This window comes from Mesorhizobium atlanticum, from assembly GCF_003289965.1.
GTDB classification, from domain to species: domain Bacteria; phylum Pseudomonadota; class Alphaproteobacteria; order Rhizobiales; family Rhizobiaceae; genus Mesorhizobium; species Mesorhizobium atlanticum.
This window is the reverse complement of record NZ_QMBQ01000006.1, coordinates 53804-110242: the sequence shown is the minus strand read 5'-3', so window position 1 is coordinate 110242 and position 56439 is coordinate 53804. Positions and strand designations below refer to the sequence as shown.

The window sequence follows — 56439 nt, the reverse complement described above, 5'->3', positions numbered from 1 at the left end:
ACACCGGCATCGTGGTTCAGAACCAGACCGACTCCGGCAACCCGCAAACCACGCTCAACACCTATCAGCTCAACGTCCCGACCGCGGGCGGGGGTGCCGGCGGTTCCGGCAGCGGCGGCACGGTGATCCAGGGCAACGATGTGCGCTATGTCGACCGGCAGACTGGTTCCAACGGCTCGGGCGGCTCAAACGCCTATGGCATCGAGATCGATTTCGGGATCCTCGGCAGTCTGACCATCGGCGTGAGTGGTTCCGATGGCCAGCCGGGCGGCAATGGCCCGACGATCAATGACACGCTGCCGGTGGGCAGCAGCTACAGTTCCAGCCAGGACGGCAAAGCCGCGGTCGAGATCGTCAGCATTGGCGGTGATGGCGGCAAAGGCGGCGATTCCTACGGCAACCAGGACGCGCGCCAGGGCGGCGCAGCCGGCCAGGGTGGCGACATCACCCTCAATTCGGCGGCGACGATCACCACCGATGCGGTCGGAGCCGACGGCATCTTTGTGATGAGCAAGGGTGGTCAGGGCGGCGCCGGCGGCAATGGCTATATCCTCAGCCAAGGCGGCTCCGGCGGCCCGCCGACCAAAGGCGGCACGGTCATCGTGACCAACAGCGGCCAGATCACTACCAACCAGGACAAGTCCGTCGGCATCTTTGCACAATCGATCGGCGGCGGCGGCGGCTCAGGCGGTGACAGCTTCGGCATTGTCGGCCAACCCGGCTCGGCCTCGGCCGGCGGCAATGGCGGCACGGTCACCGTCACCAACACGGGCGTCATCGAAACCAAGGGCGCGCGGTCCTACGGCATCTGGGCGCAGTCGCTCGGTGGCAGCGGCGGCAACGCCGGCGATTCTGGCGGCCTTGTCGCGCTCGGCAACAAACTCGGCTCCGGTGGCGGCACCGGCGATACCGTGACCGTCAACAACAATGCCGGCGGCAACATCACCACCTATGGCGTCGGCGCGTTCGGCATCCTGGCGCAGTCGATCGGCGGCGGTGGCGGCGATGCGGGTGACGCGGGCGGCCTCGTCGCCATCGGCGGCGACGCCGGCTCCGGCGGCGACGGCAAGACCGTCATCGTCAACAACCATGCCAACGTCACGACATATGGCGGCACGGACTCGAGCGTCACAGATCTTGGTCCGACCATCAAGGATGTCGGCGCCGACGCAATCGTGGCGCAATCGATCGGCGGCGGCGGTGGCAACGGTTCGGGCAGCGGCGGCCTGGTCGCTATCGGCGGCGAGGGCAGCGCCGGCGGCGCGGGCGGATCGGTTACTGTGACCAATGACGGCACGCTGACCACCACCGGACCGAAGGCGCGCGGCATCTATGCCCAGTCGATCGGCGGCGGCGGCGGCAATGGCGGCGATTCCGGCGGCCTTGTCGCCATCGGCGGCAAAGGCTCCTCCACCAGCAATGGCGGCACAGTCACCGTCAACAATACCGGCATCATCAACACAGCAGGCACCGCCATCCAGGCGGAGTCGATCGGCGGCGGCGGCGGCGATGGCGGTGCCAGCGGCGGTCTCTTCTCCATCGGCGGCTCCGGCGGCGGAGGTGGCGACGGCCAGACCGTCATCGTCAACTCCTCGAACCACTTGACCACGACCGGCGACAATTCAGTCGGAATTCTCGCCCAGTCACTGGGCGGCGGCGGCGGCAATGGCGGCGGCTCCTATACCGTCGGTGAAGCCGTGGCGATCGCCATTGGCGGCTCCGGCGACAAGGGCGGCAAGGGCGGATCGGTCGAGGTCAACCACGTGGCCGTGCCGGGCAATCTCAGCGGCCTCGTCGCCTCCGACATCACCACCGGCACGCGCACCACCAACATTCTGGGCCAAACCGTCGTCACAGGCGCCAAGGCGTATGGCGTCTTCGCGCAGTCGGTCGGCGGCGGCGGCGGCCGGGGCGGCCTTGCGGTCGCGGTCTCGAGCGCCACCTCTGGCGCCGGCGCCAGCTTCGCGCTCGGCGGCAAGGGCGGCCCTGGCGGCGACGGCAAGGACGTGACCGTCAACTACAAGGGAGACATCACTACCCAGGGCGACGGGGCCTATGGCATCTTCGCCCAGTCGGTCGGCGGCGGCGGCGGCGATGGCGGCGGCGCAGTCGCGGTGAGCGGCGGGGGCGCGTTCAACTTCGGCCTCGCCATGGGCGGTGCTGCCGATGTCGGAGGCAGCGGCGACATCGTCACCGTCAACACCACCGGCGGCACGATCGAGACCTATGGTCTCCAGGCCCATGGCATCTTCGCGCAGTCGGTCGGCGGCGGCGGCGGCAATGGCGGCTTTGCCGGCGGCGGCACGATCGGCGCCGTCGCGCTGACCGTCACCCTCGGCGGCAAGGGAGCCGCTGGTGGTGTCGCCAAGGCCGTTACCGTCAACAATGGCTCGGCGATCATCACCCATGCGGACGGGTCGATCGGCATCAACGCGCAGAGCCTTGGCGGCGGCGGCGGCAATGGCGGCTTTTCCATCGCCGGCGCGCTGGCGGTCGGCGCGATATCGGCAGCCATCGGCGGCGATGCTGGCGATGGCAGCAGCGGCGGCACCGTAACGGTCAGCAACCAGGGCAACATCACCACCTCGGGCATCAAGGCCCACGGCATCTTCGCGCAATCGGTCGGCGGCGGCGGCGGCAATGGCGGCGGCGCGATCGCCTTCTCGCTTGCGGTTTCGCCCGATCCTGAAGAGATTCCCGCGGTCGCCGTTTCGGTCGCGGTCGGCGGCAGCGGCGGCGATGGCAGCATAGGCGACACGGTGCATGTCACCAATAGCGGCAACATCACCACGCACGGCACCGAGGCCCACGGCATCTGGGCGCAATCGGTCGGCGGCGGCGGCGGCACCGGCGGCTATGCCGGATCGGGCTCCGGCTCAATGGGGCCGGGAGCCGACATATCGGTCGCCGTCGGCGGCACGGGCGGCATAGGCGGGAACGGCGGCGCCGTCATTGTCGATGCAGGCAAGAATGCGCTTGACCAGATCGTTCCCGGCTCCACGATCACCACGTGGGGCCTCGGCGCCGACGGCATCAGGGCGCAGTCGATCGGCGGCGGCGGTGGCGACGGCGGCTTTGCGATCGGCGTCAATCTCGGTATCAACAACAGCGACCTGCCTCTCGCATCGATCGGTGTCACAGTAGGCGGCCGAGGCGCGCTCGGCGGCGACGGTTCGACCGCGACAGTCAACAACTGGTCGGTCATCCGGACCTATGGCGACAATTCGGCCGGCATCTACGCACAGAGCGCGGGCGGCGGCGGCGGCGACGGCGGCAACGCGATCACTGCGGTCGGAAGCTGGGCGAACGCGACCAGCTCGAGCGCGCAGAACACCAACATCTCGGTGGCGGTCGGCGGTAACGGCGCGCTCGCCGGCGACGGTAAGGAGGTCATCGTCAACAACCACGGCAGCATCGAGACCGGCCTCATCACTACCGACACGGACATCGCCGGCGATAAAGTGACCACCGGCAACAGCGCCTATGGCATCTTCGCGCAGTCGATCGGCGGCGGCGGCGGCATCGGCGGCCGCGCCAATTCCATCAACGTGCTGGTCGGCAAGGGCGAGGCGCCCCCGGACGCGCTGATCAACGTCGCCATGTCGGTGGCGGTCGGCGGCCAGGGAGGCGCGGCGGGCAATGGCGGCCACGTGGCCGTCACCAATGACGGCAGCATCACGACCAACGGTTCGCTCGCCGACGGCATCTATGCGCAGAGCGTGGGCGGTGGCGGCGGCGCCGGCGGCAACGGTATCCTCGGCACGGACGAACTGATCCCGGTCCCTGCGGCGCTGATCGCCAACCTCGCCTTCGGCAAGACCAAGCTCTACAGCTCTCTCGGCGCCGCCGTTGGCGGCAATGGCGGCGGGTCAGGCATTGGCGGCCTTGTCGAGGTCACCAACACCGGCAACATCACCACGAAAGGCAGCAATTCGAACGGCATCTTCGCGCAGTCGGTTGGCGGCGGCGGCGGTGTCGGCGGCAAGGGAAATATCGGCGCCACCGGCACGATCGGCGTCGGCGGCAAGGGCACCAGCGGCGGCGATGGCGGCATCGTCCATGTCACCAACAACGATAGCAGCAAGATCGAGACCTTCGGCGCGGCCTCGAACGGCATCTTCGCCCAATCGGTTGGCGGTGGCGGCGGCGTCGCCGGCAATGTCGATCGGGTGCTGGCGAACGGACTGGGGCCGATCCCGGCGCTAAACCTCGGCATCGGCTTCGCCTTCGGCCAAGGCGGCGGCAATGGCGGCTCGGGCAAGGACGTCACCGTCGAGGGCAATGGCGCGATCATCACCCACGGCTCGTCCTCGGCCGGCATCTTTGCCCAGTCGGTGGGCGGCGGCGGCGGCATCCTCGGCACGCTTGGCAATGAGCTCCCGGGCGTCAGCACGGTAACGAACTGGGCCGTCGGCAGCAATGGCGATGCCGGCGATTCCGGCATCGTCCACGTCAACTACGCCGGCACGATCGACACCTATGGCGACGGCTCCATCGGCATCTTCGCCCAGAGCAATGGCGGCGCGAAGGACACGGCGCAGAGCTATCTCGGCACGGCCGGCAAGGTCACCGTGGATTTGACCGGTTCGGTCGTCACCCATGCGGCGGGCACCGACGCCATCGTCGCGCAGAGCAAAGCCGTGGAAGGCAATGGCGACATCGCCATCAACCTGACGAGCGCAACCGGCAAGGTCGTGGGCGGTGCCACCGAACAGGTGGTGGAGCAGGGCGGCACAATCAACCACCTTGTCGGCGTCGGCGTGTGGATCGTCGACGGCAACAACAACACGATCGGCAACAAGGGCACGATCACGACCGCGAGCGGCACGGCGGGCGGCTGGGCGATCCTGTCCGGCGACGGCAAGGAAGCGGTCACCAATTACGGCACGGTCACCGGTTCCTTCGATCTTGGCGCCGGTGTCAACAGCTTCACCAACGAGGCCAACGCCACCTTTAATGCGGGCGCCGACGCCAAGCTCGGTACAGGCAACCTCTTCGCCGACAGCGGCTATTTCTCGCCGGGCGGCGACAACAATGTGATGACGACAACCCTTGTCGGCAATTGGAACCAGGCCTCGACGGGCGCCTACAAGCTCGACGTCGACCTCGATCCGCAAGCCGACCTGATCGACGTCGCCGGAACGGCCGATCTCGGCGGTGCGATCGACCTGAACATCATGGATGCGGCCGCGGCGAAGCCAGGCAGCCAGACGTTCCACATCCTCCATGCCGATGGCGGTGTCTCGCATACCGGACTGGAGCTCAGTTCGGTACAAAGCGCGGTCGCGCAATATGAGTTGCAGTATCCGGATCTCAACAATGTCTATCTCGGTGTCGACATAACCTTCGCCCCCACCGGGCTGACCGGGAACCAGATTCCGGTTGCGAATGCCATCAACACCATCCAGTCCGGCCCGACCTCGCCGGATTTCCAGAAGATCGCTGAAGCGTTGTTCTACATCCCGACGGTCGAGCAACTTGGCGCCGTCTACGATTCGATTTCGGGCGAGGGGGTCTCCGGGTTCGAGCAGCCGCAATTCGGCGCTTATGAAAGCTTCTTCGCCTCGATGGGCCGCCAGGCCGATTTCTGGCGCACCGGCCTCGGCACCGACCCGACAGATGTCACGACGGCGCCGCAGGCCTATGACGAGCCGACGAAACCCAGGAAGGATCCATTCAAGGCCATGCAACCCGACCGGCGACGCTGGAGCTTTGGGCGAGCGCCGGCGGCAATGGCGGCGAGATCAGCGGCGACGCGGCCGCGGGCACAGCCGGCACCAGCTACAAGGGCGGCAACCTCGCGGCGGGCGTGGAGTCCGCCGGCGATCCCGACATGCTGGTGGGCTTCGCGCTGGGTGGCTCGGCGGGTTCGTTCGCTGTCGACGATCGCCAGACTTCCGGTAACATCGTCGGCGCGCAGGCCGGCGCTTATGTCGCGCGCAAATGGGACCAGTTCTATATCGACGGCGCGCTTGCCTTCGGCCTCTACAACAACAATATCCACCGGGCCACGGCGGTGCCCGGCTCGGACGCGCCGATCGATCCGGTGGCCGGCATCACGCCCGAGAACTGGCGCAGCAATTTCCTGAGCGCCGGCTTCGGCACCAACATCGAGGCCGGCTGGCGCCAGCAGGTGGGCGAGGGGGCGATCACGCCTTTCGCCGGCCTGCAATTCGCCTTCCTGTCGATGGACTCCTTCGACGAGACGTCGCTTGACGGCGGCGCGTTGGGCCTGAGCTTCGATCATCGCGTCGTCACCTCGCTGCCGGTTTCGCTCGGCCTGCAACTCGACACCACGATCGGCGTCGGCGATGGCCAGTCGCTGCAGGCCTGGGGCCGTGCCGCCTGGGTGCATGAATTCGAGCCCGACCGTTCGGTGAAGCCGAGTTTCCAGGCGGCTCCGGGGACCTCTTTCGTCATCCAGGGCGCCTCCGCAGCCGAGGACGCGGTCGCCGTCAATGCCGGCCTGAAGATGAACTGGGGCTCGAACACGTCGATGTTCGCCGCCTTCGACGGCAAGTTCGGCGACAGCTTGCGGAGCTATGGTGGCGATGTCGGCTTCAAGCTGAACTGGTAGAGGCGGAGCTTCAAAACGCAGGCACAGGGAGTGGTCTGTCGAATGGGAATTGTGTCCGTCTGCTTTGCGTCGTTTTATTCGTTGGTTCGAAAAATGGGAAAATCATGAAAAGACTGCTGCTTGCGCTTGGGTTTGCGATCGTCGCCTCGGAAGCATTTGCCTCCGGCATGGGCGTTTCATTCACATGGGGTCCGACCAAGAAATGCTTCGACCCGAAATCGCCGCCGATAGCACTGTCCGGCGTGCCCCAGGGAACGGCAAAACTGCAGATAAAGATGACGGACAGCAGTTCATCTTACGATCACGGTGGCGGGACTGTTGCTTATAAGGGACAATCATCCCTGCCTTACGGTGCGTTCCATTACAAAGGGCCGTGCCCGGATAGCGGAACCCATTTTTACAACATCACCGTGAAGGCGGTGGATCCGTCAGGGAAAGTTCTGGCCAGCGGTTCCGCCTCCCAGCCATTTTCGTCAAAGTAGAAGCGGGGCCGGACTAGCAAAGGGAGAGGACCTTCCCAGCCACGCGGGCGCAGATGCCACCACGAAGTTCGACTTTGCACCCCTACGGCTTTAATTCAGGCGTTGACTGGCGGAGGGAGTGGGATTCGAACCCACGGTGAACTTGCGCCCACGCCGGTTTTCAAGACCGGTGCCTTAAACCGCTCGGCCATCCCTCCATCGTGATTTTCCACGAGGCGCCCCGTCCTGCCGACTGCAAAGCCGTGCCGACGGGAACTCGAGCGCCCATGCTCTAGTGCGCCGCGCAAAGATCTGTCAATCGCGGAACGGCTCAATCGTGTTCGCGGGCGCCGGGACAGCGGCGGAAAGCCGGTCCCGATACGCCGGCGCCAAGACCCCATCGGAGATGTACGGATTCGCAAATCTTGGCGGTTGGCTGCCGCCTCCGGGGCGCGCGCTTGCGCGGCATCTCCCTTTGATCAGGACAGTCGGGCCAGATGGGCGGCCGCGAGGTCGAGCCCGTCGCGGCTGATCGAATGGCCAAGGCCCTGCTGGAGCCTCAAGGAAATGTCGGCGCCCGCGGCGGAAAGACGTTTGTGCGCGCTTTGCGCCTCGGCCACCGGGATCACCGGGTCGGCAGTACCATGCAGCAGCAGAACCTTCGTTCGGGGCGAAGGGGTGAGCGGTTCCGGCGTCGCGAGACGGCCGGAGAAGCCGATCACTGCGCCAGGCCTCCAACGACCGGAGGCGATCGCATCGAGCGCCATGATGGCGCCCTGCGAGAAGCCCAGCAGCGCTACGCGCTCGAGGTGGCCGCTCAGGCCGTGTCGTTCGATCAGCGCGGACACGGCGGCATCGAATGCCGGCCGCGCGGCGGCGATGCGCCCGGCCCGGTTGGCCTCCGTGACGCCCGAGATCGAGAACCACTGCCGTCCCGGCCCACCCTGATCGAAAGGTTCCGGGCCATCGGGCGCTTCGAAGGCGGCACCGGGCAGCGACGGCGCGAGGTAGTCCGCCAGCGGCGCCAGGTCGGCGCCCCGGCTGCCGACGCCATGCAGCAATATGACCAGGGAGACGGCCATTACGCTGCCTCCTTCAGGCGGACCGGATCAAGCCCCGGCAGGTCGGGTCCAATGGGCACGATGCCGGTCGGGTTCAGCCGCTTGATCGAATAGTAGCCGCGCTTGATGTGGTCGATGCTGACCGTCCCGCGTACCCCGGGCACATCAAGCACGCGGGCGAGATAGGCCGACAGCGCCGGGTAGTCCGCGATGCGGCGAAGATTGGTCTTGAACAAGCCATGATAGGCGGCATCGAAGCGGACCAGCGTCACGAACAACCGGATGTCCGCCTCGGTGAAGGCTTTCCCCATCAGCCATGGTCCGCCCGCCGACAGCCGCGCTTCCAGTTCGTCAAGTTGCGCGAAGACGTCGTGAAAGGCTTCTTCATAGGCAATCTGGGTCGTGGCGAAGCCCGCGCGATAGACGCCGTTGTTCAGCCGCCGATAGATCAGGTCGTTCAGCGTGTCGATTGCCGCCCGCAACGGCTCGGGGTAGAGATCGGGGCCTGAGGCCAGACTGCCGAAACCCGAGTTGAACATGCGCAGTATCTCGGCGGATTCATTGTTCACGATGGTACCGCGCAGCTTGTCCCAGAGCACCGGCACGGTGGCCCGGCCCGAGACATGCGGATCGGCCCTGGTATAGATCTCATGCAGCCATGTCGCTCCGGTCACCGGGTCCGGCGAGGAAAAACGCCAGCCTTGCGCGCCGAGCTCGGGCTCGACGATCGACAGCGACACCACGTCCTCCAGCCCCTTCAGCTTGCGCGCGATCAGGGTGCGCGAAGCCCAGGGGCAGATCAGAGCGACATAAAGATGGTAGCGCCCGGGTTCGGCCTTGAACCCGTCCGTTCCGCTCGGACCCGCGCTGCCGTCCGGCGTGATCCAGTTGCGGAAGGTCGAGGCCTGGCGCACGAAGCCGCCCTTGGCATCGGTTGCCTGGACGGGTTGCCAGTCCTCGGTCCATTTTCCATCGATAAGCATTCGAATTCTCCTTGCGGTGACCGGGCGACCGGACGGCCGAACAGTCGTGATCAGAACGGGCTGGCAGCCAGCGCGAGCGGCCCGTCGCCAAGCAGCGCCAGGGTCAGCAGCGCCACGATCCAGAAAGCGGGATACTCCCAGCCGCCGTTAGGGTTGCTGAACCAGAAGCCCGCCTTGCCGTGAACCTTGGCGATGGTGCCGGCGAGAACCGGGATCAGGATGATCGCGAAGACGCGCGGCCAGATGCCCAGCAGCAGAGCGAAAGCTCCCACGAGCTCCCAGACGATCGTCACGTAGGCGAACCAGCCGGGCAGCCCAAGCGATTTGAAGAAGCCAGCGGTCCCGGCCGGCTTGAACACGAAAAGCTTCAGCCCGACATGGGCGAAGAACAGCACGGCCAGAGCCAGCCGCAAGAGAAGCACGCCCCACGGGGCGGTTACAGGGTCCATCATGGTCTCGATCCTTTAGGTTGAGCCCGGCGGAACGCCGCGTCCTGGAACGCCTCGCGCCGGTTTTTCGGCACGCGGGCGGTCAGTGGAAAATGAAGCTGCGCATCGACACCGAGGCGATGTCGATCGAGTCGTTCATGAAGGTCAGCTGGTCCTTTTCGTCGGTCACGCCGGCGGCCGTCAGGGCCGGGAGATAGTGGTCGGGCGTCGGCTGGACCATGGCGAACAGGCTCCCCATGCGCTGCCGGTCGGTCAGCGCCGCGAAGTCGCGCGCCGCCAGCCGGTCGGCAAAGAAGCTGTCGAACTCGACGGCCCAGTCATAGGGCTTGCCGCCCCAGCGCATGGCGCGCAGGTTGTGCACCACGTTGCCCGAGCCGAGGATCAGCACGCCTTTGCCGCGCAGCTCGGCCAGGTCCTTGCCGATCTGCAGATGCCAGTCCAAATCCTTCGACATGTCGATCGAGAGCTGGAACACGGGGACGTTGGCCTCAGGGTAGAGCTTCGTCAGCACCGACCAGGCGCCGTGATCAAGCCCCCAGGTGTCGTCTGCCTCGGCGTGGTGGCTGGCGAGCAGGCTGACCACTTCCCGCGCGAGTTCCGGGGCTCCACGGGCAGGGTATTGCGCGGCATGGAGTTCCGGCGGGAAGCCGTAAAAATCGTGGATCGTGCGGGGCAAGGCCGAGACATCGACCAGTGTCGTGCCGCGCGTCATCCAGTGAGCCGAGACCACCAGGATCGCCTGCGGCCGCGGCAACGCCTTGCCCAGGTCGCCCCAGGAACGGGAATAGGCATTGTCCTCGATCGCGTTCATCGGCGAGCCGTGGCCGAGGAACACCACCGGCATCCGATCCGACGCTTTCAGCCGGCTCTTCAGATCCTGCATCGATGCGGCAAGACTCATCTCCATCTCCTTCGGAACGTCTGGCGGCGCCTTTCGGTGCCTGTCGAGAGCAATATGTCATCGGAGATTTGAGAATAAAATGACGCATGTTATGAATGAGTGAGAACAAAATGTTCTCAATATGAGGGGGCAATATGGACTTTCTCGATTGTTTGCGGGCCTTCGTGGCCACCGCCCGGGCCGGTTCGTTCAGCCAGGCGGCCGAACGCCTGGGAATATCCAACAGGCTGACGTCAAAATATGTGGCCGCGCTGGAGGAGCGCCTTGGCGTGAGGCTTCTGCAGCGCACGACCCGGCGCGTCGGCATCACGCCCGAGGGCGAGGACCTGCTGCGGCGGGCTCCGGCGCTGCTCGACGATACCGACGACCTGCTTGCGAGCTTTACCGAGGAGGGAAGGGGGCTGTCGGGAAGCCTGCGGGTATCGGCGCCGGTGACCTTCGGCCAGACGCATGTGCAGGCACTCCTGCGTGGCTTTGCAATGAACCACCCCGATCTGGTGATCGATCTGCAACTGGACGATGCCTATATCGACCTTGCCGCGCGCGGCGTGGACGTGGCCTTCCGGATCGGCGAGTCGAACCAAAGGTCGCTGGTGACCCGCAAGCTCGGCACGATCTCGAGCATCATGCTCGCTTCCACGGACTATATCGCTCGTCGAGGAACTCCCGAAAGCCCCGGGGATCTGTTACGGCACGACTGCATCGTTGACACAAACCGCCGCGATGCCATGCACTGGCCGCTGGAACATGACGGGCGGACCGAGGAATTCCCGGTTCATGCCCGCTTCATGGTGAACTCCGCGCAAGTGGCGCTGGACCTAGCGCGGGCTGGTCTGGGGATCTCGTTTTGTCCGCGATTCGTGATCGGCGCGGACATGAAAGCCATGGGGCTCGTCCAGGTGCTGCCCGGCTATTCCAACCCGACCTCGCCCGTTTCGATGGTGTGGCTTGAGGGGCGGGTATTGCCGCGCAAGGTCCGAAGTCTGATAGACTATGTCGTGGCCGAAACGCGCGGAGTGATCTGATGTGTGTACGCGCGCCACAATCTCGCCCTGTTGCGGCCATAATCGGTTAACATCGTGATAAGCAATTCCTGTGCACAAAGGGATTGGGATCAAGGTGTTGCTGGCATCGGCGGACGCTTGGCTCCGTCGGGTGGCAGCACGGTAGGGGACAATCGAAAACATGCAGACTCCGGCGCGCCCGCGTCTTCGTCGCGCTTCTGCTTTCGCCCTGTGCGCCCTTTCGGGCCTGCTGCTGGCTGCCTGCGCCTCGCAACCCGAGCCGAAGGGGATGGTCTACAAGAAGGCCCGTCCCAAGGAATATTTCGCCGAATCCGAATATGGCGTGAAGGCAAGCCCGCGCGTCCAATTCATGCGCCGTGGCGGCGGCCGCGACCAACTCGGCAAGCCCTACCAGGTTCGCGGCAAGTGGTACTATCCGAAGGAAGACAAGAAGGGCTTCACCAAGGTCGGCCTGGCCTCCTGGTATGGCGACGCCTTTCACGGGCGTTTGACCGCCAATGGCGAAGTCTATGACATGACGCATCTGACGGCGGCGCATCCAACGATGCCGCTGCCGAGCTATGCCCGCGTCACCAATCTGGATACCGGCAGTTCCGTGATCGTCCGCGTCAACGACCGCGGTCCCTATCATGAAGGCCGTATCATCGACGTCTCCGAACGAGCCGCGCAAATGCTCGACTATGACAAGGTCGGCACGGCCCGGGTCAAAGTCGAATATGTCGGCCGCGCGCCGCTCGATGGCGACGATGATCAGTATCTGGTGGCGTCCTACCACCCCGGCAAGAACCGGCCGGATCCGTCGGACGGTTTGCCGACCGGCGTGATGGTGGCCATGAACGGTCCGTCGCCGAGCTTGTCGGTGGGCGCGCCGCCGGCGGCCGTGCCGTTCCCTGGACAGTTGACCAATTCGGGGCAGGCATTTGCCGCGCAGCCGGGCCTGTCGGAGCAGGCGACCGTGCAGCCGGCAGCGTTCTCGGTGCAAGGCGCCGGCGATGTCGTGCTGCCCGATTTCGGACCGATCGTGCCGGAGCGGCCGGATCTCGGCCTGCCGCCGAACTCGCCCTTCGCCATGGCTTCGCTGTCCTATGCGGATGAGCGGGTGAAGCGCGCCGATGTCTTTGCCGCGCTCGATGCCGGCGGCATGTCGCCGGCCGATATCCTGCAATCGTGGAAGAAATCGAACCGCCAGGAGCAGGCGCCTGGATCCGACTACGTCGCCGCCGGTTCCTTCGACGAAGCCGCCGAGGCCAAGCGTGTGGCCGCGGCGCTCGAGCCGTTCGGCCGGACCGAGATCCAGCGCACCGAGCTTGACGGCAATGACTGGTACGCGGTCAATGTCTATCCGGATGGGCACGGCAGCATTGACGACCTGCTCCAGGCAGCCTGGTCGCATGGCGCGCCGGACGCGCTGGTTGTGCGTAACTGATCAAATTCGCGCTGCACGTTGATCCGGCCGAAAAAACCCTGCTAGCTTGGCCGCGGGGTAGTCTTTGTGCAATTCCGGGGCGACTCTTCGGTTTTGCTCAGATTGGGTCGACATTTCATGCAATTGCGCACTCTTCCGCCTCTCGCCAGCCTTCTGGGATTGGTGCTGGCGCTGCTTTGCGCCGCCCCGGCGAGCGCGCAGTTGTTCGAGACCAAGGCGACGCAGGTGTTCATGATCGATGCGGACACCGGCACGGTGCTCTTCGCCAAGGACCCCGACAAGCCGATCCCGCCAGCCTCGATGGCCAAGCTGATGACGATGGAAATGGTCTTCAACGCCATCAAGTCGAAGCGGATCACGCTCGACGACACGTTCGTCGTCAGCGAAAACGCCTGGCGCACCGGCGGCGCGCCGTCCGGGACTTCGACCATGTTCGCAAAGCTCAAATCCGAGGTCCGCGTCGAGGACCTTATCCAGGGTGTCACCGTGCAGGCTGCCAATGACGGCTGCATCGTGCTTGCCGAGGGCATGGCGGGCTCGGAAGCGAATTTCGCCGCGCAGATGACCGATCGCGCCCGCCAGCTCGGCCTGTCGAAATCGACCTTCGTCAATTCGACCGGCCTGCCTGCCGACGGCCAGCAGACGACGGTGCGCGAGCTGACGATGCTGGCACTGCATCTGTGGCGCGACTATCCCGAATTCTTCCACTATTACGGCCAGCCGGACTTCACCTGGAACAAGATCGCGCAGAGGAACCGCAATCCGCTGATCGCCATGGGCATCGAAGCCGACGGCTTTGTCGCCGGCGCCAGCGAACAGGCGGGCTTCGGCCTGGTCGGCACCGTCAGTCACAACGGCATCCGCGTGATCGCGGCGCTCACCGGACTGGCGAACGACCGCGAGCGCTCCGAGGAGGCGCGCAAGCTGCTCGACTGGGGCTCGCGGTCCTTCCAGAAGACCGAGATCTTCGCCAAGGACGAGGTGGTCGGGGAAGCGCAGGTCTTCGGCGGCGCCAAATCCGACCTGGCCTTGAAAGCCAAAGGCCCCGTGGACATCTTTCTGCCGATAGCCAATCGCGACAAGCTGACCGCCAGGATCGTCTATCAAGGTCCAGTGTCGGCGCCGATCGAGGAAGGGCAACCGGTTGGTGAGCTGCGCGTTTGGATAGGCGATACGCTCAGCCAGCAGACGCCGCTCTATGCCGCCGAGTCGGTGAAAGTGGGTACGCTGCCCCAGCGGGCGCTGGATGCCGTCAAGGAACTCGCCGTCGGCTGGCTGCGTCAGAAACATTTGTGATCGGGCAAGTTCGTGGACCTTTTGTCGGACGGGAGCTATGACAGCGGCCAGCACGGGCAAAGGCAGTCTCGATTGGCGAGCGGATTTTTCATCACCTTCGAGGGCGGCGAAGGAGCAGGCAAGTCGACGCAGATCGAGCGGCTGGCGCGGCGCATGCGCGCCAAGAAATACGAGGTTCTGGTCACCCGCGAGCCGGGTGGATCGCCTGGCGCCGAGGCGGTAAGGCACGTGCTTCTGTCTGGCGCGGCCGAGCCGTTCGGCCCGAAGATGGAGGCAATCCTGTTCGCCGCCGCCCGTTCCGATCATGTCGAGCAGGTCATCCGGCCCGCGGTCGAGCGCGGCTCGATCGTTTTGTGCGACCGTTTCATCGATTCCTCGCGCGTCTACCAGGGTGTGACGGGCGGCATCGACCCCGACTTCATGAGGGCGCTGGAGGCGGTCGCCATCAACGGCATGATGCCGGACATGACCCTGATCTTCGACATCGATCCGGCTGAAGGCCTGAAGCGGGCCGCGGCGCGACGCGGGGCAGGGGACGCCGCCGACCGCTTCGAGAAAGAGACCTTGGCCATCCACCGGCGCCGGCGCGAGGCTTTCCTGGCCATCGCCGAGGCAGAGCCGGAGCGATGCATCGTCATCGACGCGGCCGCCGATCCCGATACGGTGGAAAATGTCGTCACCGCCGCTGTATTCGCGGCGCTGGAAGAGAGGATGCCGGCGCAAAGGATCGAGACGGCGCCGGCATGATCTTCGAACGCATCGCTCCAGAACAGCACGACACGTTGGACGGCGTGCCTGAGCCGGCCGAAACGCCGCGGTTGATCGGCCACGCGTCGGCGGCAGGCATGCTCGCCGGCGCCTACCGCTCGGGCAAGCTGCCGCATGCGCTGATTTTTACCGGGCCGCTCGGCATCGGCAAGGCCACGCTCGCCTTCCACCTGGCGCACCATCTTCTGAGATATCCGGATTTCAGGACGGCGCCCGACACGCTAGCGGTTCCCGATCCGGCTTCCCCGCTGTTTCGCCAGATCGCCACCGGGGCGCATCCGGGCGTGTTGCATCTGACGCGCCCCGCCAACGACAAGACCAAGAGCTTCAAGTCGGTGCTGACCGTGGATGAAATCCGCAGGGTCAGCCGCTTCCTGTCCATGACCTCGCATGACGGCAGCTACCGCGTCGTCATCGTCGATCCGGCCGACGACATGAACACCAATGCCGCCAATGCCTTGCTCAAGAATCTTGAGGAGCCGCCGGCGCGCACTTTGTTCATTCTCATTGTGCACGCGCCGGGCAGCCTGCTGCCGACGATCCGCTCGCGTTGCCAGATGGTGCGGCTGGCGCCGCTCGCGGCCGACGAGTTGATGGCCGTGCTGGAGAATGTCGAACCGCCGCCGCCGGATGATCCGGCCGCACGCGCAGCGCTCGCCGAGCGGGCAGGGGGCAGCGCACGCAACGCCATCCTGCTCACCCAATATGGCGGGCTGGAGATCGCCGGCGCGCTTGACGCACTGGTGGCGGCCGGGAAGCCCGACATTGCCGGCGCCCACCGCCTCGCCGAGGCCGTGGCGGGACGCGACCAGTCGATCCAGTTCGACATCTTCAACCGCCGCGCGCTCGATCTGCTATCGGCCGCCGCCAGCGAAGCAGCCTTGTCCGGCGACCTCGCCAGGGCCAAAACGCTGTCCGAGGCTTGGCAGGAGGCGCTGAACACGATATCTGAGGCCGAGACCTACAATCTCGACAAGAAGCAGCACGCCCTGACCATGATCGACCGCCTGAATTCTGCGATGCGAATGTGACGGCCCGTTCGATGCATGCCGTTGCCCACTTTCGGGCGGCATGCATTGGCCTCGGGATGGCAATCGGCGTTCCGATGCGATATCCACCGCCACAACTCACATTCAGATATTCATGACGGTTCATCCATGTCACGCGAAAAATACTACCTGACGACTCCCATTTTCTATCCGAACGGCAAGCCGCATATCGGTCATGCCTATACGGTCATCGCCAGCGACGCCCTGGCCCGCTTCCAGCGCCTCGACGGCAAGGACGTGTTCTTTCTCACCGGCACCGACGAGCACGGCCTCAAGATGCAGCAGACGGCCGAGAAGGAAGGTATCACGCCAATCGCGCTTGCCGACCGCAACTCGGCGATCTTTCGCTCGATGACCGAGACGCTCGGCGCCTCGAATGATGAATTCATCCGCACGACCGAACCGCGCCACTATGCATCCTGCCAGGCGATCTGGAAGGCGATGGCCGCCAATGGCGATATCTACCTTGACCGCTATAGCGGCTGGTATTCGGTTCGCCAGGAAGCCTATTTCGACGAAGCCGAGACCACTGTCGGCGACGACGGCGTGCGGCGCGAACCGCTTGGCTCGCCGGTCGAATGGAACGAAGAAGAGAGCTATTTCTTCCGGCTATCCGCCTATCAAGACAAATTGCTGGCGCTCTACGAGAGCCAGCCCGACTTCGTCGGGCCGGCCGAGCGGCGCAACGAAGTAATGAGCTTCGTCAAGTCAGGGCTGAAGGACCTGTCGATCTCGCGCACGACCTTCAAATGGGGCGTGCCCGTGCCTGGCGACGACAAGCATGTGATGTATGTCTGGGTCGATGCCTTGACCAACTACATTACCGCCGCCGGCTATCCGGACACCAAGGCCGGGCAATGGCGCTACTGGCCGGCCACGCACATTATTGGCAAGGATATCGTGCGCTTCCACGCGGTCTATTGGCCGGCCTTTCTGATGTCGGCAGGAATAGAGTTGCCGAAGCGCGTTTTCGCCCACGGCTTCCTGTTCAACCGCGGTGAGAAGATGTCCAAGTCGGTCGGCAACGTCATCGACCCGTTCACCATGGTCGAGCATTACGGCCTCGACCGGGTGCGCTATTTCTTCCTGCGCGAGGTGCCGTTCGGCCAGGACGGCAGCTACAGCCACGAAGCGATCGTCAACCGCACCAACGCCGATCTCGCCAACGGCCTCGGCAATCTGGCGCAGCGCTCGCTGTCGATGATTGCAAAGAACTGCGGCGGCGCCGTGCCGAAGCGCGGCGAGCTCACCGAGGCCGACGCTGCCATCCTCGATCAGGCCGTGGAGGCGTTGGCGGTGGCCCGCAGGGCTATGGCGGAGCAGGGCATCCATCTGGCGCTGGCCGCGATCTTCGGCGTGGTGGCGGAAGCGGATCGCTATTTCGCCTCCCAGGAGCCGTGGGCGCTTAAGAAGACCGATCCGGAGCGGATGGAGACGGTCTTGTGGACAACGGCTGAACTGGTGCGACGCGTGACACTGCTTTGCCAGCCCTTCGTTCCCGGATCGGCCGCCAAGCTCCTCGATCTGTTGGCTGTGCCGGCGGACAGGCGTGCTTTCGAGCACGTCCATGCCGACCACGCGCTGGTGCCCGGCACCGCTTTGCCAGCGCCGGAGGGCGTGTTCCCGCGTTATGTCGAGCAGGGCGCCTGATGCTGGTCGACAGCCATTGCCATCTCGACTTTCCGGACTTCGCCGAGGAGCGGGCGGCCATCGTCGCCCGCGCCCTCGCCGCCGGAGTAGGCCGCATGGTCACGATCTCGACGCGCGTGAAGCGTTTTCAGCAGGTCCTTGAAATCGCTGAAACTTTCGACGATGTCTATTGCTCGGTCGGCACCCACCCGCACAATGCGTCGGAAGAACTTGACGTGACCGCCGACGAATTGGTGCGGCTTGCCGAGCATCCAAAGGTGGTGGCGATCGGCGAAGCCGGGCTGGATTACCACTATGACAAGGCGCCGCGTGATGCGCAGGCGCAAGGTTTCCGCACCCATATCGCGGCAGCGCGCCGGACCGGCCTGCCGCTGGTCATCCATGCGCGCAATGCCGATGACGACGTGGCGTCGATCCTCGAGGACGAGACAGGGAAGGGCGCCTTCCCCTTCATTCTGCACTGTTTTTCGTCCGGACGCGGGCTGGCCGAAATCGGCGTGGCGCTGGGCGGCTATGTCTCCTTCTCCGGCATCCTGACCTTCAAAAATTCCCCCGAGCTGCGCGCCATCGCGGCCGATGTTCCACGCGACCGGCTGCTGGTCGAGACCGACGCGCCCTATCTCGCGCCGATCCCGCATCGGGGAAAACGCAACGAACCGGCTTATGTCACGAACACGGCGAAGGTGCTCTCCGAGATCATCGGTGTCAGCGAAACCGAAATAGCCGATATCACCACCGGCAACTTCTTCAGGCTGTTCACCAAGATGCCGCGTCCGGACATGGCGCGGACATGAGCGACCGGCTGCGCTTCACCATCCTTGGCTGCGGCTCATCGCCAGGCACGCCGCGCATCACCGGCGATTGGGGCAATTGTGATCCCGCGAATCCGAAGAACCGGCGCATGCGCACGGCAGCCCTGGTCGAGCGCATTGCCACCAACGGTGCGCGCACCACGGTCGTCATCGACACCGGACCGGATTTCCGCCAGCAGATGCTGATGGCTTCGGTCAGGCGTATCGACGCCGTCGTGTATACCCATCCGCATGCCGACCATATCCATGGCATCGACGATCTGCGCGGTTTTGTGCACGACCAGCGGCACAGGATCGACATTTACGCCGACGAACCGACGATGGAGCGGCTGCGCCAGGCCTTCGGCTATTGCTTCGAGACGCCGCCGGGCAGCTCGTATCCGCCGATCGTCGAGGCCCACATGATCCATCATGCCAAACCGGTGGTAATCGAAGGCGAGGGGGGCGCCCTCACCCTTGAGCCGCTGCCGCAGATCCATGGCGACATCATTTCGCTGGGCTTCCGCATCGGCGGGCTTGCCTACTGTCCGGATATCAGCGACTTCCCGGCCGCCACGGCCGAGCGCTTGCGCGGCCTCGACATGCTGGTGCTCGACGCGCTGCAGTACAACACCCATCCCAGCCATCTGTCGCTCGGCCAGGCTCTGGGCTGGATCGAGAAACTGGCTCCGAACAAGGCCGTGCTGACGCATATGCACGTGCCGCTGGACTATGCCGTGGTGATGGCCGAAACGCCGGAGCACGTGGTGCCGGCCTATGATGGCATGGTGATCGAAATTCCTGTTGAATCAGAATGATGGGACAAATTCCCAACATCTGAAGCAAACCGAGCATCGCCCAGCCGAGGATCAGGACGGATGATTAGCTTCGTGACGCTCTTTGCCCGTGATATCGAACGTACGGCTGACGTCTACCGCTTGCTTGGGTTCAAGTTCGTCCAGGAACAGCATGGCTCCGGGCCACGGCACTTGGCTGCCGTCAATGAAGGAATGGTTCTCGAGATCTATCCCGGCGACGATTCCGTCTCACCGGGCACAATGCTCGGCATTGACGTCACCGATCTCGAAGGTATTCGAGCGAGGCTGCTTACAGCCAAGGTTCCCGTCTGGCGAGACATCGAATCCACGCCGGGCATGCGCCGCATCATCGTGGTTGATCCCGAAAGGCGCCAGATATTCATCCGCGAGCGCGCCCGGAGCTAGTGAGCCATGTGCTTCGCATCGGCCGCCAAGAAACCCGGAGTTTCCGGGCTTTGCCTCGCCCCATAAGTTCCATAATCTATCTTATGCGACTTTCTGATATGGCAACGCGAAAGCGAGATGCCACCGCGCCCTGCTCGCCAATGTACGAAGCTGTTGCGGATCACTGCAGATCCGACAGCTCGTCATCGATGATCAGTGCCTGCCGGGCCGTCGCGTCGAGCGCGCAGCTGACCATGATGTTGCTCTGGCGATCGGTGTTGACGGTTTCGGCGGACGCTTCCGCCGCGCATCGCGCGTCGCGATAAGCGATCCAGGCGCGCTGCATCTTGCGGTAGCCGTCCTTCGCCTTGGGCGCGGCCTTGGCCATCAGCGCCGCGTAGGTCGTGTTGAGACGGTCCTCCCACACGGCGACCTCGCGGTTCGCGCAATCGATCAGTCCCAGTTGCGAGCGGCCGTCGTCGGTCTCGAAGGAGCACAACTCGGTCACGTAGTTGATGCACGAGGCAGGCTCGTGTCCGGTGAGCTTGATGGCGTTGTCGATATGGATAGCCGGCGTCGGCGTATCGTTCACGCCGGGAACGTCACCCGGGAAATCGCCGACATATTTCAGGCATTCGGCAAGCGCCGCCTTGTCCGAAACCCGTAATTTCTCCCCAGCCGTTGCCGGCGACAAGGCGGCAAGGAGCAAAGCACAAACCGCCAGCATCAGAACGCTTTTCATCGCTGTAGCCCCATTGTGTTGCGCGAGACGGGAATTGTCGCAAAACTCCGGGCTGAAGCAACCACCCCGCCCCTGGCTGCCACCGACCCGCGGCGCAACAATGAAAGCATCCGGAAAATGACCGCCTTGCCTACCTTTCTCGGCTTTCCCGATCGCCTCCCCGACGGCCGCGTGCCGCGAGCCATGATCTTCGGAGCTGGTCACGGAAGCACCTACCGCGGCAAGGACAGTAGCGGCTATGCCGAGGCCGCCAACGCCATCCGCACCGCCAGCCAAGGCGATGCCTCGCTGGTCGAGCACTGGGATTTCGATCTCGGTGGTCCATTGTTCAATGGCAGACCGGGCTGCTGCACCGACACCGGCGACATCTTGACCATCATGCACGACAATGCCGGCAACCGGGCCCGGATCGAGGCAAGGACGCGCGAGATCCTGTCCTTGCAGGCCGTGCCGATCATGCTTGGCGGCGACGATTCCGTCGTCGTTCCGTTCCTTGCCGGCTTTGCCGACCGTGGACCGATCTGGATCCTGCAGATCGACGCCCATATCGACTGGCGCGACGAGGTGCATGGCGAACGCTACGGCTATTCGAGCCCGATGCGGCGGGCGAGTGAGATGCCGCATGTGGCAGGCATGGTGCAAGTCGGCCTGCGCAGCGTCGGCAGCGCGCGCATCGCCGAAATCGAAGCGGCGCGGGGCTATGGCAGCCGCTTCGTAACAGCCCGCGAGCTTCACGCTCACGGCGTGGAGGTCGCTCTGCGGCATATTCCCGAAGGCGCGCAGGTCGTCGTCACTCTCGACTGCGACAGCCTCGATCCTGGCATCATGCCGGGCGTGGCCGCGCGCACGCCTGGCGGCCTCACCTACACGCAAGCGATCGACCTGATCGCCGGCCTCGGCAAGCGGGCCAGGATCGCGGGGTTCGACCTCGTCGAACTCTATCCGCCCGCCGACATCGATGGCCTCTCCGCCGTCACCGCTTCGCGGCTTCTCGTCAACGCGATCGGCGCTATCGTTCGCCAAATGTAGAAGCTCGGCTACTTCTTAGTTTTTCGGCCAGTCAAGACTCGTTCGGCTCATCTATATTAGTGATTACTGTTTTAGATGCACCTATGTCCGTCGTGCCGATTTTGTAGGCAGTGCGGCTAATTCATCACACTTTATTTTCAAATATTCGTCTATGTTCAAGCACCGATGGGATTTGGGTGGATCGGAGGAATTCAGTGAATAGACTTATTGCAATTGTCGCGCTGGCAGGGCTCAGCGCGACCGCTGCTTCGGCCGCGGATATGGTTAGTCCGGTCGCCGGATCGCCTTATGACTGGAGCGGCTTTTATGCCGGCGCGCATATCGGCGTCGCCAATGGCGACATAAAAGCCACCGACGTCACGCAGCCGGATGGCGGTTTCTTTACCGATGCGGTTCCCGCCGGAACCGAGGGGTTCCATTTCCGCGATACGAATATCGCCGGCGGTGTGCATGTCGGCGCCCAGTATCAGTGGAACCAATTCGTGCTGGGCGGCGAAGCCTCGTGGACTGCGACGGGAATAAGGAAGACGGTCGTCAGCCCCTATTTTCCGGACAGCGATACCGAGACCGGTCGAATCCAGCATTACGCAACAGTGGTAGGCCGGATCGGCTATGCCTTCGACCGCGTTCTGATCTACGCCAAGGGCGGCTATGCCGGCGGCGAGGTCGGCTTCAAGGCGCGCGACAATGACGCTCTCGTCACTTACGAGCAGCACGACTGGCATAACGGCTACGCTATTGGCGCAGGCATCGACTATGCCCTCACCGACAAGCTAAGCCTCGGCGTCGACTACACGCATATCGATCTCGGCTCCAAGACCAGCACCGGACCCAACGTGTTCGACAACGGTTCCCTCGGAAACAATCCGGAGACGTACAAGGTCAAGGCCAGGGCCGAAGTCGTCATGGCGAGGTTGAGCTACAAGTTCGGCAACTGACCGATCGATAGTCCCGAATTGGATTGGCCCGGCCCCGCGCCGGGCTTTCCTTTTTGCGGTCCCTTCAGCGGTCACGGGTGCTGGAAAAACCCGTCGAGAAATGCGGCCGCCACGTCCGAGATGCCGACGATCTTGTTCGTCGCCTGGCGGTAGAATTTGAAATTGAGCTCGCTCTCGGGCCGGCCGTCGTTCCAATCCTTGAAGCGCTTGAGCTCATCGCGGCCCAACCGCCTCTTCGCCAAGGCGGTGCGGCGAATGGAAACGCTGACGCGCGGCGTCTGCCGTTCGAGATCGGGATGTCTGGGGACGGCCTCCGAGGAAGTCACGACGCCGCGTGCGACAAGCCCCTGCCCGCCTTCGTTCTCACTGGCGAACAGGAAGACGGCATCGCCTTGGGCAATGCGCTTGCCGCCATACATGGTTTTCTGGGCGGCGAAGACGAATGTCTCCGCCCGCGGGTCCTCGATCTCGGCCTTGATGGCGTATGCCATGCTCTACGGTTCCCGGCTGAGGCCGACCCGGTAGCTCAGAACGCGCCGGCCGCCCGGCTCGATCAGCATGGCACCAGGCTTGTCGGCGAACTCGCCGTCGAAATCGATGGGACTGGCGATGCCGTGCCAGGGCTCGATGCACAGGAAAGGCGCGCCGCCGGGCTTGGACCAGATGCCGAGCTCGTTGAATCCCTGCCATGACATCTCGATCGCCGGGCCGCGGCCGGCGGTGTAGCGCACGCTGGTGCTGGCCGGCCTGTCGAGGATGACGGCGTCGTCGACGAACAATTTTTCGGAAAGGGGCAGCGTCTTTCCCTCAATGGGCGTCGTTTGCGGGTCCGGCAGCAGCAGACCGTCCTTCAGGCGGCGGACCGGCGCAGGTTCATCGTCGGCGAAGGTCAGCCGATAGGCTTCCTTGGGCAGTTCCGGCAGCAGCGGCCAATTGAACGCCGGATGCGCACCGATCGAGGCCGGCAGCGGCTCGTCGCCGGTATTGGTGATCTCGAAGGTCACGCCGAGCTGCCGGGGTGTCACCTCGTACCCGATGGCGAGGCGAAAGGCGAAGGGATAGCGCGCCCTGGTCTCGGCGTCATTCGACAGAACCAATGTGCAGGAGGTTGCCCCCTGCTCCGCCCAGGCAAAGCGCCGGTCGCGGGCAAAGCCATGCTGCGTCATCGGATAGGTTTGCCCGCGATGCCTCAGCTGATCGCCCTTCAGCCGACCGACGATCGGGAACAGGACCGGCGAATGGCGGCGCCAGGCCGGCCCTGCTTGCCACAGAAGCTCGGTGCCGTCGCCATCGCGCAGCGAGACCAGTTCGGCCCCCTGCCCGACGATGGTCGCCGAAATCCCATCAGCGTGAAGCGTCAGCTGTTCCATTGCGTCCTCGCGGCTGGCTGGTCTGGCCGGCAGGCTAGCAAAAGGCCGCGCGTAAACTCAAGCGCGGCAGACAGCCCCTCTTGGTCGTGGACGCTTTGGGCGCGGTCGACAAAAATGGCCGGAGGTTCCCCTCCGGCCACGCCGAGGTCAGCAATGTTGCCTGCTACGGCCCGACTATTCGCGCTCGCCGGTGAAATTCAGGAGGAGCTGGAAGATGTTGACGAAGTTCAGATAGAGCGAGAAGGCGCCGAAGACGGCGAGCTTCTGCTGCGATGCCGCATCAAAATTCTCCGCATACTGCTCCTTGATGGTCTGCGTGTCCCAGGCGGTGAGGCCGACGAAGACGGCAATGCCGATCACCGAGATGGCGAATTGCAGCGCGGTCGAGCCGAGGAACAGGTTGACCAGGCTTGCGATCACCACGCCGATCAGGCCCATGATCAGGAAGGACGAGAACTGCGTCAGGTCGCGCCTGGTCGTGTAGCCGTAGAGGCTGGTGGCGCCGAACATCGTGGCGGCGATGAAGAAGGTGCGCGCGATGCTGGTCGAGGTGAAGACCAGGAACACCGAGGCAAGCGACAGGCCCATCACCGCGCAGAAGGCCCAGAACATCGTCTGTGCGCTCGCCGCCGACATGGTCTGCATCTTGAACGAAAAGATCATGACGAAGGCGAGCGGCGCCAGCATCACCACCCATTTCAGCGGGCTGGAGAAGATCGGCACGTAGAGCGCCGGCGTCGAGGCCACGAAAAAGGCGACGAGGCCGGTGACGACGAGGCCGAGGCCCATGTAGTTGTAGACGCGCAGCATGTGCTTGCGCAGGCCCTCGTCATAGACGGCTCCGGCCTGGACGCCGGTGCCCATTCGGTATCCCAGATTGGGGCTGTTCATTCGGTTCTCCTTGGTTCTCTGCAAAGCGTCGGGTTTCAGTAGAGAGTTCTGGCGAGTTTCTCTGCGGCTCGATCGAGGCTGCCGGCGTCGCCGCGCCCGACCACCGCATAGGCAACCTCACCGATCTGGAAATAGGCCGACGAAATGTCGTCGGCGGGCGCGACCGTCGGCTTCACCACGTCGAACGTGCCCGGCCTGATGGCGAACAGCGAGACGAGGCCGAGGTCCCTGGTCTCGACCGCCACCTCGACGCTCGGCCCAAATTGCGAGGGATAGACCTGGACGTCACGGATCTTCCAGTCGTCGGGCAGCGATGGCATGACGATCGCGGTGGCGGCGCGGATCTCGTCGGCATCGTAGCCCGGCGCCTCTTTCTGCGACGGCATCGTCTCGCGCACCAAAGTCGTGCGGTGCGCCCTGACCGCGTCCTCGACATAGGTGGGCGGCTGCGTCGAGGCGACCACCTTGGTCACCGCGATCGGCCCGAAAATACCGTTGGCAAGCCAACCCGCCGCGACCAGCACGGCCGCGGCCGCGCCGCGCTGCAGCACCGCAAGCATACGCGCCCTGGCGAGCGCTCTTTCCAGCCGCCGGGCCGCTTCGGTCGTGGCCGGACGGGCCGTGCCGACGGGTCCGGCAAGCGCGACGCGAAGTTCGTCGCGCGTCCTCAGGTCCGACATCACGCGCGCCGCCGCTTCCGGGCGGGCGGCGAGGTGCGCCTCGACTTCGATGCGGCGGGCGACATCCAGCTGATCGTCGACATAGGCGTCGAGATCGGCATCGGTCACGGGGTCGACACTAGCGGTCATTGATCGTCTCCCACGATCCTGAGATGAGGCCTGGCTTTCGGCGGAGCGCCCTCCTCCATCTCGCGCAGCGCGGCACGCGCGCGGCCGATGCGCGACATCAGCGTTCCGAGCGGCACGCCGATGACCTCGGCCGCCTGCTGGTAGGAAAGTCCCTCGATGGCGACGAGATGGAGCGCAGAGCGCTGTTCTTCGGGAAGCGAAAGAAATGCCTGCCTGACCTGCGATAGGCGCACCGAATGGTCCTGCGACGCCGGCACGCTCTGGTCGGCGACAAGACCGACCTGTTCGATGCGCGCCGCCTCGGAGCGGCGCGAGCGCATGCGGTCGATGAACACGTTGTGCACGATCGCCAAGAGCCAGGCGCGCAGATTGCCGCCCGAGCGAAAGGTCGTGCGCCGCTCATAGGCGCGCACCAGCGTGTCATGGACGAGATCCTCGGCGTCGGCGCTGTCGCGCGTCAGCGAGCGCGCGTAGCGCCGCAGCGATCCCAACTGCCCGACAATATCGAAGCGTGCCATCGACTGTTTCATGCCCTGTTTACGGAGCATGTAGGGAATTTAATCCCCTGCCCGGCATTCTTTTCGTGTCGCCGTCTGTGAGGAAACCGCTGGCGCGGCGGGTGCGATTTGCGTATCACTCCGCCGCCATTGGAGTCCTTTTCGATGTTCGAGACCCTGCAGCCCGCACCCGCCGACAAGATCCTTGCCCTGATCGGCCTCTATCGCAACGATCCACGGCCCGGCAAAGTCGACCTTGGTGTCGGCGTCTACAAGGACATCGACGGCAAGACGCCGGTGATGCGCGCCGTGCGCGAAGCCGAGAAGCAGCTGCTGGCCACCCAGGACACCAAGACCTATCTCGGCCTTGCCGGCGATACCGGCTTCAACGCCGCCATGACCAAGCTTACCTTTGGCGACAAGGCCGACCTGTCGCGCATCCGCGCAGCCCAGGCGCCGGGCGGCTCAGGCGCGCTCAGGCTGGTGGCGGAGCTGCTGCAGCGCACGCGCCCCGGCGCGACCGTCTGGCTGTCCGATCCGACCTGGCCGAACCATCCGCCCGTGATGCGCGCCGCCGGCCTTGAGGTTCGCAACTATCCCTATTTCGATGCCGCTTCGGGTTCCGTCCGCTTCGACGAGATGCTGGCGACGCTCAGGACGGCTAACAGCGGCGATGCCGTGCTGCTGCATGGCTGCTGCCACAACCCGACCGGCGCCAATCTCGATCTCGATCAGTGGGCGAAGGTCGCCGACGTTCTCCTGGAGCGCGGCCTGCTGCCTTTCGTTGATATCGCCTATCAAGGCTTTGGCGAGGGCCTGGACGTCGACGCCGCGGGTCTGCGGCTGCTGGCCGGCAGGGTTCCTGAATTGGTCGTCGCCTCGAGCTGCTCGAAGAATTTCGCCGTCTATCGTGACCGCGTGGGCGCCGCGATGATCATGGCCAAGGACGGCGCGCAGGCGGACGTGGCGATGAGCCAGATGCTGGCGGCGGCGCGCGCGCTCTATTCGATGCCGCCGGATCATGGCGCGGCGGCCGTGCGCATGGTGCTGGAAGACGCTGGTCTGAGGAAAGACTGGGAGACGGAGCTCGAGGAGATGCGGCTGCGCATGCTGAGACTCCGCGTCGCCTTCGCAGAGGCGCTGCGCCGGCAGTCCAACTCCGACCGCTTCGATTTCGTCGCCAGCCATCGCGGCATGTTTTCCAGGCTTGGGCTGACGGAGGCACAGGTCGAGCGCCTGCGCACCGAGCATGCCGTCTATATGGTCGGTGACAGCCGCATCAACGTCGCAGGCCTGCCGGAAGACGGCATGGACGATCTCGCCAAGGCGATCGTCTCGGTGCTCGACTGAAGCCTGCGACAGCTGTGGACAAGTCACGCCAGCGAGCCGCCGAGATGGTCGGCTTGCGGGCTGCGCGTTAGGCTTGAGGCTATGAAACCGTCGAAAGACATTTCCCGGCTGATCGAGATCATGGCGGCGCTGCGCGCGCCGAAGACCGGCTGCCCCTGGGATATCGAGCAGAATTTCACGACCATCGCGCCCTACACGATCGAGGAGGCCTATGAAGTGGCCGATGCGATCGCGCGCGGCGATTTCGACGACCTGCGCGAGGAACTGGGCGACCTGCTGCTCCAGGTCGTCTATCACGCGCAGATGGCCGAGGAGATCGGTGAGTTTGCTTTCGGCGATGTCGTCGAGGCCATCACCACCAAGATGATCCGCCGCCATCCGCATGTCTTCGGCGATGAGAAGGCGCGCAGCGCCGGAATGGCCAAGGGCATGTGGGAGAAGATCAAGGCGGCGGAAAAGGCCGAGAAGCGCGACGCCCGCATCGCGCGCGGGCTCGATCCGGAAGATCACGGCAAAGGTTTTCTCGACAGCGTGCCGGTGGCGCTCCCTGCCCTGACGCGAGCGCTGAAGCTACAGGAGAAGGCGGCGCGCGTCGGTTTCGACTGGAGCGAGGCAGCGCCGATCCTCGACAAGATCGAGGAAGAGATTGGCGAATTGCGCGAAGCGCTCGCTACCGGTGACGCGGCTCCGATCAAGGACGAGTTCGGCGACATGCTGTTTGCCGTCGTCAATCTCGGCCGCCACCTCAAGCTCGACTCGGAAGCGGCGCTCAGCGGCACCAATGAAAAGTTCCGTTCCCGCTTCCACTATGTCGAGCAAGCCTTGGCGGCTTCGGGCGATTCGCTGGAGAAGGCGACGCTCGACGAGATGGAAGCACTCTGGCAGCAGGCCAAAAGCGCCAAGTAAACAGCCGGTTAGCTGCCGCTCTTGCGATGCAGGCGGTTCTCTATCTCCTGCCGGGCGCTGTGCGTGGCCGTCAGCGACAGGGTGACGCTGCCATCTTCATTGTCGGCGCGCGAAACGACATCGCCGTTGCGGTAGAGCCAGTCGACCTGGCCGAGCTGGGCCGGGCTCAACGTCACCGTCATCGTTTCCAGCTCGCCCGACACGCGCGCCTCAATGAGCGCTTTCAGCGTGTCTATTCCCTCGCCGGTCACCGCCGAGATGGCGATCGGTGGGGACTTGTCGCTTGCGCCCTGCGCTAGCAGCCGCTCGCGATTGCCTTCGTCGAGCAGATCGATCTTGTTCCAGACCTCAATCACGCGGTTGGTGTCGGCGGCGTCGACGCCGAGATCACCAAGGATACGCTCGACATCCTCAGCCTGGGCCGCCGTGTCGGGATCGGAAATGTCGCGCAGATGCAGCACCAGATCGGCTTCGACGACCTCTTCCAGTGTGGCCCGGAAGGCGGCCACCAGATGCGTCGGCAGGTCGGAGATGAAGCCCACCGTGTCCGACAGGATGATCGGCGTGCCGTGCGGCAGTCGCACGCGCCGCAAGGTGGGGTCGAGCGTCGCGAACAGCATGTCCTCGGCCAGCACCCCTGCCCCAGTCAGCCGGTTGAACAGCGTCGACTTGCCGGCATTGGTGTAGCCGACGATCGCCACCACCGGAAAAGGCACCTTCTTGCGCTTGGCGCGGTGCAGGTCGCGCGTGCGCCGCACCGTTTCCAGCTCGTGCTTCAGCTTGGTGATCTTGTCCTGCAGGATGCGGCGGTCGGATTCGATCTGGGTTTCGCCGGGACCGCCGAGGAAACCGGCGCCGCCGCGCTGCCGCTCGAGGTGGGTCCAGCTGCGCACCAGCCGGCCCTTCTGGTAGTTGAGATGCGCGAGCTCGACCTGCAGCGTGCCTTCCTTGGTGCGCGCCCGTTCGCCAAAAATCTCTAGAATGAGCCCGGTGCGATCGAGCACCTTGGCGTTCAGTTCCTTTTCGAGATTGCGCTGCTGAACCGGCGTCAGCGGATGGTCGACGATGACCAGTTCCGCCTTGCGTTCTTTCACGATGTCGGCGAACTCGGCCACCTTGCCGCTGCCGAGCAGCGTGGCCGGGCGCGGGTCGGCGACCGTCACCACCGCGGTGTGAACCGGGTTGAGATCGATGGCGCTGGCCAGCCCGACCGCTTCATCGTGGCGGGCATCCGCAGAGCGGCTCAGGCGCGGGCGGCTCGACTCTTCGTCGCCGCGCGGCTGGCGGGTAAGCACCGGCACAATGACAACGGCTCGGGTCGGATCCTTGGCTTCCGGCCCGAGTTGATGTCCTTGTTTTCCGCGAACGCTGCGGTCCGCGTCCTTATCACGTGCCAATCAGGCGCCCTGGCTTTCCTCGCCATCGAACATCTGAACCGGCTGGCTCGGCATGATCGTGGAAATGGCGTGCTTGTAGACGAGCTGGGAGTGCCCGTCACGCCGCAACAACACACAAAAATTGTCGAACGAAGTGACGACGCCGGTCAGCTTCACGCCGTTGATGAGGAAGATGGTAAGTGGATTTTTGCTCTTGCGAACTGAATTCAGGAACAGGTCCTGAAGGTTTTGCGATCGTTCCGCCATTTTTCTTGTCTTTCGCCGATCCCCTTCGGTTTGCGGCCAATGCGCCAAATTACGCGGCACCTGTCAAGCGCGCAAACCCCCTCTTGCCGATACAAAGGCAAGCAGAACGAGATAGTTGAGGTTCATACCAGTTGTGCGGTTATCAGGCTGGACTTTTTTCCGCAACGTCAAAAAAGGCCTGCCGCAACGAAAGTGTCATAGAGCCAGGATGGCCATTTGCGATCGGCGCGCCGTCGATTTCGACCACCGGCATGGCGATTGTGGTCGCTGAACTGATGAACGCTTCCCTGGCTGCCTTGGCCTCCGTGACCGAAAAACCACGCTCCTCGATCTTGAGGCCGAGCTTGGCGGCGACATCGAAAAGCGTCGTGCGGGTGATACCGCGCAGGATGCCGTGCTCGGCCGGCCGGGTCACCAGGACGCCGTCCCGGGTCACGATCCAGGCATTGGATGAGCCGCCTTCCTTGACGTTGCCGTCGGCGTCGACGAACCAGGCTTCCTGGGCGCCGGCTTCCTTGGCCTTCTGCTTGGCGAGCACATTGGGCAACAGGCCCGTGCTCTTGATGTCGACGCGGTCCCAGCGATTCTCAGGCACGGTGATGACCTTGATGCCGGTCTCCACCCGCTTCGCCGCCGTGGCCGGATCGGCCTTTCTGGCGGTTATGACCAGGGAAGATTTCGTCCCCGCCGGCGGAAAGACGAACTCGCGGCTGGCGACGCCGCGTGTCACCTGCACATAGACAAGGCCGTTGACCACGCCGTTGCGATTGACCACCTCGCGCAACAGCATCGGCAGCACGCCTTCCGAGACCGGCCAGGCGATCGACAGTTCCTTCAGCGAGCGCTTGAGCCGGGCCAGATGGCGCGGCATGTCGACGATATGGCCACGCGCCACCTCGCAGACCTCATAGACGCCGTCGGCAAACTGGTAGCCGCGGTCCTCGATGTGCACGCTGGCTTGGGCATGGACGACGTAGCGCCCGTTGACATAGGCAATGCGCGGCATGGGCATCCTCAGGGAAATGTCCGGCCTTCTTAGGCGATTCCGCCTCGGCCGTAATGAACAATCGCGTGGGCCAAGCCGCCCTTTGGAGTTTACGCAATTCCGGACGGAAAACCGCCGCGCACTTTTCCTGGAATTGCTTTTACACACCCAGCGACTTCAGCTTACGATGCAAGGCCGACCGCTCCATGCCGATGAATTCGGCCGTCTTCGAGATGTTGCCGCCGAAGCGGTTGATCTGGGCGATCAGATAGTCCTTCTCGAATTGCTCGCGTGCCTCGCGCAATGGCAGCGCCATGATGTGCTGGTCCGACTGGTTGGGCGTGCGTGGCATCACGTCACCGATCTCGGAGGGCAGAAGGTCGGCGGTGATCGGCGCATCGGCTTCCCCGCCACGCGCCAGAATCATCAGCCGCTCGACATTGTTGCGCAACTGGCGAACATTGCCCGGCCAGTTATGCGCCTGCAGCACCGCCAGCGCGTCGTCGCCGATGCGGCGCGGCTTGATGCCGGCCTGGCGCGCGATCTGCTTCATGAAATTGTCGACGAGATAGGGAATGTCCTCGCGCCGCTCGGCGAGCCCGGGCACCATCACCGGGACGACCGCCAGGCGATGGTAAAGGTCCTCGCGGAAGCGGCCGTCGGCGATCATCGCCTCGAGGTTCTGCGAGGTGGAAGAGATGATGCGGACATCGACCTTGACGCGCTTGGTGCCGCCTACCCGCTCGAACTGCTGCTCGACCAGCACGCGCAGGATCTTGTTTTGCGTCTCGCGCGGCATATCGGCGACTTCGTCGATGTAGAGGATGCCGCGATGCGCTTCCTCCAGCGCGCCGACCTTGCGCTCGGTGCCGTTCGATTCGGTGCCGAAAAGCTCGATCTCCATGCGCTCGGGCGTGATGGTGGCCGCGCTCAGCGTGACGAAAGGACCAGCCTTGCGCGACGACAGCGCGTGGATCGCGCGCGCCGTCAGTTCCTTGCCGGAGCCGGACGGGCCGACGATCATGACGCGGCTGTTGGTGGGCGCCACGCGCTCGATGGTCTGCCGCAGCTGGCTCATGGCCGACGACATGCCGATCAGGTCGAAGGTCTCGCCGCTGCGCTGCTTGAGGTCGGAAACCTCACGCCGCAACTTGGACGTTTCAAGCGCTCGCTCGGCGATCAGGATCAGGCGATCGGCCTTGAACGGCTTCTCGATGAAGTCATAGGCGCCGCGCCGGATGGCCGACACCGCCGTTTCGATGTTGCCGTGGCCGGAAATCATCACCACCGGCATGTTCGGATGCATGGTCTTGATCTCGTCGAGCAGCGCCAGGCCGTCGAGGCGCGAGCCTTGCAGCCAGATGTCGAGGAAAATCAGCCGCGGCGCGCGATCGGCGATCGCCGCAAGCGCGCTGTCGGCGTCATGCGCCGTACGGGTTTCGTGACCCTCGTCGCTCAGGATACCGGCGACAAGTTCGCGGATGTCTTCCTCGTCATCGACGATGAGAATGTCAGACGCCATTACCGACCTTTTCAGTTTCTCGTTCGTGTTCGTTTCGACCTTCACCGCGTGGCGGCGCGGCTACGACCGTCGCCGGCGGCAGGATGATCGAGATCATCGCGCCCCGGCCACCATGGAAATCCACTGGCGCGTCGTGCAATTCGAGACGGCCGCCATGGTCTTCCACGATCTTCTTGACGATAGCGAGGCCAAGTCCTGTGCCCTTCTCGCGCGTCGTCATATAGGGCTCGAGAAGCCGTTGGCGATTCTCGCGCGGCAGCCCCTTGCCGTTGTCGATAACATCGATTCGTATGGCGCCATCTTGGCGCCCCGCTTGAATCCGGATTGCGCCGTCCGACCGATCCTCCGAATCAAGTCCGTCAATTGCCTCGGCGGCGTTCTTGATGACGTTGCCGAAGGCCTGCGCCATCAGGCGGCTGTCGAAAGTACCCTTCAACGGCTCGCTGCCGAAATCGCGCTGGAAAGCGATGTCGGGGCGGCTGACCTCGACCAGGAAAGAGGCCTCGCGTAGCGACTCACGCAGATCGATCGCCTTCATCTCCGGCTTCGGCATGCGGGCGAAGGCCGAGAATTCGTCGACCATTCGGCCGATGTCCTCGACCTGGCGGATGATGGTGTCGGTGCACTGGTCGAAGACCTCGCGATCCTCGGTGATGACCTTGCCGTAGCGGCGCCTGATGCGCTCGGCCGAGAGCTGGATCGGCGTCAGCGGGTTCTTGATCTCATGCGCGATGCGCCGCGCCACATCCGCCCAGGCCGAGGAACGCTGCGCCTGGACGAGATCGGTGATGTCGTCGACCGTGACCACGTAGGATTTCTCTTCCTCGCCGTCGTCGCCGGACTCGACGGTGACCTGGACGTTGAAAGTGCGCTCCAGACCGGTGCGGAAGAAGGTCACCTGCTCGCGGTAGACCGGCTTGCCTGACTGGCGTCCGATCTCGAAGACCCGGCCGACAAGGGGCAGGACCGCCGAAAGGTTCTGGCCGAGCGTCGCGCTTGCCGAAATCGCCAGCATGGTTTCGGCCGACCGATTGACGATGGTGATGATGCCGTAGGGGTCGACGCCGATGACGCCGGCGGTGACGCCGGCCAGCACCGCCTCGGAGAAACGCCGGCGCTCGTCGATCAAATCCTTGGCCGAAAGGAGCTCGTTGCGCTGCGATTTGAGCTCGAGGATCATGTTGTTGAAGGTCTCGCCGAGCGAGGCGACATCGCCGTCGGATTGGCGCACAGGCACGGCGACGTCGAGATTACCGGTGGCCACCTCGTCGGCGGCGCCGATCAGCTGGCGGATTGGCCGCACGATCCGGTCGGCAACGGCGATGCCGGTCCAGATCGCTGACAGGATAATGATCAGCGTGAGCGACAGGTAAGGCAATGCAAAGGCGACCTGCGAAGTCCGGCGGTTGTCCTCCAGATTGCGGTATTCGTCGGTGTTGGCCTTGACGATCTGGCGCGCCTTGATGACGTCGGGATCGACCAGCCGGATCGTATAGAGGTAAAGCCCTTCGATCTCGCGCAGCTTGATGATGGCGCCCATGATGTTGCGGGTGCGCGGCTCTATCAGAACCGGCTTACCGTCGGCCGCGGTGTCGACGGCGCCCGGCGGCGGCTCGGGCATCGGGAAATCGGCATCGGTCTTGGCGTTCATGACGAACGAGCCGTCGGGCTTGATCAGGGCCGCATGCGCCAGTCCGCGTCCAACGGCTTCCTTGTTCAGCAGATCGAGGAAACCGCCCCGGTCGAGGCCATAGAGCGTGCGCGAGGCATCGAGATCGTATGCCATCGACAATGTCGTGCCCTGCAGGTTGCGCGCGTTCTCCTGCACATAGGCGTCGGCGATCGACAGCGACGAGTTGACGATCGTCTTGGTGCGGATCTCGAACCAGCGGTCGAGGCCGATGTCGAGCGTGATCGAGGCGATGATCGCCACCATGATGGCCGGGATGGCGGCAACCAGGGCGAACATCGCGACGATGCGCACATGCAGCCGTGAGGCGGCCCTGCCATGGCGCCGCGCCAGGACGATGCGACGCACCTCGCGGGCGATCAGCGCGATCAGGAACAGAACGAAGACGGCGTTGGCCGCGACCAAGGCCCAGGTCGTGTCGGCGGTCGGCGCGATCGGCGTTGCCCCGACCAGGATGGCAAACGAGATCGCCGCCGTGATCACCGCGCCGGCGATGGCGACCACGCCGGGCAGCGCCAGCAGCCGTCGGCCGTCACGCGTGCCGGCCTGACTGAAAAGCGGTTGGTTCAGGGTCGGAGCCTCAGCTGCCATGTCGCGGTACAGAGTCGGTCATTGCGTCGGATGTATGCAACGCATTGTGGCGATTATGCAACAAGTGTGGCCGAGGACGAAATCTTTCCCCCGTCAATTCGCAAATTGCCGCTAGCACGAGGCGGCGCTACGGCTGCCTGGACGACTTGTAGACATTGACGCCAAGCTCGCGAATCTTCTTGCGCAGCGTGTTGCGGTTAAGCCCCAAAAGCTCCGCCGCCTTGATCTGGTTGCCGCGTGTCGCCGTCATCGAGGCCAGCACCAACGGATATTCGACCTCGGCGAGAATACGCTGGTAAAGTCCCGACGGGGGCAGTTCGCCGGCGAAGGAGGCGAAATAGCGCTGCAGGAAATGCTCGACCGCCTGGCCGATCGACAGATCGTCGGGGATGAGCGCACCGCCGTCCGGCACGACCGGCCTCTCGCCGGTCTTGAGCTCGGACTCGATGATCTCCGACGAAATCTCGTCCTGCGAGTAGAGAGCGGCCAGCCGGCGCACCAGGTTTTCCAGCTCGCGAACATTGCCCGGCCAGGGATAGCGCTTCATGAGTTCGATGCCGCCGGACGAAATGCGCTTGGTCTGGAGGCCCTCGCTGGCGCCCTGCTTGAAGAAGTGCCGCACCAGGTCCGGGATGTCCTCGGAACGCTCGCGCAGCGCCGGCAGCCTGAGCGGAACGACGTTGAGGCGATAGAACAGGTCTTCGCGAAAGAGGCCCTGGTTGATCAGCGTGCGCAGGTCCTTGTTGGTGGCCGCAACGATGCGCACGTCGGTCTTGATCGGTGTGCGGCCGCCGACCGTCGTGTATTCACCCTGCTGCAGGACGCGCAACAGCCGGGTCTGCGCTTCCATCGGCATGTCGCCGATCTCGTCGAGGAACAGCGTGCCGCCCTCCGCCTGCTCGAAGCGGCCGCTGGAACGGTTCTGCGCGCCGGTGAAGGCGCCCTTCTCGTGGCCGAACAGTTCCGATTCGATGAGATCGCGCGGGATCGCCGCCATGTTGATGGCCACGAATGGGCCGCCGCGGCGTCGGCCATATTCGTGCAGGGCGCGCGCCACCAGCTCCTTGCCGGTGCCGGACTCGCCGCTGATCATGACCGTGAGGTCGGTCTGCATCATGCGCGCCAGCATGCGGTAGATGTCCTGCATGGCGGCGGAGCGGCCGACCAGCGGCATCGTTTCCGGCTGGTCTTCGGCGCGGGCGTCGAGCTTCGGCCGCTTCGGCTCGGACAGCGCCCGGTTGACGATGTTGAGCAGCTCGGTGAGGTCGAACGGCTTCGGCAGATATTCGTAGGCGCCGGTCTCGGACGCGCGGATGGCGGTCATGAACGTATTCTGGGCGCTCATGACGATGACCGGCAGCTCGGGCCGCGCCTTCTTGATGCGCGGCAGCATGTCGAAGGCGTTTTCGTCCGGCATCACCACATCGGTGATGACGAGATCGCCTTCCCCCGCGGCGACCCAGCGCCACAGGGTCGAGGCATTCGAGGTGACACGCACCTCGTGGCCGACGCGCGACAGCGCCTGGTTGAGCACGGTGCGGATCGCCGCATCGTCGTCGGCGACCAGAATATTGCCGCGAACGCTCATTTGCGGTCTCCTTCAGCTTCATCGCTTGAGCCGGGCGAGGTCTCCTTCCAGGCCGGCATCAGGACGCGGAAAGTGGTGCCGCGCGCAGTCGAATCGCATTCGATGATGCCGCCATGCTCGCCGACGATCTTGGCGACCAGCGCCAGCCCGAGGCCGGAACCATTCGGCTTGGTAGTGATGAACGGATCGAACAGGATCGGCAGGATGTCTTCCGATACGCCGGGGCCGTTGTCATGCACGCAGAATTCCAGCGGCAGCGAGACTCGGTCCTGCGTTCCAGGTACCGAAACGCGGATGCCGGGACGAAAGGCCGTCGACAGCATGATCTCACCCTGCGGATCCGATCCGATCGCCTCGGCGGCATTCTTGACCAGGTTGAGGAAGACCTGGATCAGCTGGTCACGGTTGGCGAAGACCGGAGGCAATGATGGATCATATTCCTCCAAGATCTTGATTCGCCTGGCAAAACCGTTCTTGGCGATCGCCTTCACATGATCCAGAACGACGTGGATGTTGACCGGAAAACGCTCGATCGGCCGCTCGTCGGAAAACACTTCCATGCGGTCGACCAGCGAGACGATTCGGTCGGTCTCGTCGGTGATCAGGCGGGTGAGCGCCCGGTCCTCGTCGGAAGCCGACAGTTCGAGCAACTGGGCGGCGCCACGAATGCCCGAGAGCGGGTTCTTGATCTCGTGCGCCAGCATGGCGGCCAGGCCGGTGACGGAGCGCGCGGCACCGCGATGCGTCATCTGGCGGTCGATCTTGTCGGCCATCGACCGTTCCTGGAACATGACGACGACGGAACCCGGAAACTCCGGCACCGGCGCGACATAGAGATCGACCATCTTCTCGATGCCGAGGCGCGGCGACGATACGTCGACGCGGTATTCGTTGACCGGCGCGCGGCGCTCGCGCACCTGGTCGACCAGCGTCAGCAACGGGCTGCCGAAGGGCACCAGCTTGGACAGCGTGTTGCGGGCAAGCATGGTCGCGCTGGAGCGGAAGAAGTCCTCGGCATCCGCGTTGGCGAAAGTGATGAAGCCGTCAGGATCGACCATGATCACCGGGCGGCGGATGGTGTTGAGCACGATGTTGGCGGCGTCCGCCATGCCAGTCGGCTGTGGGGCGTCTGCCTTCATGCCGCGCTCCGCAGGCTGTCCGACGGCGAGCTGTCGGTGAATACGCGGCGCAATTCGGCGACGACCTCAGCCGGTTCGAACGATGTGAGGATACGCTTGCGTTGTTCGGCGCAAACACCTGGAGCGTGGCGATCAAGATACCAGCCGAGATGCTTGCGCGCCTGGCGCAGCCCGCTTTCGATGCCATAGAGCGCGAGCATGTCCTCGTAATGCGAGACGACGTAATCGGTTAACTCTTCCGGCGTCAGTGGGATACTCTGTGTGTTTGCGACGCCCGCGGCCGTCGCAATACCGCCGGCTATCCATGGCGCGCCATAATGCGCGCGACCGATCATCACCGCGTCGGCGCCGGAAAGTTCTAGGATCGCCGCCGCTTCCTCAGGCGAGCCGACATCGCCATTGGCCACCACCGGGATCGAGACGGATTGCTTGACGCGCGCGATGGCGCGCCAGTCGGCCTTGCCTTGATAGAACTGGCAGCGCGTGCGGCCATGAACGGTCACCATCCTGACGCCGGCCTGTTCGGCGCGCCGGGCCAGCATCGGGGCGTTAAGCGCGCTTTCGTCCCAGCCGAGCCGCATCTTGACTGTCACCGGCACCGAAACGGCGCCGACCACCGCCTCGATCAGCGACAGCGCGTGGTCGAGGTCGCGCATCAGCGCCGAGCCGGCATAGCCGCCGGTCACCTTCTTCGCCGGGCAGCCCATGTTTATGTCGATGATATCGGCGCCCTCGCCCGCCGCGATGCGCGCCCCTTCGCCCATGTGAACGGCCTCGCGGCCGGCAAGCTGCACCATATGCACCGGCAGGCCGGAATGACGTATGCGCAGGTCACAGCCGGCTCTGCCTTTGGCCAGCTCGCCGCTCGCCACCATTTCCGACACGACCAAACCGGCGCCATGCGCGTGGGCGCGCTGCCGGAACGGCTCGTCGGTGATACCGGACATCGGCGCGAGGAAAACCCGATTGCGGATTTTCACGCCGCCGATATCGAGTGGCGATGCCAGTGTGGTCGCTTCAGCCATGCACAAAAACCAAGCATGTTCGATCGTTGCACATTCTCTAGCCAGAAGTGCGGCGTTGTGCAACGCGCAATGACGTCACATTAAGGCGCATTTTGGAAAATGCTGGCCTTCGGCCATCACCCCGACTAGAGCATGATGCCGAAAAGTGTGATCGGTTTTCGGCCGACATCATGCTCTACTTCTTTGATTTAGAGACGGATTCAGATTTCAGGTCGAAATCGACCTGAAATCATCCGTCTCTAGGACCGATCGGAATGAGCGAGGCAAGCGAAAAGCAAGCGGTGTCCCCAAGCGGCGGGATCGGGGTGGTGATTGTTGCCGCCGGCCGAGGCGCGCGCGCCGGTCAGGCCGACGGTCCGAAGCAATATCAGCGCATCGGCGGCCGCGCCGTTATCGCCCATACCCTGGATATCTTTCTCTCCCATCCGTTGATCGGCCCGGTTGTTGTCGCCATCCACGCCGACGATGCCGAGCTTTTGCAACGCGCCGCAGGGGCGCATGCCGAGCGTCTCATCACTGTTATCGGTGGCCCGTCGCGCCAGGCCTCCGTCCGGCTCGGACTCCTCGCGCTGAGGGAGCGGGCACCCGCAAAAGTGCTGGTGCATGATGCCGTACGCCCGTTCGTCGACGCCGGGCTGATCGATCGCACCATCGAAGCCATCGGCGAACGCAATGGCGCGCTGCCGGCGCTGCCCGTCGCCGATACGCTGAAGCGGGAATCGGCTACCGGCATGATCGACGAGACGGTGTCGAGGGCCGGCCTTCATGCGGCGCAGACGCCGCAAGGTTTTCCGTTCTGGCCGCTGCTCGCCGCGCATGAGAAGGCGCATCATCTGGGCAAGACGGAATTCACCGACGACGCGGCGATTGCCGAATGGGCACAGATACCGGTCAAGATCGTTCCGGGATCGCCGGACAACGTCAAGCTCACCTGGGCAAGGGACATCGCATTGGCCGACCAGCGGCTCACGAGCGCGCAGCAGCGCTTCCCGGATATTCGCACCGGCAATGGCTACGACGTGCATGCGTTCGAGCCCGGCGACCATGTCACGCTCTGTGGCGTCGCCATCCCCTATGACCGCAAGCTCTCTGGCCACTCAGACGCCGATGTCGGGCTGCATGCGCTGACCGACGCGTTGCTTGCCACCTGCGGCGCCGGCGACATCGGCACGCATTTCCCGCCATCGGACCCGCAATGGAAGGGGGCGGCCTCAAGAATCTTCGTCGAGCACGCGGCAAAGCTGGTGCGCGAGCGCGGCGGCCGCATCGCCAATGCCGATATCACGTTGATCTGCGAGGCGCCGCGCGTCGGCCCGCATCGCGCGGCGATGACGGAGGCGCTTTCGGCTATGCTCGGCATCGCCCCCGAGCGCATTTCGGTCAAGGCGACGACCAATGAGAAGCTCGGCTTTGTCGGGCGCGGCGAAGGCATTGCCGCGATCGCCACCGCCAGCGTCGTCTATCCCGGAGAGGTGCCCGCATGAGCAACGCCGAACTTGCAAACGCCCTGCTCCAAGCCTGCGAGCAGCGCGGCATCATGCTAGCGACGGCCGAGAGCTGCACCGGCGGCCTGATCATTGCCGCGCTGACCGACATCGCCGGGTCTTCCGTCGTGGTCGATCGTGGCTTCATCACCTATTCCAACGAAGCCAAGATGGAGATGCTCGGCGTTTCCGCGGCCACGCTCGACGCGCATGGCGCGGTCTCGCGCGAGACGGTGCTGGAGATGGCGGCAGGCGCGCTGGCGCATTCGCGGGCAAGCCTGTCGCTCGCCGTCACCGGCATTGCCGGTCCCAGCGGCGGCTCCGCGGACAAGCCGGTCGGTCTTGTCTGGTTCGGAATTGCGCTTGCCGGGCAGCCCGTCGTCGCCGAACAGCAGTTGTTCGGCCAAAAGGGCCGCGAATTCATCCGGCACGAGACGGTGCGCCACGCGCTGCAACTCGGGTTGCAAGCGCTTGGTCAGGATCGGGCTGGGTGAAAATCAGGTCGGCTTCGCGCCGTAGATGACGTCGGCGCGCTTCTCGAAGGCTTCCGAGAACATGCGGAAGGCGCGGTCGAACATCGTGCCCATCAGCGCGCCGAGAATGCGGCTCTTGAATTCGTAGTCGATGAAGAAATGCACCTCGCAGCCGCCGTCGGCAGGATCGAAGCGCCAGATGTTGCTGAGATATTTGAACGGGCCGTCGATATATTTGACGTCGATGGCATTCTCGTCGGGCTTCAGCAGCACTTGTGTCGTGAATGTCTCGCGGATCGCCTTGTAGCCGATGCTCATGTCGGCGACCAGGATGGTGCGGCCGTCGCGCTCCTTGCGCGAGCGCACGGTGAGCGATTCACAGAGCGGCAGGAATTGCGGGTAGGCCTCGATATCGGCCACCAGCGCGAACATCTCTTGCGGTGTATGCGCGACGCGGCGTGTCGCCTCGAATTTCGGCATTGAGGGTCAGCTGGCCTTTGCGAGCTGCGCCTCGCGCGCCGCGCGCAGCCGGGCGAAATCCTCGCCGGCATGGTGCGAGGAGCGCGTCAGCGGGCTCGATGCCATGAGCAGAAAACCCTTGGTCTTGCCGATCGTCTCGTAGGACTTGAACTCGTCCGGCGGGATGAAGCGGATCACCGGATGGTGCTTCTTCGAAGGCTGCAGGTACTGGCCGATGGTCATGAAGTCGACATTGGCCGAACGCAGATCGTCCATCAGTTGCAGCACCTCGTTCCGCTCCTCGCCGAGGCCGACCATGATGCCGGATTTGGTGAAGATCGACGGGTCGAGTTCCTTGACCCGCTGCAAAAGCCGGATCGAATGGAAATAGCGTGCGCCGGGCCGGACCGTCAGGTAGTTCGACGGCACGGTTTCGAGATTGTGGTTGAAGACGTCGGGCTTGGCCGCGACGACAATTTCCAGCGCGCCGTCCTTGCGCAGGAAGTCGGGCGTCAGGATTTCGATCGTCGTCGAGGGCGTTGCCGCGCGGATGGCGCGGATGACGTCGGCGAAATGCTGCGCGCCGCCATCTGCAAGGTCGTCACGGTCGACCGACGTGATGACGACGTGGCTCAGCCCCATTTGCTTCACGGCGTGCGCCACGCGCGCGGGCTCATCCGGATCGAGCGCGGTCGGGATGCCGGTCGCGACATTGCAGAAGGCGCAGGCGCGCGTGCAGATCTCGCCCATGATCATGAAGGTGGCGTGCTTCTTGTCCCAGCATTCGCCGATATTCGGGCAGCCGGCCTCCTCGCACACCGTCACCAGCTTGTGCGACTTCACGATCTCGCGCGTCTCGGCATAACCTTTGGAAACCGGCGCCTTGACGCGGATCCAGTCGGGCTTGCGCAGCACCTCCTGGTCGGGCCGGTGCGCCTTCTCGGGATGCCGCGGGCGCGGCCGGTTGGCGATCGTGTCTACGACTGTGACCATCTCGAACCCTTCGCGACCGCTATTTCGACGGCCGGCTGTCTTTCGTCATCTAGGACTTTTCGCGGCAAAGAAAAAGGCCGGGGCGGCGCATGCCGCCACGGCCATTTTCGCATAGCGGCTTTCGTTCAGCGGCGAACGAGCCGTCCGACAAAGATCAGCAGGCAGGCCCCGATGAAGCCGGTGATCAGATAGGCGACCCAGCCGACGCCGAAAGACTGGATATTGAGCGCTTGCAGGATCGCGTTCAGCACCACAGCGCCGACGATGCCCATGATGATGTTCATGAAGATACCGGTGTTGCTCTTCATGACCATCTCGGCGAACCAGCCCGCCAGACCGCCGACGATGATGGCTGTGATCCAGCCGACGCCATTCATATGCATGTGCCAATTCCTCCTCGATCAGGTCAAAATGCATCCGGATACGAGCTGCCTTGCCGTCAGATTTCTCCGGCTGCCGCGTGTGAGTCTCGCAAGGCGAATTTATCATGCGTTCAAAGCGCGACCATAGGCGTCGAGCACGCTCTCCTTCATCATCTCCGACAGGGTCGGATGCGGGAAGATCGTGTGCATCAGCTCTTCCTCGGTGGTCTCCAGGTTCATCGCCACGACAAAACCCTGTATGAGCTCGGTCACCTCGGCGCCGACCATATGCGCGCCGAGAAGCTGACCCGTCTTCTTGTCGAAGATGGTCTTGACGAAGCCCTGGTCCTCGCCGAGCGCGATCGCCTTGCCGTTGGCGCTGAACGGGAAGCGCCCGACGCGGATGTCCTTACCTTCGGCCTTGGCCTTGGCTTCGGTCAGGCCGACGGACGCGACCTGCGGGCTGCAATAGGTGCAGCCGGGGATCTTCAGCTTGTCGATGGGATGCACGCCCGGGAAATTGGCGATCTTCTCGATGCAGACGACGCCTTCATGCTCGGCCTTGTGCGCGAGCATCGGCGGTCCGGCAACGTCGCCGATGGCGTAGATGCCCGGCACATTGGTCTTGCCGTAGCCGTCGACGACGATGCAGCCACGGTCGGTCTTCACGCCGAGCGCCTCGAGGCCAAGATTTTCGATGTTGCCCTGCACGCCGACGGCCGAGATCATGCGATCGGCGGTGATCTTCTCGACCTTGCCGTCCTTCATCTCGACATGCGCGGTGATCGAATTTGCACCCTTTTCGACCTTGGTCACCTTGGCTTCGAGGATGATCTTCATCCCCTGCTTCTCGAACTGTTTCTGCGCGAATTTCGAGACCTCGGCGTCCTCGACCGGCATCACCGCGGGCAGCAGCTCGACCACCGTCACGTCGGCGCCCATGGTGCGGTAGAAGGAGGCGAACTCGATGCCGATGGCGCCGGAACCCATGACCAGCAGCGATTTCGGCATTTCCTTCGGCACCATCGCCTCGAAATAGGTCCAGATCAGCTTGCCGTCCGGCTCGATGCCGGGCAGCGCGCGAGGCCTGGCACCGGTCGCCAGGATGATGTGCTTGGCTGTGTAGGTGCCCTCGCCCTTGACGCCCTTCGGCACCGGCGGCTGCGGTTCCATCGCCTTCTTGGCCGTCTTTGAAACGACGACCTCACCGGGCTTGGAGAGCTTCGCCTCGCCCCAGATGACGTCGACCTTGTTCTTCTTCATCAGGAAGCCGACGCCGGTGTTCAGCCTGAGCGACACTTTTCGCGAACGATCGACCACCGCGGCCGTATCGGGGCTGACCTTGCCGCCTTCGAGCTTCAGGCCGTAGTCCTTGAGGTGATCCGAATAATGCATGATCTCGGCCGAGCGCAGCAGCGCCTTGGTCGGGATACAGCCCCAGTTGAGGCAGATGCCGCCCAGATGCTCGCGCTCGACGATCGCCGTCTTGAAGCCAAGCTGGGCGGAGCGCACCGCCGTGACATAGCCGCCGGGGCCTGAGCCGATGATGATGACGTCGTAGGATTCAGCCACGGGTTTTTCTCCCTGATCTTTCTGAAGGTTAGAGTGAGAGCATGACGCGCACGAGCGGCGCCAGAGCCTGACCGATGCGCCGCGTGTTCTCGGCATCGAGATGGACGCCGTCGAGCGGCGTGGTGACGGCCACCGTGCCGGCGTCGAAGAAGCCGCAGCCCACCTCGTCGGCTAGCGCCGAATATTGCGGCGCCAGACGCTTGGAGGCGTCGTCGCCGCCGGCGAACATTTCCTTGAACTCGGCATTGTCGGTGCGCGTCACCGCCGGCGGCGCGACGATGAGGATCTGGGGTGCCGGCCAGTCGAACGGATAGTCGTGGCCGCGCACGATGTCGATCAGGCGCTGGATGCCTTGCTTGGCGGCGACCGGATTGCCGTGGACCCATGGCTTCATGTCGTTGGCGCCAAGCATGATGATGATCAGGTCGAGCGGCGCATGGCTGGTCAGGATCGTCGGCAGCACACGGGCGCCATTGCGGTCGGCGCCGGCCAGATGGTCGTCGAAGGCCGTGGTGCGGCCGTTGAGGCCTTCGGCGATGACCTGGATATCGCCGCCGAGCTCAGCCCCCAGCACGCTCGGCCAGCGGTTTTCCAGCGCATGGCGGCCGAGGCTGGCGGCGTCGTAGCCCCAGGTCAGCGAGTCGCCGTAGCATAGAATTGTCTTCACGCTTCTGCCCCGCTTCTACCAAACCCGGCTGTCGAACGCTTGAGCCGCCAGCGCACGAACAGCCATTGCACGACGATGGTCACGACGCCGGGCAGGACCAGCCCGGCAACGATCGACAGGTCGCTTGCGGTCGCCCTGTTCTCGGCCGGGACCGAGAACGTCCAGCCGGCGAGCGCGACCAGGATGATCGCGAAGACAGCAAGCAGCCACCGGAGCATCCGGTCCACCGCCCGGATCGGCTCGGCGCGGAACTGGACCAGAAAGAAGCCGACCGTCACGACGATGAGGATCATCGCCGTCGCCGCGAAGACCAGAATGTATTCTTCCGTCGCACCGGTGAGCACGGCCAGTTGCTGAACCACCAGCCCGCCGGCGAAGCCGGAAAGGACGAAGGCGAAAAGGCTGGTGAAGAGTTTCCGCACCGCCTCTTTCCCTTCTTACACCAGCATACCCATCGGGTTTTCGATCATGCGCTTGAAGGCGCCGAGCAATTCGGCGCCGAGCGCGCCGTCGACCGCACGGTGATCGGTCGAGAGCGTCACCGACATGACGGTGGCTATCTTGATCTCGCCCTTCTTGACCACGGCCCGCTCCTCGCCGGCGCCGACCGCCAGGATCGTGGCATGCGGCGGGTTGATGACGGCGGCAAAGTCCTTGATGCCGAACATGCCGAGGTTCGACACCGCCGTGGTTCCGCCCTGATATTCTTCCGGCTTCAGCTTGCGGCTCCTGGCGCGGCTTGCCAGGTCCTTCATCTCGTTGGAGATCACCGACAGCGTCTTTTCATCGGCATGCCGAATGATCGGGGTGATCAGGCCGCCGGGGATCGACACCGCGACGCCGACATCGGCGTGCTTGTGTTTCACCATCGCACTGTCGGTCCATGAAGCGTTCGCATCCGGCACCGCCATCAGCGCCATCGCCATGGCCTTGATCACCATGTCGTTGACCGAAAGCTTGTAGGCGGGAACCTCGCCCTTGTCGGTCTTCCTCATCGGGGCCGCGGCATTGAGCTGCGTGCGCAACGCCAAGAGCGCATCGAGCTCGCAATCCAGCGTCAGATAGAAATGCGGGACGGTGGATTTCGCCTCGACCAGGCGGCGCGCGATGGTCTTGCGCATGTTGTCGTGCGGCACCAGCTCGTAGGAGCCTTCGGCGAACAGCTTCAACACCTGGTCGTCCGACATTGGCTTCGGCGCGGGGGCTGGAGTCGCGCCGGGAGCGCCGGCGGGCGCCTTCGCAGCGGGGGCAGCCTTCGCGCCACCGGAAGAAATCGCCGCCTCGACATCGGCCTTGACGACGCGGCCATGCGGGCCGGTGCCGGTCACGGCGGACACATCGACACCGGCATCCTTGGCGATGCGACGGGCGAGCGGCGAAGCAAAGACGCGTTCGCCGCCGGCGTGGCCATTCGCGACCGGAGCGGGCTCGGCCTTGGCGGCCGCGGGCGCCGCGGCGGCTGCAGCCGGCTTCGGCGCTTCCTTGGGCGCCTCGGCCTTCGGGGCGTCCGCTTTCGGTGCCTCAGCCTTGGGCGCAGCGTCGCCGCCAGCCTTGGCCGCAGCCCCGGCATCCTCGCCCTCGCCGGCCAGGATGGCGATCAGCGCGTTGACCTTGACGCCCTCGGTGCCGGCCGGAACCACCAGCTTGGCGACCGTACCTTCATCGACGGCCTCGACTTCCATCGTCGCCTTGTCGGTCTCGATCTCGGCGATCACGTCGCCCGGCGAGACCTTATCGCCTTCCTTGACCAGCCACTTGGAAAGATTGCCCTCTTCCATCGTGGGCGAGAGCGCCGGCATGGTGATGTTGATTGGCATCGCTCACTCCTGAATGAACTTGAACAGGCCGCGCATGACGGTCAGCGTGGCGACGATGAATACGGGTGGCAGGACCCCGAAATGGAAGCTGCTTTTGCTCATTTCGAGGCTCATCATGCCACCGGTTTGATCGACCTGTGCGGAGCCGGTCGCAACAACTGCCAGGACGAGCGAAGCAGCACCGCTCAGCATCAATAAAATCGCGTCGAACTTGCCGGTTACCGAGCGCACCAAGAAGGCCACGGCAACGGTAGGTACAATGACGGCGGCCAGAACCCAGAGAGACGGCATCCGCGTTGTCCTAGCGATAGGTGACAGCTTTGACTGCTTCGACTACCTCGCCGACATTGGGCAGGGCCAGCTTTTCGAGGTTCGCCGCATAGGGCATCGGCACGTCCTTGCCGGCGATGGTGATCACCGGCGCGTCGAGGAAGTCGAAGGCGCGCTGCGAGACCTGGTTGGCGATGTGGTCGCCGACCGAGCTCTGCGGGAAACCTTCTTCCACCACCACGAGGCGGTTGGTCTTCTTGACCGAGGCGATAATCGTGTCGAAGTCGAGCGGCCGGATCGTTCTCAAATCGATGATCTCGGCATCGATGCCCATGCCGCGCAATTCGGCCTCCGCCTTGACCGCATAGGTCATGCCGATGCCGAAGGAGACGAGGGTGACGTCCTTGCCCTGCTTGTGGATACGCGCCTTGCCGATCGGCAGGACGAAATCGTCGAGCTTCGGCACATCGAAGGAATGGCCGTAGAGGATCTCATTCTCGAGGAAGATGACCGGGTTCGGATCGCGGATCGCGGCCTTCAGCAGGCCCTTGGCGTCAGCCGCGGTGTAGGGCATGACCACTTTCAGGCCGGGGATATGGCTGTACCAGGCGGCGTAGCATTGCGAGTGCTGCGCGGCGACGCGGGCCGCGGCGCCGTTCGGACCACGGAAGACGATCGGCGCGCCCATCTGGCCGCCGGACATATAGAGCGTCTTGGCGGCCGAGTTGATGATCTGGTCAATCGCCTGCATGGCGAAGTTGAAGGTCATGAACTCGACGATCGGCTTCAGGCCGGCCATCGCCGCGCCGACGCCGACGCCGGCAAAGCCGTGCTCGGTGATCGGGGTATCGACGACGCGCCGCGGCCCGAATTCCTGCAGCAGGCCCTGCGTGATCTTGTAGGCGCCCTGGTACTCGGCGACTTCCTCGCCCATGACGAAGACGTCGCCGTCGCGGCGCATTTCCTCGGCCATGGCGTCGCGGAGCGCCTCGCGCACCGTGGTCGAAACCATCTCGGTGCCGGCGGGAATGTCCGGGTCGGCCGCGACTTCCGTCTTCGGCGCGGCGGCGACGGGGGCCGGAGCCTCGCTCTTGGCCGCTGCGGGGGCCGGGGCCGGTGCTGCCCCTTGAGACTTGGGCTCTTCCTCGCCGATGCCTTCGCCGGCCTTGTCGACGTCTTCGCCGTCGACCGCGAGGACAGCGATCACCGCATTGACCTTGACACCCTCGGTGCCGGCCGGAACGACGATCTTGGCGAGCGTGCCTTCGTCGACGGCTTCGACTTCCATCGTCGCCTTGTCGGTCTCGATCTCGGCGATCACGTCACCGGCGACGACCTTGTCGCCTTCGTTCTTCAGCCATTTGGAAAGATTGCCCTCTTCCATCGTCGGCGAGAGCGCGGGCATGAGAATTTCGATCGGCATGTCCTTGCCCTCCCCTTAGAGTACGATGTCGGTCCAGAGCTCGGACGGATCCGGCTCGGCGTCGTTCTGGGCGAATTCGGCGGCGTCGGCGACGATGTCGCGGACTTCCTTGTCGATGGTCTTGAGCTCGTCCTCGCTTGCCCACTTCTTGTCGAGCAGCCGCACCCGAACCTGCTCGATCGGGTCGTGCTCGGAGCGCATCTTCTGCACCTCCTCCTTGGAACGGTACTTCGCCGGGTCGGACATCGAATGGCCGCGATAGCGGTAGGTCTGCATTTCGAGGATGAGCGGGCCGTTGCCGGCGCGGCACCATTCGGTGGCGAGATCGGCCGCCGACTTCACGGCGCGAACGTCCATGCCATCGACCTGGATGCCCGGGATTTTGAAGGAAGCGCCGCGATGCGAGAAGTCGGTCTCTGCCGACGAGCGCGACACCGACGTGCCCATGGCGTAGCGGTTGTTCTCGATGACGTAGATCACCGGCAGCTTCCACAGCGAGGCCATGTTGAAGCTTTCATAGACCTGGCCCTGGTTGGCCGCGCCATCGCCGAAATAGGTCAGCGAGACGTTCTTGTTGTCGCGGTAGCGGTTGGCGAAGGCAAGGCCGGTGCCGAGCGACACCTGGGCGCCGACGATGCCGTGGCCGCCGTAGAAATGCTTCTCCTTGGAGAACATGTGCATGGAGCCGCCCTTGCCCTTCGACAGGCCGCCGCGGCGTCCGGTGAGCTCGGCCATGACGCCGCGCGGCGACAGGTCCATCGCCAGCATATGGCCGTGGTCGCGATAGGCGGTGATCATCTGGTCGCCTTCGACCAGCGCCATCTTCATGCCGGTGACGACGGCCTCCTGGCCGATATAGAGATGGCAGAAGCCGCCGATGAAACCCATGCCGTAAAGCTGGCCGGCCTTTTCCTCGAAGCGGCGGATCAAGAGCATATGCCGGTAGGCGGAGAGCTCCTCTTCCTTGGTGAAATCAGCGGGCTTGGGCGCTGACAGATTGGGCTGTTTGTCGGATCTGGATTTGGCGGGCGCTTTTTTGGCGGCGGTGGCCATGCATCACTCCCTGTTGGCGTCTCTTTGCGGACATTCAGGGAGATCGATCGCCTCCCCACCGATTTGCCTGAGGCTAACACGCGAGGATGCATTGCGCTATGCTGAAAAATGCATGGCTGGCATGCATCTAAGCGATTAGAATCATTGCAGATAAAGGCGATTAACCGAAATTCGGTTATTTCGTCGGGGCGGGCAACATGATTGTGATTTCGTCGGGCTGGGACAGATTGAGCGCCTTTCGGGCCTGCTCGTCAAGCATATCCTTCTCCAGCGTGCCTTCATGCATCAGCTGGACACGGCGCTCGAAGTCGATCCGGCGCGCTTTCACCGCATCAAGCTGAGCCTGCAGTTCGGCCGCCCGGGCCTCGAGCCGGTACTTGGAGTAGATGCCGAACTCGCCGTGATAGGCATGGAAGCCGAAATAGGTCAGGAAGAGCACGCAAAGCGAAGGGATGATCAGCCTGCCGGTGTTTCTCTGCTTGTGCTGACGTGTCCACATGACCCGAACCCTCGCGGCCGCGAACGCAAGCGGCCATGAGTCGTATTTCGCCCGATTGTGCTTAATGGACGGTTACGGGCGACCTTTCGCAAGGTCGCCAGAAACGAAAAGGGCGGGATGCCCCGCCTTTTTCAGACCGTTCCCAACAGACTGGATCAGCCCTTGACCACCGACTTGCCGGCGTAACGCGCCTGCTTGCCCAGCTCTTCCTCGATGCGGATGAGCTGGTTGTATTTGGCCATGCGGTCCGAACGCGACAGCGAGCCGGTCTTGATCTGCCCGCAATTGGTGGCGACCGCGAGGTCGGCAATGGTCGAATCCTCGGTCTCGCCCGAGCGGTGCGACATGACGGCGGTATAGCCGGCCTTGTGCGCGGTTTCGACCGCGTCGAGCGTTTCGGTCAGCGAGCCGATCTGGTTGACCTTGACCAGGATCGAATTGGCGACGCCCATGCGGATGCCATCGCGCAGCCGAGCCGTGTTGGTGACGAAGAGGTCATCGCCGACAAGCTGGGTTTTCTTGCCGATCAGGTCAGTCAGATACTTCCAGCCTTCCCAGTCGTCCTCGGCAAGGCCATCCTCGATGGTGATGATCGGATAGTCGGAAGCAAGCTTGGCAAGGTACTTGGCCTGCGCCTTCGGATCGCGGGTCTTCTTCTCGCCCTCATAGACGTAGTTGCCGTCCTTGAAGAACTCGGTCGCCGCGCAGTCAAGGCCAAGCGCGACATCCTCACCGGGCTTGAAGCCGGCCTTCTCGATCGATTCCATGATGAAATCGAGAGCCGACGGCGCGCTCTTCAGATTGGGGGCGAAGCCACCCTCATCGCCGACATTGGTGTTGTGGCCGGCATCCTTCAGCTTCTTGCGCAGCGTGTGGAAAATCTCCGAGCCCCAGCGCACGCCGTCACGCAGCGTCGGCGCGCCGACCGGCAGGATCATGAATTCCTGGAAGTCGATCGGGTTGTCGGCATGGGCGCCGCCATTGATGATGTTCATCATCGGCACCGGCAGGATATGCGCCTTGGCGCCGCCGACGTAGCGGTAGAGCGGCAGGCCGGCGGCTTCGGCCGCGGCCTTGGCGACGGCAAGCGACACGCCGAGGATGGCATTGGCGCCGAGGCGGCTCTTGTTCGGCGTGCCGTCGAGCTCGATCATAGTCTGGTCGATATGGATCTGGTTCTCGGCTTCCATGCCGCCGATCGCCTCGAACAGTTCGCCGTTCACGGCCTCGACAGCGCGCTGGACACCCTTGCCGAGATAACGCGGCCCGCCGTCACGCAGTTCGACAGCCTCATGCGCGCCGGTCGATGCCCCCGACGGCACCGCGGCGCGGCCCATCGAGCCGTCCTCCAGCACCACGTCGACCTCGACGGTCGGATTGCCACGGCTGTCCAGGATTTCACGCCCGACAATGTCGATGATGGCGGTCATTGCGATGTCCCCGATTGATCGATTGAAGCGTCGCGACCCTCTTAGCCAAAGCGGCGCAAAAGGCAATCGGCGGCGCCGCAATTATTGCCGCGGGCCGGATTCACGAAGCGCAAATTTCTGTCATCATAAGTCATGCGCATCGCGTGGCCTTCTCATCTATGGTCGCGTTCGCGCGGGGCGAAACAGGAGGAGTTTCGCCATGTCCCAGCTAAGCGGTATTGTGAGTTTGTTTCTGATCGCGGCGGCGTTCCTGACGTCATGTGACGACCGGAAACCCCAGCAGAGCTCAGTGGAATTATCGACGCTCAGAGCGGCGCGGTAGTTGAAAACGCCAAAGGCCCCCGGGTTTTGCCCGGGGGCCTTTGGCTTTTCAGCGCACCTATCAAGCGGTCAATGCCAATAGGGCTTCACGTGATAATACTGGAATGAGGCATCGCGGGCCGCCTCGCCGTCGGCGCCGGTCAGTTCATCGATCGAGTATGCGGGCGCGGCCTGCAATTGTTCCTTGGTGAACGGGACGACGTAGCCGCCTTTGTCTTCGTCATAGTCGAGGGTCGCCCACGGGACGGCGTGGTACTTCTCGCCCATGCCGAGGAAGCCGCCGAAGCCGATCACGGCGAACATGATGCCGTTCGACATCTTGTCGAGCATCACGTCCTCGATGCTGCCGATGCTCTTGCCTTCGGTGTTGTAGACAGACGTGCCGATGACGCGCGAGGCGGCAATGGCTTCGGTGTGCCCGGACGGGGTGGTCATGATGGTGCTCCTCTCGATTGAATGCCTGCATTGACAATGAGAGGAGCGCGCTAAGGTTCCCGACGACCTTGCTCAGCTGTCGGTGAGGATGAAGGTGACCTTCATGTTGACGCGGTAGGCAGCGATCTTGCCGTCCTCGACGACGATCTTCTGGTCCTGGATCCAGGCGCCTTCGACGTTCTTCAGGGTCTTTGCAGCGCGCGCGATGCCCTTCTCAATGGCATCCTGAAAGCTCTTCTTGGACGACGACGTGATTTCGGTGACGCGAGCAACGGACATGGCTTCCTCCTGCCAGGACGCTCAGTTACGAAAACGAGCGTAGCGCCGGCTGAATGCAACCACAAGCCGGTGCAGGATCAGGTCGGCCGCCGGGATCAGTGCCCTTTGGCGATGCGGTCGAAGGCCATCAGTTTTTCGAGCAGCGCCGGCATGTCCTTGAGGGGAACCATGTTGGGGCCGTCCGAAGACGTCGAATTGTCGGGGTCCTGATGGGTTTCGATGAAGACGCCGGCGACGCCGACGGCAACGGCCGCGCGCGCCAGCGTCGCGACAAAGCGCCGTTCACCGCCGGATGAACCGCCCTGCCCGCCCGGCTGCTGCACGGAATGGGTCGCGTCGAAGATCACCGGGGCGCCGATCTCGGCCATGATCGGCAACGCGCGCATGTCCGAGACCAGCGTGTTGTAGCCGAAGGAGACGCCGCGCTCGGTGGTGAGCACGTTCGCATTGCCGGAGCCAGTGATCTTGGCGACGACATTCTTCATGTCCCACGGCGCAAGGAACTGGCCCTTCTTCACATTGATGACCTTGCCGGTTTTGGCAGCGGCGACCAGCATGTCGGTCTGGCGCGACAGGAAGGCTGGGATCTGCAGGACATCGACATGCGGCGCGACGATGGCGCATTGTTCCTCGGTGTGGACGTCGGTCAGCACCGGGAGCCCAAACTCCTTGCGCAGATCGTCGAAAATCGGCATCGCCGCGTCGAGGCCGGCACCTCGCGTCGCCGAAAGCGAGGTGCGGTTGGCCTTGTCGTAGCTGGTCTTGTAGACGAGGCCGATACCCAGACGTTGCGTCAGTTCCTTCAGCGCACCGGCCATGTCGAAAGCGTGCTGGCGCGATTCAAGCTGGCACGGGCCGGCGATCAGCGACAGCGGCGCGTTGTTTGCGAAGACGACCTTGCCGATCGTTACCGATGAATTGGGCGCCAGGGGCTTGCTCATGGGGTCTCCCGGAAGATGAAGGCGGCGCCCTGCCCGGGCGCCGGCGGAACGACGATATCATTGCCGCTCATGTTGTGTCGGACAGCGTTTTCCGCAAGCAGCCGCCTGGCGGCGGCCGTGTCGCGAAGCGAGAAAACGATGGCCGTGAAGCGCAGGTTCGGCGACGGCGCGACCGTCAGGCCGAAGCGCGAGCCATAATCTTCAGACGAGAAAACGCTGAGGACTGCATTCGGCAGCCGCACGGCGTCGCCGTCGCTCGCACCAGCTTCGGCGGCGGTCGCGATCAATCCGATCTGGGCTGCGGGCCTGTCACTGACGGCGATGATTTCGAGAATACCCGTCACGCCATTGGCGTGCGCCTGCAGCGCCGTGCGATCGATCTTGGGTGCGTTGATGCGCTGGCAGGCGAAGAGGAAGGCCTCGTCGGCCTCCTTGTCGGATACGAATGCCAGCTTGAAGGAAGCCATGTCGCTTTTGCCGTTTGCGTCGGTAAAGGCGCGCGAGAAGCTCAGCATTTCGCCGGCCGAAAGACCGGCCTCGACATAGCGCCTATGATCGGCATCGGCATTGGCCGTTCCGAAGACGACGGCGGAAAAACCTTCATCGCCAATGGTTTGACGGTAGAGGCGGTCGCGCGCGACGAAGACATTGCCCTCGCTTATGGCGAGGTCCGCCGTCTGCTCATTTCCGACCGCCAGCGGCTCCAGATAGGTGCCATCGGTGAAAAAGACGCAGGCATTCTCCGTGCCGAAGGGGTGGATGCCTGTGGGCGCGACGACAAAGCCGAGCGACGTCAAGCGCGAGCGAACGGCATCAAGGTTCTGCGCCGGCAGAACGAGATGGTCGAGCGGATGAGCTGATTTTTTGGTCATGCCGGCGCGGTTTGCCCCATTCCGGCCTGGGGTTCAAGAGCAGCGGAGCGCGCTTGCCCGGTTCAGGCCGCGGCCACGACATCGGCCGAATAGCGCAGTTCGCGCAGCGGCTTCACCTTGCTGGTCGTATCGGCATAGATCGGATGCGCCTTGTAGGCGGCAAGCGCGGCTTCGTCCTCGAACTCGGCATAGACGACCACGTCGATCGCGTTGGAGAACAGGTCGACCTTGGTGTTGAGCGTCACTTCGAAATGCTTCGAATGCGGAATCTTGCCAAGCGCCAGCAGGCCCGAGCGCACAGCCTCGACATCTTCCTTGCGCCGCACGCTGAAGAAAACGATGTGCCGGATCAAGCCAACCTCCGTGATCGTCGATTCAGCGGTGTTTTTGTGGGAGCGACGCCTGAGCGTCAACCGGCAACGATGTCGCGCCCGCGATGCGCAACCGGCAAGGCTTTATCCAGTGACATGGCGCACGATGCGCGACATTTCCCGCACGGTCACGTCGAGATAGTGACCATGATTGTAGAGGCCATCCCAGATCAGGAAGAAGGCAATGGCTGCGATGACGATTACATAACGCATGGCTAAAACTAGCTTATGTGGCCGGCTGGAACCAGTGGGAGCGGCAGCGGTCCTTCGAGTTGACGGTTTTTTGAGCCGGTCGCTTCTTCGGGCCGGTCACCAAGCCCTCGGCAGCAGCCATAACCGGGCCGCTCAAACAGGCAAGGGCGGCACGGCTCAAAGCGTGATGCGATATTTGGCAAAGCCTGCCTCGCCGCCGCCTGCCGGCTCGATCTTCAAGGACTTGACCTCGGCGATGAAATCTTTGGCCCTCGGTCCCGTCTCGAAGACGACGCTGGCACCGGGCAGCGGCACGAACGACCAGTTGCCGTCGGCGGAAGGATTGATCGTGCCCTCGCTGACGACATAGCGCACGATCACGTCGCGGTTGGTGTCGGGCGCCTCGTAGATGATCTTCGAAGCATTGATTCCGGGGAAATTGCCACCGCCGCCGGCACGGTAGTTGTTGGTGGCGACGACGAATTTCGCTGCCGGATCAATCGGTTTTCCGTCGAATTTCAAATCGACGATACGGTTGGAGCCGGCATTCGCGACGCCGCCCTTGGCGTCGTATTTCGGCGGCTGCGACAGGTCGATCCTGTAGGTGACGCCATCGATGACGTCGAAATTGTAGGAGGGGAAATCGGTGTTGATGAGCGGCTGGTCCGCCTTGCCCGGCTCGATATGGTTGAAGATGCCGGCCGACATCTCCAGCCATTCCCTCACCTCGGCGCCGGTGATTTCGACGGCACGGACCGTGTTCGGGTAGAGATAGAGATCGGCGACGTTCTTGATGGCGATATCGCCCGCGGGGACGTCGGTATAGTAGTCGGCGCCGTTGCGGCCGCCGGCCTTGAAGGGGGCTGCCGCCGACAGCAGCGGCATGCCCTTCCACTGCGTGCTCTTCAATATGTCCTTGAGATACCAGCTCTGCGCCTGGTTGACGATCTGCACGGACGGATCGTCGGCCACCAGCGCGAAATAGGAATAGAGCGGCGCCGATGTCTTGCCGACCGGGCGGCGGACATAGGCAAGCGTCGCCTGATGGTCCTGCTCGAGCGCGGCGATGATGCGCTTGTCGTCGCCGACCTTCGCCTTGTTCTTGTTGTCGACGCGCTCATAGATCGGCCGCGCCTCGGAGGTGGCCGAGACGACCCGCCATTTCGAGCCGTCGCGTTCCAGAAGCAGGTCGATCAGGCCCATATGCGAACCCCAGAAGCCACCCATGACCGCCGGCTTGCCTTGCAGCGTGCCCTTTTCGGTGTCCACGCCTGCGAGCGACTGGAAATCCTTCTTGCCTGGAAAGACCAGATGCTGGTGACCGGTGAAGACGGCGTCGATGCCGTCGACGCCGGCGACGAAGAAGGAGGCGTTCTCCATCCTGTCGCCCTGCTTGACGTCGATGCCGGAATGCGAGAGCGCGATGACGATGTCGGCGCCTTCTTCCCTGATCTGCGGCGCCCAGGCCTTGGCAGCCTCGACGATGTCGCGCGTCTGGACGTTGCCTTCGAGGTTCTTCAGATCCCAGACCATGATCTGCGGCGGCACGAAGCCGATGACGCCGATCCTGATCGGTTGCTCGGCACTGGCCCCATCTTTGATCTTCCTGTCGAGGATCACATAGGGCTTGAGATAGAGCTTGTCGTCGCGCGGGTTGCTGGCCAGCGTGGTGCCACGGATCAGGTTCGCGCAGACGAAGGGGAAATTGGCGCCGGCCAGCACCTTGTCGAGGAAGGACAGACCGTAGTTGAACTCGTGATTGCCGAGCGTCGAGCATTCATAACCGAGCAGGTTCATGCCCTTCATGACTGGATGCAGGTCGCCATCCTTCATACCCCTTTCGTAAGCGACATAGTCGCCCATCGGGCTGCCCTGCAGGAGGTCGCCATTGTCGATCAGCATCGAATTCGTGGCCTCCTTGCGCACCGCGTCGATCAGCGAGGCCGTTCGGGACAGGCCCATCGTGTCGTTCGCTTTGTCGGCGTAGTAATCGTAGGGCAAAAGATTCACATGGATGTCAGTGGTCTCCATGATCCTGAGATGCGCCTGGTTGGTCGCGGCGTGGGCGGAGAATGGGTGCAGCATGATCAGCGCGCCGCCCGCAGCAACGCCGGCCAGGAATTCGCGGCGGGAGAATTCACTACGAGGGGCCGGCAGTCGTGACATCGCGCT

The 56439-nt window shown here is 64.0% G+C and carries 55 protein-coding genes and 1 tRNA gene (1 of these 56 running past the window's edge); 18 read left to right on the top strand and 38 right to left on the bottom strand.

Annotation, left to right across the window (positions count from 1 at the left end; all coding sequences use genetic code 11):
• The 3 genes from DPM35_RS33135 to DPM35_RS21250 all read left to right on the top strand — a co-directional run.
• Window positions 1–6089: the 3' portion of a beta strand repeat-containing protein gene (locus DPM35_RS33135; RefSeq protein WP_181592090.1), read on the top strand. It extends 265 nt beyond the left edge of the window; the window shows 6089 of its 6354 coding nt (coding positions 266–6354); its start codon lies off the left edge, out of view; its stop codon occupies window positions 6087–6089.
• Window positions 6017–6577, top strand: coding sequence for an autotransporter outer membrane beta-barrel domain-containing protein (locus DPM35_RS32490; RefSeq protein ID WP_181592089.1), 561 nt, complete (start codon window positions 6017–6019; stop codon window positions 6575–6577). Before DPM35_RS33135 ends, DPM35_RS32490 begins: the two co-directional genes overlap by 73 nt.
• 104 nt (window positions 6578–6681) lie before the next feature.
• Window positions 6682–7059 (top strand): YbhB/YbcL family Raf kinase inhibitor-like protein, encoded by a 378-nt coding sequence (locus tag DPM35_RS21250; protein WP_112129219.1) that lies wholly within the window; start codon window positions 6682–6684, stop codon window positions 7057–7059.
• Window positions 7060–7166: 107 nt separating this feature from the next.
• Here DPM35_RS21250 and DPM35_RS21245 read toward each other — a convergent pair.
• From DPM35_RS21245 to ygiD, 5 genes are all read right to left on the bottom strand, one after another.
• Window positions 7167–7256 (bottom strand) — tRNA-Ser (locus DPM35_RS21245).
• A gap of 261 nt (window positions 7257–7517) precedes the next feature.
• On the bottom strand, window positions 7518–8120 hold the full coding sequence (locus tag DPM35_RS21240; RefSeq protein WP_112129218.1) for an alpha/beta hydrolase: 603 nt from the start codon (window positions 8118–8120) through the stop codon (window positions 7518–7520).
• Window positions 8120–9082, bottom strand: a complete 963-nt coding sequence (locus tag DPM35_RS21235; protein ID WP_112129217.1) for a glutathione S-transferase family protein — start codon at window positions 9080–9082, stop codon at window positions 8120–8122. The genes DPM35_RS21240 and DPM35_RS21235 overlap by 1 nt, the downstream gene beginning before the upstream one ends.
• 50 nt (window positions 9083–9132) lie before the next feature.
• Window positions 9133–9534 carry a DoxX family protein gene (locus DPM35_RS21230; RefSeq protein WP_112129216.1) on the bottom strand — a complete coding sequence of 134 codons (402 nt, stop codon included), beginning with the start codon at window positions 9532–9534 and terminating at the stop codon, window positions 9133–9135.
• Between the two features lie 79 nt (window positions 9535–9613).
• Window positions 9614–10432, bottom strand: a complete 819-nt coding sequence (gene ygiD, locus DPM35_RS21225) for a 4,5-DOPA-extradiol-dioxygenase (RefSeq protein WP_112129433.1) — start codon at window positions 10430–10432, stop codon at window positions 9614–9616.
• 134 nt (window positions 10433–10566) lie between these two features.
• Here ygiD and DPM35_RS21220 point away from each other — a divergent pair, with 134 nt between their 5' ends.
• From DPM35_RS21220 to DPM35_RS21180, 9 genes are all read left to right on the top strand, one after another.
• On the top strand, window positions 10567–11457 hold the full coding sequence (locus DPM35_RS21220; RefSeq protein ID WP_112129215.1) for a LysR family transcriptional regulator: 891 nt from the start codon (window positions 10567–10569) through the stop codon (window positions 11455–11457).
• A gap of 160 nt (window positions 11458–11617) precedes the next feature.
• A complete protein-coding gene (locus tag DPM35_RS21215) occupies window positions 11618–12883 on the top strand; it encodes a septal ring lytic transglycosylase RlpA family protein (RefSeq protein WP_112129214.1) in 1266 nt (421 codons plus the stop codon).
• Window positions 12884–13000: 117 nt separating this feature from the next.
• Entirely contained in the window at window positions 13001–14179 is a 1179-nt protein-coding gene (locus DPM35_RS21210; RefSeq protein ID WP_112129213.1) for a D-alanyl-D-alanine carboxypeptidase family protein, read from the top strand.
• Window positions 14180–14251: 72 nt separating this feature from the next.
• The gene (tmk, locus tag DPM35_RS21205) at window positions 14252–14926 is read left to right on the top strand and encodes a dTMP kinase (protein ID WP_112129212.1); all 675 of its coding nucleotides are present in this window, start codon (window positions 14252–14254) and stop codon (window positions 14924–14926) included.
• Window positions 14923–15978 carry a DNA polymerase III subunit delta' gene (locus DPM35_RS21200; protein WP_112129211.1) on the top strand — a complete coding sequence of 352 codons (1056 nt, stop codon included), beginning with the start codon at window positions 14923–14925 and terminating at the stop codon, window positions 15976–15978. Before tmk ends, DPM35_RS21200 begins: the two co-directional genes overlap by 4 nt.
• A 126-nt stretch (window positions 15979–16104) precedes the next feature.
• Complete coding sequence (gene metG / locus DPM35_RS21195; protein ID WP_112129210.1) at window positions 16105–17646, top strand: methionine--tRNA ligase; 1542 nt, start codon at window positions 16105–16107, stop codon at window positions 17644–17646.
• Window positions 17646–18440 carry a TatD family hydrolase gene (locus DPM35_RS21190; protein ID WP_112129209.1) on the top strand — a complete coding sequence of 265 codons (795 nt, stop codon included), beginning with the start codon at window positions 17646–17648 and terminating at the stop codon, window positions 18438–18440. The genes metG and DPM35_RS21190 overlap by 1 nt, the downstream gene beginning before the upstream one ends.
• Window positions 18437–19255 carry an MBL fold metallo-hydrolase gene (locus tag DPM35_RS21185; RefSeq protein ID WP_112129208.1) on the top strand — a complete coding sequence of 273 codons (819 nt, stop codon included), beginning with the start codon at window positions 18437–18439 and terminating at the stop codon, window positions 19253–19255. The genes DPM35_RS21190 and DPM35_RS21185 overlap by 4 nt, the downstream gene beginning before the upstream one ends.
• A gap of 60 nt (window positions 19256–19315) precedes the next feature.
• The gene (locus tag DPM35_RS21180; protein WP_112129207.1) at window positions 19316–19660 is read left to right on the top strand and encodes a VOC family protein; all 345 of its coding nucleotides are present in this window, start codon (window positions 19316–19318) and stop codon (window positions 19658–19660) included.
• A gap of 160 nt (window positions 19661–19820) precedes the next feature.
• On the opposite strand, the gene DPM35_RS21175 is transcribed toward DPM35_RS21180, so the two are convergent.
• The gene (locus tag DPM35_RS21175) at window positions 19821–20381 is read right to left on the bottom strand and encodes a lysozyme inhibitor LprI family protein (protein ID WP_112129206.1); all 561 of its coding nucleotides are present in this window, start codon (window positions 20379–20381) and stop codon (window positions 19821–19823) included.
• Window positions 20382–20498: 117 nt separating this feature from the next.
• Here DPM35_RS21175 and DPM35_RS21170 point away from each other — a divergent pair, with 117 nt between their 5' ends.
• Together DPM35_RS21170 and DPM35_RS21165 are read left to right on the top strand one after the other, a co-directional pair.
• Window positions 20499–21410 (top strand): agmatinase, encoded by a 912-nt coding sequence (locus DPM35_RS21170; protein WP_112129205.1) that lies wholly within the window; start codon window positions 20499–20501, stop codon window positions 21408–21410.
• A gap of 194 nt (window positions 21411–21604) precedes the next feature.
• Window positions 21605–22348 carry an outer membrane protein gene (locus DPM35_RS21165; RefSeq protein ID WP_112129204.1) on the top strand — a complete coding sequence of 248 codons (744 nt, stop codon included), beginning with the start codon at window positions 21605–21607 and terminating at the stop codon, window positions 22346–22348.
• 71 nt (window positions 22349–22419) lie between these two features.
• On the opposite strand, the gene DPM35_RS21160 is transcribed toward DPM35_RS21165, so the two are convergent.
• From DPM35_RS21160 to DPM35_RS21140, 5 genes are all read right to left on the bottom strand, one after another.
• Entirely contained in the window at window positions 22420–22839 is a 420-nt protein-coding gene (locus DPM35_RS21160; protein ID WP_112129203.1) for a hypothetical protein, read from the bottom strand.
• Between the two features lie 3 nt (window positions 22840–22842).
• Window positions 22843–23718, bottom strand: coding sequence for an aldose 1-epimerase family protein (locus tag DPM35_RS21155; RefSeq protein ID WP_112129202.1), 876 nt, complete (start codon window positions 23716–23718; stop codon window positions 22843–22845).
• Between the two features lie 174 nt (window positions 23719–23892).
• Window positions 23893–24609, bottom strand: coding sequence for a Bax inhibitor-1/YccA family protein (locus tag DPM35_RS21150; RefSeq protein ID WP_112129201.1), 717 nt, complete (start codon window positions 24607–24609; stop codon window positions 23893–23895).
• A gap of 35 nt (window positions 24610–24644) precedes the next feature.
• Window positions 24645–25418: an anti-sigma factor family protein gene (locus tag DPM35_RS21145; protein WP_112129200.1), complete on the bottom strand. Its 774-nt coding sequence runs from the start codon at window positions 25416–25418 to the stop codon at window positions 24645–24647.
• On the bottom strand, window positions 25415–25948 hold the full coding sequence (locus DPM35_RS21140) for a sigma-70 family RNA polymerase sigma factor (RefSeq protein ID WP_425373400.1): 534 nt from the start codon (window positions 25946–25948) through the stop codon (window positions 25415–25417). The genes DPM35_RS21145 and DPM35_RS21140 overlap by 4 nt, the downstream gene beginning before the upstream one ends.
• A 132-nt stretch (window positions 25949–26080) precedes the next feature.
• On the opposite strand from DPM35_RS21140, the gene DPM35_RS21135 reads away from it, so the two are divergent.
• Window positions 26081–27265 carry an amino acid aminotransferase gene (locus DPM35_RS21135; RefSeq protein ID WP_112129198.1) on the top strand — a complete coding sequence of 395 codons (1185 nt, stop codon included), beginning with the start codon at window positions 26081–26083 and terminating at the stop codon, window positions 27263–27265.
• An 81-nt stretch (window positions 27266–27346) separates the two neighbouring features.
• Window positions 27347–28171 carry a nucleoside triphosphate pyrophosphohydrolase gene (mazG, locus tag DPM35_RS21130; RefSeq protein ID WP_112129197.1) on the top strand — a complete coding sequence of 275 codons (825 nt, stop codon included), beginning with the start codon at window positions 27347–27349 and terminating at the stop codon, window positions 28169–28171.
• An 8-nt stretch (window positions 28172–28179) separates the two neighbouring features.
• Here the strand turns inward: mazG and hflX are convergent, their stop codons facing one another.
• The 8 genes from hflX to dusB form a co-directional block, all read right to left on the bottom strand.
• Complete coding sequence (hflX, locus tag DPM35_RS21125; RefSeq protein WP_112129196.1) at window positions 28180–29568, bottom strand: GTPase HflX; 1389 nt, start codon at window positions 29566–29568, stop codon at window positions 28180–28182.
• On the bottom strand, window positions 29569–29814 hold the full coding sequence (hfq, locus tag DPM35_RS21120) for an RNA chaperone Hfq (RefSeq protein ID WP_006202172.1): 246 nt from the start codon (window positions 29812–29814) through the stop codon (window positions 29569–29571).
• A 142-nt stretch (window positions 29815–29956) separates the two neighbouring features.
• Window positions 29957–30820: a D-amino-acid transaminase gene (locus DPM35_RS21115; protein ID WP_112129195.1), complete on the bottom strand. Its 864-nt coding sequence runs from the start codon at window positions 30818–30820 to the stop codon at window positions 29957–29959.
• Between the two features lie 139 nt (window positions 30821–30959).
• Window positions 30960–32321, bottom strand: coding sequence for a nitrogen assimilation response regulator NtrX (ntrX, locus tag DPM35_RS21110; protein WP_112129194.1), 1362 nt, complete (start codon window positions 32319–32321; stop codon window positions 30960–30962).
• Window positions 32311–34602 (bottom strand): sensor histidine kinase NtrY-like, encoded by a 2292-nt coding sequence (locus tag DPM35_RS21105; protein ID WP_112129193.1) that lies wholly within the window; start codon window positions 34600–34602, stop codon window positions 32311–32313. The genes ntrX and DPM35_RS21105 overlap by 11 nt, the downstream gene beginning before the upstream one ends.
• Window positions 34603–34729: 127 nt before the next feature.
• The gene (ntrC, locus tag DPM35_RS21100; RefSeq protein ID WP_042642300.1) at window positions 34730–36190 is read right to left on the bottom strand and encodes a nitrogen regulation protein NR(I); all 1461 of its coding nucleotides are present in this window, start codon (window positions 36188–36190) and stop codon (window positions 34730–34732) included.
• Window positions 36187–37329, bottom strand: a complete 1143-nt coding sequence (locus tag DPM35_RS21095; protein WP_112129192.1) for a two-component system sensor histidine kinase NtrB — start codon at window positions 37327–37329, stop codon at window positions 36187–36189. The genes ntrC and DPM35_RS21095 overlap by 4 nt, the downstream gene beginning before the upstream one ends.
• Window positions 37326–38354, bottom strand: a complete 1029-nt coding sequence (gene dusB, locus DPM35_RS21090; RefSeq protein ID WP_112129191.1) for a tRNA dihydrouridine synthase DusB — start codon at window positions 38352–38354, stop codon at window positions 37326–37328. The genes DPM35_RS21095 and dusB overlap by 4 nt, the downstream gene beginning before the upstream one ends.
• Before the next feature lie 254 nt (window positions 38355–38608).
• Between dusB and DPM35_RS21085 the strand changes: the two genes are divergently transcribed.
• Together DPM35_RS21085 and DPM35_RS21080 are read left to right on the top strand one after the other, a co-directional pair.
• On the top strand, window positions 38609–39838 hold the full coding sequence (locus tag DPM35_RS21085; protein WP_112129190.1) for a bifunctional 2-C-methyl-D-erythritol 4-phosphate cytidylyltransferase/2-C-methyl-D-erythritol 2,4-cyclodiphosphate synthase: 1230 nt from the start codon (window positions 38609–38611) through the stop codon (window positions 39836–39838).
• Window positions 39835–40332: a CinA family protein gene (locus DPM35_RS21080; protein WP_112129189.1), complete on the top strand. Its 498-nt coding sequence runs from the start codon at window positions 39835–39837 to the stop codon at window positions 40330–40332. The genes DPM35_RS21085 and DPM35_RS21080 overlap by 4 nt, the downstream gene beginning before the upstream one ends.
• 3 nt (window positions 40333–40335) lie before the next feature.
• On the opposite strand, the gene DPM35_RS21075 is transcribed toward DPM35_RS21080, so the two are convergent.
• From DPM35_RS21075 to DPM35_RS20990, 19 genes are all read right to left on the bottom strand, one after another.
• Window positions 40336–40791, bottom strand: coding sequence for a type II toxin-antitoxin system RatA family toxin (locus DPM35_RS21075; protein WP_112129188.1), 456 nt, complete (start codon window positions 40789–40791; stop codon window positions 40336–40338).
• A 6-nt stretch (window positions 40792–40797) separates the two neighbouring features.
• Entirely contained in the window at window positions 40798–41763 is a 966-nt protein-coding gene (gene lipA, locus DPM35_RS21070; protein ID WP_112129187.1) for a lipoyl synthase, read from the bottom strand.
• Window positions 41764–41888: 125 nt separating this feature from the next.
• A complete protein-coding gene (locus DPM35_RS21065; protein ID WP_040982931.1) occupies window positions 41889–42146 on the bottom strand; it encodes a GlsB/YeaQ/YmgE family stress response membrane protein in 258 nt (85 codons plus the stop codon).
• 102 nt (window positions 42147–42248) lie between these two features.
• Window positions 42249–43697: a dihydrolipoyl dehydrogenase gene (lpdA, locus tag DPM35_RS21060; protein WP_112129186.1), complete on the bottom strand. Its 1449-nt coding sequence runs from the start codon at window positions 43695–43697 to the stop codon at window positions 42249–42251.
• Window positions 43698–43725: 28 nt separating this feature from the next.
• Window positions 43726–44364 (bottom strand): SGNH/GDSL hydrolase family protein, encoded by a 639-nt coding sequence (locus DPM35_RS21055; protein WP_112129185.1) that lies wholly within the window; start codon window positions 44362–44364, stop codon window positions 43726–43728.
• Window positions 44361–44786, bottom strand: a complete 426-nt coding sequence (locus DPM35_RS21050; protein ID WP_112129184.1) for a hypothetical protein — start codon at window positions 44784–44786, stop codon at window positions 44361–44363. The genes DPM35_RS21055 and DPM35_RS21050 overlap by 4 nt, the downstream gene beginning before the upstream one ends.
• Before the next feature lie 15 nt (window positions 44787–44801).
• Entirely contained in the window at window positions 44802–46181 is a 1380-nt protein-coding gene (locus DPM35_RS21045; RefSeq protein WP_112129183.1) for a pyruvate dehydrogenase complex dihydrolipoamide acetyltransferase, read from the bottom strand.
• Between the two features lie 3 nt (window positions 46182–46184).
• Entirely contained in the window at window positions 46185–46472 is a 288-nt protein-coding gene (locus DPM35_RS21040) for a hypothetical protein (RefSeq protein ID WP_112129182.1), read from the bottom strand.
• A 10-nt stretch (window positions 46473–46482) separates the two neighbouring features.
• Entirely contained in the window at window positions 46483–47874 is a 1392-nt protein-coding gene (locus DPM35_RS21035; protein WP_112129181.1) for a pyruvate dehydrogenase complex E1 component subunit beta, read from the bottom strand.
• A gap of 15 nt (window positions 47875–47889) precedes the next feature.
• On the bottom strand, window positions 47890–48927 hold the full coding sequence (gene pdhA / locus DPM35_RS21030) for a pyruvate dehydrogenase (acetyl-transferring) E1 component subunit alpha (RefSeq protein ID WP_112129180.1): 1038 nt from the start codon (window positions 48925–48927) through the stop codon (window positions 47890–47892).
• A gap of 175 nt (window positions 48928–49102) precedes the next feature.
• A complete protein-coding gene (locus DPM35_RS21025) occupies window positions 49103–49426 on the bottom strand; it encodes an FtsB family cell division protein (RefSeq protein ID WP_112129179.1) in 324 nt (107 codons plus the stop codon).
• Window positions 49427–49581: 155 nt separating this feature from the next.
• The gene (eno, locus tag DPM35_RS21020; protein ID WP_042642276.1) at window positions 49582–50856 is read right to left on the bottom strand and encodes a phosphopyruvate hydratase; all 1275 of its coding nucleotides are present in this window, start codon (window positions 50854–50856) and stop codon (window positions 49582–49584) included.
• A 390-nt stretch (window positions 50857–51246) separates the two neighbouring features.
• Window positions 51247–51612 (bottom strand): PRC-barrel domain-containing protein, encoded by a 366-nt coding sequence (locus DPM35_RS21015; protein ID WP_112129178.1) that lies wholly within the window; start codon window positions 51610–51612, stop codon window positions 51247–51249.
• A 72-nt stretch (window positions 51613–51684) separates the two neighbouring features.
• Entirely contained in the window at window positions 51685–51891 is a 207-nt protein-coding gene (locus tag DPM35_RS21010; protein ID WP_073986887.1) for a dodecin family protein, read from the bottom strand.
• A 95-nt stretch (window positions 51892–51986) separates the two neighbouring features.
• Window positions 51987–52832 (bottom strand): 3-deoxy-8-phosphooctulonate synthase, encoded by an 846-nt coding sequence (gene kdsA / locus DPM35_RS21005; RefSeq protein WP_112129177.1) that lies wholly within the window; start codon window positions 52830–52832, stop codon window positions 51987–51989.
• Complete coding sequence (locus DPM35_RS21000; RefSeq protein WP_112129176.1) at window positions 52829–53704, bottom strand: VOC family protein; 876 nt, start codon at window positions 53702–53704, stop codon at window positions 52829–52831. Before DPM35_RS21000 ends, kdsA begins: the two co-directional genes overlap by 4 nt.
• 62 nt (window positions 53705–53766) lie before the next feature.
• The gene (locus DPM35_RS20995) at window positions 53767–54057 is read right to left on the bottom strand and encodes a Dabb family protein (RefSeq protein WP_042642267.1); all 291 of its coding nucleotides are present in this window, start codon (window positions 54055–54057) and stop codon (window positions 53767–53769) included.
• A 102-nt stretch (window positions 54058–54159) separates the two neighbouring features.
• A complete protein-coding gene (locus DPM35_RS33130) occupies window positions 54160–54288 on the bottom strand; it encodes a hypothetical protein (protein ID WP_281004619.1) in 129 nt (42 codons plus the stop codon).
• Window positions 54289–54444: 156 nt separating this feature from the next.
• A complete protein-coding gene (locus DPM35_RS20990; RefSeq protein WP_112129175.1) occupies window positions 54445–56433 on the bottom strand; it encodes a bifunctional 2',3'-cyclic-nucleotide 2'-phosphodiesterase/3'-nucleotidase in 1989 nt (662 codons plus the stop codon).
• Window positions 56434–56439 lie beyond the last annotated feature (6 nt).

What these genes read in the sequence shown, in the direction of transcription:
- DPM35_RS21170 (WP_112129205.1), top strand. Translation starts at nt 20,499, where the DNA reads ATGACCGCCTTGCCTACCTTTCTCGGCTTTCCCGATCGCCTCCCCGAC.
- DPM35_RS21235 (WP_112129217.1), bottom strand. Translation starts at nt 9,082, where the DNA reads ATGCTTATCGATGGAAAATGGACCGAGGACTGGCAACCCGTCCAGGCA.
- metG (WP_112129210.1), top strand. Translation starts at nt 16,105, where the DNA reads ATGTCACGCGAAAAATACTACCTGACGACTCCCATTTTCTATCCGAAC.
- DPM35_RS21000 (WP_112129176.1), bottom strand. Translation starts at nt 53,704, where the DNA reads ATGACCAAAAAATCAGCTCATCCGCTCGACCATCTCGTTCTGCCGGCG.
- kdsA (WP_112129177.1), bottom strand. Translation starts at nt 52,832, where the DNA reads ATGAGCAAGCCCCTGGCGCCCAATTCATCGGTAACGATCGGCAAGGTC.
- DPM35_RS21085 (WP_112129190.1), top strand. Translation starts at nt 38,609, where the DNA reads ATGAGCGAGGCAAGCGAAAAGCAAGCGGTGTCCCCAAGCGGCGGGATC.
- DPM35_RS21215 (WP_112129214.1), top strand. Translation starts at nt 11,618, where the DNA reads ATGCAGACTCCGGCGCGCCCGCGTCTTCGTCGCGCTTCTGCTTTCGCC.
- ygiD (WP_112129433.1), bottom strand. Translation starts at nt 10,432, where the DNA reads ATGAGTCTTGCCGCATCGATGCAGGATCTGAAGAGCCGGCTGAAAGCG.
- eno (WP_042642276.1), bottom strand. Translation starts at nt 50,856, where the DNA reads ATGACCGCCATCATCGACATTGTCGGGCGTGAAATCCTGGACAGCCGT.
- DPM35_RS20990 (WP_112129175.1), bottom strand. Translation starts at nt 56,433, where the DNA reads ATGTCACGACTGCCGGCCCCTCGTAGTGAATTCTCCCGCCGCGAATTC.
- DPM35_RS21135 (WP_112129198.1), top strand. Translation starts at nt 26,081, where the DNA reads ATGTTCGAGACCCTGCAGCCCGCACCCGCCGACAAGATCCTTGCCCTG.
- DPM35_RS21010 (WP_073986887.1), bottom strand. Translation starts at nt 51,891, where the DNA reads ATGTCCGTTGCTCGCGTCACCGAAATCACGTCGTCGTCCAAGAAGAGC.
- DPM35_RS21075 (WP_112129188.1), bottom strand. Translation starts at nt 40,791, where the DNA reads ATGCCGAAATTCGAGGCGACACGCCGCGTCGCGCATACACCGCAAGAG.
- DPM35_RS21175 (WP_112129206.1), bottom strand. Translation starts at nt 20,381, where the DNA reads ATGAAAAGCGTTCTGATGCTGGCGGTTTGTGCTTTGCTCCTTGCCGCC.
- DPM35_RS21065 (WP_040982931.1), bottom strand. Translation starts at nt 42,146, where the DNA reads ATGCATATGAATGGCGTCGGCTGGATCACAGCCATCATCGTCGGCGGT.
- DPM35_RS21045 (WP_112129183.1), bottom strand. Translation starts at nt 46,181, where the DNA reads ATGCCAATCAACATCACCATGCCGGCGCTCTCGCCCACGATGGAAGAG.
- DPM35_RS33130 (WP_281004619.1), bottom strand. Translation starts at nt 54,288, where the DNA reads ATGCGTTATGTAATCGTCATCGCAGCCATTGCCTTCTTCCTGATCTGG.
- DPM35_RS21210 (WP_112129213.1), top strand. Translation starts at nt 13,001, where the DNA reads ATGCAATTGCGCACTCTTCCGCCTCTCGCCAGCCTTCTGGGATTGGTG.
- pdhA (WP_112129180.1), bottom strand. Translation starts at nt 48,927, where the DNA reads ATGGCCACCGCCGCCAAAAAAGCGCCCGCCAAATCCAGATCCGACAAA.
- DPM35_RS21080 (WP_112129189.1), top strand. Translation starts at nt 39,835, where the DNA reads ATGAGCAACGCCGAACTTGCAAACGCCCTGCTCCAAGCCTGCGAGCAG.
- DPM35_RS21230 (WP_112129216.1), bottom strand. Translation starts at nt 9,534, where the DNA reads ATGATGGACCCTGTAACCGCCCCGTGGGGCGTGCTTCTCTTGCGGCTG.
- DPM35_RS21025 (WP_112129179.1), bottom strand. Translation starts at nt 49,426, where the DNA reads ATGTGGACACGTCAGCACAAGCAGAGAAACACCGGCAGGCTGATCATC.
- DPM35_RS21250 (WP_112129219.1), top strand. Translation starts at nt 6,682, where the DNA reads ATGAAAAGACTGCTGCTTGCGCTTGGGTTTGCGATCGTCGCCTCGGAA.
- DPM35_RS21150 (WP_112129201.1), bottom strand. Translation starts at nt 24,609, where the DNA reads ATGAACAGCCCCAATCTGGGATACCGAATGGGCACCGGCGTCCAGGCC.
- DPM35_RS21095 (WP_112129192.1), bottom strand. Translation starts at nt 37,329, where the DNA reads ATGAAGGCAGACGCCCCACAGCCGACTGGCATGGCGGACGCCGCCAAC.
- DPM35_RS21140 (WP_425373400.1), bottom strand. Translation starts at nt 25,948, where the DNA reads ATGAAACAGTCGATGGCACGCTTCGATATTGTCGGGCAGTTGGGATCG.
- DPM35_RS21180 (WP_112129207.1), top strand. Translation starts at nt 19,316, where the DNA reads ATGATTAGCTTCGTGACGCTCTTTGCCCGTGATATCGAACGTACGGCT.
- mazG (WP_112129197.1), top strand. Translation starts at nt 27,347, where the DNA reads ATGAAACCGTCGAAAGACATTTCCCGGCTGATCGAGATCATGGCGGCG.
- ntrX (WP_112129194.1), bottom strand. Translation starts at nt 32,321, where the DNA reads ATGGCGTCTGACATTCTCATCGTCGATGACGAGGAAGACATCCGCGAA.
- DPM35_RS21105 (WP_112129193.1), bottom strand. Translation starts at nt 34,602, where the DNA reads ATGGCAGCTGAGGCTCCGACCCTGAACCAACCGCTTTTCAGTCAGGCC.
- DPM35_RS21220 (WP_112129215.1), top strand. Translation starts at nt 10,567, where the DNA reads ATGGACTTTCTCGATTGTTTGCGGGCCTTCGTGGCCACCGCCCGGGCC.
- dusB (WP_112129191.1), bottom strand. Translation starts at nt 38,354, where the DNA reads ATGGCTGAAGCGACCACACTGGCATCGCCACTCGATATCGGCGGCGTG.
- DPM35_RS21160 (WP_112129203.1), bottom strand. Translation starts at nt 22,839, where the DNA reads ATGGCATACGCCATCAAGGCCGAGATCGAGGACCCGCGGGCGGAGACA.
- DPM35_RS21155 (WP_112129202.1), bottom strand. Translation starts at nt 23,718, where the DNA reads ATGGAACAGCTGACGCTTCACGCTGATGGGATTTCGGCGACCATCGTC.
- hfq (WP_006202172.1), bottom strand. Translation starts at nt 29,814, where the DNA reads ATGGCGGAACGATCGCAAAACCTTCAGGACCTGTTCCTGAATTCAGTT.
- DPM35_RS21200 (WP_112129211.1), top strand. Translation starts at nt 14,923, where the DNA reads ATGATCTTCGAACGCATCGCTCCAGAACAGCACGACACGTTGGACGGC.
- lipA (WP_112129187.1), bottom strand. Translation starts at nt 41,763, where the DNA reads ATGGTCACAGTCGTAGACACGATCGCCAACCGGCCGCGCCCGCGGCAT.
- DPM35_RS21240 (WP_112129218.1), bottom strand. Translation starts at nt 8,120, where the DNA reads ATGGCCGTCTCCCTGGTCATATTGCTGCATGGCGTCGGCAGCCGGGGC.
- DPM35_RS21115 (WP_112129195.1), bottom strand. Translation starts at nt 30,820, where the DNA reads ATGCCGCGCATTGCCTATGTCAACGGGCGCTACGTCGTCCATGCCCAA.
- DPM35_RS21185 (WP_112129208.1), top strand. Translation starts at nt 18,437, where the DNA reads ATGAGCGACCGGCTGCGCTTCACCATCCTTGGCTGCGGCTCATCGCCA.
- DPM35_RS21190 (WP_112129209.1), top strand. Translation starts at nt 17,646, where the DNA reads ATGCTGGTCGACAGCCATTGCCATCTCGACTTTCCGGACTTCGCCGAG.
- DPM35_RS21035 (WP_112129181.1), bottom strand. Translation starts at nt 47,874, where the DNA reads ATGCCGATCGAAATTCTCATGCCCGCGCTCTCGCCGACGATGGAAGAG.
- DPM35_RS21040 (WP_112129182.1), bottom strand. Translation starts at nt 46,472, where the DNA reads ATGCCGTCTCTCTGGGTTCTGGCCGCCGTCATTGTACCTACCGTTGCC.
- ntrC (WP_042642300.1), bottom strand. Translation starts at nt 36,190, where the DNA reads ATGAGCGTTCGCGGCAATATTCTGGTCGCCGACGACGATGCGGCGATC.
- DPM35_RS21015 (WP_112129178.1), bottom strand. Translation starts at nt 51,612, where the DNA reads ATGACCACCCCGTCCGGGCACACCGAAGCCATTGCCGCCTCGCGCGTC.
- DPM35_RS21145 (WP_112129200.1), bottom strand. Translation starts at nt 25,418, where the DNA reads ATGACCGCTAGTGTCGACCCCGTGACCGATGCCGATCTCGACGCCTAT.